Raw genomic sequence first — 57,671 nt, 5'->3', positions numbered from 1 at the left:
CCATATAAAAATTATCTGTTGAAGTTTAATCAGATGTTTGTGGGTTTGGAGGGCAAAACGATAGTGATTTTTGGAGCAGGGCAGATGTTAGAGCGCTATTTAAAAAGCGAAGGTAAAAGGCATTCTCCGCTATTTATTGTAGATAACAACCAGGATAAATGGGGAACAAAAATACAAGGTATTTCTATTGAAAATCCAGATGCCATTTTAAATATTCAAAAAAAAAATTTGAGACTAATTATTTGCAGTATATATTATCATGAAATTTCAATACAGCTTTTGAAAATGGGGATAGATGAATATTATCTGTATGTAAAGGAAGAATATTAATCTTGTAGGAAGGGGATACTTATGGAAAAGGTATATAAAGCGTCTATTTTGAAGTCTTTTAACGAAAACTTCGAGAAACACAAAAACAAAAAAATAGTGCTTTATGGAACATGTATAATAGCGGGCTATATTGTAGACGAGTATCCCGATTACAATATTATTGGGTTATTAGATGATAGAAATAAATACGGAACAGCATTTGGAAAAAGGATTTTTTCTTATGAAAAAGTGCTGGAAAGTAGACCTGATATTATTATTGTAGCAGCAGATGATGAAAATTTACAAGTCATTTACGATAGAATAAGCTATATGTGTTACACAAATCAAATTTCACTTTATGCTGTTGATGGAAGGAATTTATTCACATATTTTGAATATTCAAAATTGACAAAAGAGCAAGAGGAGTATCTAGAATTAAGTGAATCTAAGCTTAGAGATGAAATTAAACAGCATGATATTATAAGTTTCTCTATTTTTGATGTGCTTATTATGAGAAAGACATTTACTCACACGGATGTCTTTCAAATTCTTGAAGAGAAATTTAAAGATAGAAATATCCTTATACCTGGATATAAGGAAGTTAGAAAACAAGCAGAACAAGAAGTTACTCTGAAAAACGGATCTATATATGATATTTATAATAAAATTAAAGAATACACAAGTATTACAGAGGATATGGCCAAAAGAGCATTGTTGATAGAGCTTGAAGTAGAAGAAAGTATGATTTGCCGTAGAGAAAAAATGGTGGAATTACTGTTGTTAGCAGTTGAGAATGGTAAGCAGGTTTATTTAATTGCTGACTCCTATTTTCCTGAAAAAATAATTAGAAAGCTTTTGGACTCTTTTGGAATAAGCCAGTATAAAGATATGTTTCTATCCTGCGAATATCACAGAACAAAAAAGCAGGGCTTATTTGAGTTTCTAAAAAACGAAATAAAAGAAAAATCATGCCTTTACATTGGAGTAAGCGGTGAAAATGATTTAGAGTTCGCTGAAAATTATAGTATTGACCAGTTTCTGATACGCAGCGCCTCTGATATGTTTTGCCTATCCTCGTATCGAAATCTTCTCCACAGTATAGATTCTATAAATGAACGCTCCATGGCAGGGATGCTCAGCGCTAAAGTTTTTAATAATCCTTTTGTACTTTATCAAGCTGATGGGAAACCTGAGCTGCGATCCATTTATGATTATGGTTATTCTTTTATTGCCCCGCTTTTAACAAAATACACGCTTTGGATAATAGATCAAGTGAAAAATGAGAACTATACGGATGTCCTTTTTGCAGCTAGAGACGGTTTAATTATTCATCAACTTTACGAAATAGCTTTAGAGGAACTCAATCTGAATATCCCATCAGGTATTTATTTTCAAACATCTAGAACTCTATGTGCAGCGGCTTCCGTAAAAGAAGAAGATGATATTAAGCGAATTGCACGTGTTCCATATGGTCATGAACCAAGCTTAATGGTTAAAAGAAGATTCAATCTGAAAGCAGAGGTTGTCGAATATAGCGAAGAAATACATTCGGATGTTGTAACGTATTCTTTACAGTTTAAGAATGAAATTTTTAAAGAATCCAAAACCTTAAGGAATAGATACTTAGAGTATATGAAAAATATTGGATTAGCTGAAGGTAAAAAGTACGCTTTTATTGATTTTGTAGCATCGGGAACTTGTCAACTGCTGCTTAATAAATTTGTTCCTTATAATATGATAGGACTATATTTTTGCAAGTACAATTTCTACAGCGAAGCAAAAAGAATGCTGCCGAGTGAATCTCTTTTTGAAAATGTGGAAAAGAATGGATATGAAGATTATTTATTCTTAGAAACAATAATAACTTCTTTAGCTCCATCTATAGCTAGTATGGATTCTAATGGGCAATTTATATACGGATCAGACGATAGAAGTATTGAAGAATTAAATTATGTAAAGGATATGCATCAAGCAATAAAAGAGTACTTTCTGGAATTTATTAAAAATATGTATATTTGTAACTCGGAGATTCATAAGTATGTTGTAAAGACGATTTTTAAATATCGCGAGCAAAAGTATACTAATGAGCAATTCAGTATATTTGAAGATTTCAAACTGTTGGATGATTATGAACAACGGCATTTGACGCTGCATAGATGAGTAAAGGTGGAGTATTATAGATGGCTATATTTAACTCACAATATGTAGTGCATGATGAGGATAAGAAAGCGTTAAGTGCAGAAGAACAACATATTTGCTCATATATTTCTCAAAATGATCAGGATGATTATGAGGATATAATTTCGAGTGATAGACGCTGGAAAGTATTTTACCATCTAACGCGAATGAGAAAGTCTCTATTGAACTGGTATTCTTTCAAAACCGATGCTAGCTTATTAGAAATTGGGGGAAGCTTTGGAGGATTGACAGGTTTATATTGCGATAAGTGTAGTCATGTCGTTTCAGTTGAACGGTTTTTAAATCGAGCCGAGCAGATTTATAAAAGGCACATAAATAGGGGAAACCTTACTGTCTATGCAGGCCGAATAGAAGATATTGTACTGAAAGAACAGTTTGATTATATAACGATTATAGGAACATTAGAGTCTATCGGTTTTGGAAGCTCCAATAGAGAAATATATTCGGAGTTTTTTAAAAAAATAATGAAATTACTAAAACCAGGTGGAAGAATTATTGTGGCTGTTGAAAATAGATACGGATTAAAATACTTTTGTGGCGCACCTGATTCACATACGGGCATTCCGTTCTCAGGGATTAATGGATATCCGCACGGGAATAGCGGCTATTCTTTCAGCAAACAGGAAATCATAGAGATCATTGAGTCAGCGGGACTTTCCGAATATAAGTTCTATTTTCCATTACCCGATTATAAGCTGCCACAGCTCATCTACTCACAAGACTATATACCACAGACTAGTATAAGGGAGCGAGTAGTACCCTATTATTTAACTAATGCTTCTTTAATCGCTAATGAAATTGATTTGTACGAGGATATCATAGAAAATAATATGTTACCTTTCTTTTCCAATTCATTTTTGGTGGAGTGTTCAACTGAGGCGAACTTTTGCGATGTTGTTTATGCCGCGGTCTCAACAGATAGGGGACGTAAAGAAGCATTTGCTACAACTATTCATAGCAATAATATTGTAAAAAAAACACCGTTGTATCCTGAAGGAAACATACAATTAAAGAACACACAAAATAATCTTGTAGAATTAGCGGCGCGAAATGTTAAAGTGATTGATTTTAGTTTAGTAAATGAAGCTTTAATAATGCCTTATTTAAAATATGATACGCTATCAGAGTACTTGAAAAAAATAATAAGAAAGGATCAGAAGCAGTTCGTTTTATTATTTGATAAACTACAAGAATATATTCTACAGTCCTCTAAACATACTTTAGAAGTGAATAAGAGTATACATGGTTATGATAGAGAAATCGATTACGGCGTTATTTTGGAGAAAGCATACATTGATATGGTACCGGTGAATTGTTTTTATCATAATGACGATCTTGTCTTTTTTGACCAGGAATTTGTTAAAGAAAACTACCCGGCAAAATATATCTTATTCAGAGCACTGAAATATACTTATTTCTTTATTGGCAATGCCGACAATTATGTCATGCTAGAAGATTTAAAAAATAGATTTGGATTAGAAGATTTATGGGAGTCATTCGAGCAAGAAGAGCATAACTTTGTTTCTTTAAATAGGAAATATAGTGAATATAAAAATAATTTTTTTGCGCGTTCGTATGTTAATAAAGAGACTATGTATAATAATGCAAAACGTTTATTAGAATAGAAAATGGAGACAAGAAAATGAATAATGAGAAACTGATATCAGTTGTTGTATCCGTTTATAATACAGAAGAGTATTTGGGAAGATGTTTGAATTCTCTTCTTAAACAAACATATTCTAATCTCCAAATTATAGTAGTAAATGATGCTTCAACGGGCAATGCAGAAAAAATAATAAAACAGTATCAGTCTAGAGATAATCGTTTTCTCTATATAGCACACCGGGAAAATTTGGGTCTTTTTAGAGCCAGAGTAACTGGCTCCTTAAAAGCAACAGGTGACTATATTTCATTTGTCGATAGTGATGATTATCTAGGAATAGATTTTTATCGATTGCTAATAAAGGAGGCGGAAGAGAAGCAATCTGATATAGTCCTAGCAAGTACGGTGATGGAGAAAAATACAAAGGTAGTATTTGGTATGCATGATATTACTTTTCCTAATAAAGAGCTTGAAAACGAAGATGTTTTTAATGCGTTTTTAGCCCAAGAAGGAAGATGCTATAGCTGGCATACGATATGGAATAAACTATATAAAAAGACTTTATGGGATAACTGTCTGCCATACTATCTTAAGCAGAAAGAGCATATCGTCATGATGGAGGATATAGCTTTCTCTTTCCCGCTATTTTATTTTGCAAAAAAAATGACTAAAGTTGAAAATAGTATTTACTATTACTGTCAGAACGCAGGAAGTTCAACGGATTTAAAGTTAGCATCATTTGAAAACTTAGAAAAAAACCAAAGGGATATTTTTAAGGTATTTGAATTTGTAAAGACTTTTTTAAAAACTATAGAAGCATCAGAAAATATATTTAAAAAGTATTATGATTTTAGGAATTGTTGTATTAAGTATTGGAACAGGGAATTGAGTACTATTAGTAATGCAGTTGATAAGGACAAACTGTATGAAATACTGCGCTCTCGATACATCAATGAAGGTGAGTTTCAAAAAGAGGATGCGCTATTTAGAAAAAATATAACAATTTGGAACGATGAGCTTGAAGAGATTAAGAAAAAAATCTGGGATCCGGCATATGAATATATTAGTTTTGATTTTTTTGATACTTTAATCACAAGACCCTTTTATAGACCGACTGATTTGTTTTATTTGCTGGATAAGCAGCTTGAGAAGGAATATAAATCTAATATCAGTTTCCACCAAATAAGAATCGATGCTGAAATGGCTGCTAGAGTTATTGTTCGTAAGAAACATCCTGATTATCAGGATGTTACTATAGATGAAATATATGATTTTATAAGAGACGGTTTTGAAATTCCTGCGCATATTTGTAACAATTTAAAGGATGAAGAGAAGAAGTTGGAAATGCAGTTCACTACTGCAAGGAAGACGCTTAAAGAATTGTATGAGTTTGCTTTGTATGCAGGGAAGAAAATTATCATTGTATCGGATATGTACTTGGATGAAGATACAATTGAAAAATTGCTTCGTAAAAATGGATACACGGGCTACAAAGAAATCTTCTTATCTTCAAAAGAGCGTCGTTCCAAGCAGACTGGAGATTTGTTTAAAACGGTATTAACCAAATTACAGGTTGCTGGAAAGCGTATTTTACACCTGGGAGATAATCATCATAGCGATATAATAAAAGCGGGTCAAATGGGACTGCATACTGTCTATATTCCAAGAACCATTAACCTATTTGAAAATAATGTAAAGGGATTTGACACAGGCGAATGCAGCACACTAGCTCATAAAGTTAGTGGTGTTATTTTAGATAGTAGTAAGCTGTTAGACTCCATAGGATACGGTTCGATGATAGCTATTGCGGCTAATCATTACTTCGATAATCCATTCCGGCCGTTTAACAGTGAAAGTGATTATAATGCAGATCCTTATTTTATAGGCTATTATGCACTCGGAATGCATTTAGCAGGTGTGGTGAACTGGACGCTGCAACAAACCTCAGCTTATCAAAGAATATTATTTATGGCGAGGGACGGCTTTCTTGTAAAACAGGCATATGATATTTGGTCCAAGCATGTAGAGCGGGCTCCCAAATCAGAATATATCTACACTTCGCGTAAAATGCTACTACCTGTATCAACGGAGAGTACAGTGGATTTTATGAATCTACCCATTGTATATCGTCAATACAGTCCTTCTACCATTATGGATTTATTGAGTTTTTGCACGAATGAGCTAACAACGGAAGCTAAATTAGAGATTTTTGAGAATGCTGCTATTTTAGAGGGAAATAAGTTTGTATCAAAATTCGAGTACCAGAGCTTCATGAAAGTTTATTTAGAGCACTTTTATGATAAAAATAAACATGAAGAGGCAAAAGAGATATTAAAGCATTATTATAATGATGTAAAGGAAACAGATATTGCTTTTGATATCGGGTACTCAGGAAATATTCAAAACGCATTTGTTAAGGCGGCAGGAAAATCCATAGATGTTCTATTTATGCATAGTGATGCCGTAAAAGGCATGCAGATGAGCCGTAAAGGGAATTTCGAAATGAAAAGCTTTTATGATTTTTCACCGGCAATTTCGGGGCTATTGAGAGAACATATTCTGTCCGATTATGGTCAAGCATGTATTGGATTAATTAAGCGAGATCATTCAATCATACCGGTATTTGAAAATACCGAAAAGCCATATACAGACGCTTTTGTCATTAGTAAGATACATCAAGGAGCTTTAGACTTTATAAAAGATTATTGTAATTATTTCAAAGATTATTTGGAGTATGTAACCTTTAAAAATTATGAGGTCTCTTTACCATTTGAGGCATTTCTAAGAATACCCAAGAGTAAGGATGTGCAAATATTTGAAGGCTCTTATTTTGAGGACAAAGTATATGGAAAACTAGACGCTATCAATATAGCCGAGTATATGGAGAACCAATATAAAAACTTGCCTCAATTTGCTGGTGAAGATATGATTAAATTATTTAGAAATGCTTTTATTGATAGTATGAGAAATAGTCGTAAATTGGTTTATTTTGGGACGGGTAGAATATGTCGAGATGTATTGGCAGAGTACCCTGATATGCCGGTGAGGTTTTTTCTTGATAATGATAAACGAAATAGCGGTGCAAACTTAGAAGGAAATGAAATTTTACATCCTGAAAAGGTTGAAAATTGGAAAGATTTATATATTGTTATTACAACCTATTATAGTTCGGAAATTGAAAAACAATTAAAAGATTTTGGTCTGCAAAAATATAAGGATTATATAGCCTTTCAAGAACTCTTTAAAATTGTTTAAATATAAATGGCCGACCTCCATTATTTTAACGTGGTGGTCGGCCATTTATATTTTATAGGGAACTTACGAATGAAATAGCGGTTGTAATCGTTCAAACCCCATGTTTAATCCAAAGATTTCTGAATCAAATTTCGTATCTGTGTAGAGCTGGTACCTTTTGTATAAGAGAAAAACTCAATATTAGAGCCAACCTGGTTTAATCTTTGTTTATCTTCATTCCAGCTAGGCTCATCCTTCCAATCATCTCCGGAAAATAAGCAGTCAAACCGGTACATTTTCCATGCAGCCATTTTATCAATATTTTCTATTGTTACTGACACGGTCTGGTCTACGTATTGTAAAGCTTGAATAATAGCCTGTCGTTCATCTTGTGGAATAAAAGGCACAATATTTTTAAAATGCATAACTAAATCATCAGCTAAGACTCCAACAATTAAGTGATCACATCTTTCTTTTACCTTACGAAGTAAATTTAGATGTCCAATATGAAATAAATCGAATACTCCGGCAATATAGCCTATTTTATAAGGCTTTATTTCGAATAAATGGATCTTAGCCTCAGAAGCTAAGTTATTAATAATGGGGCCTTTTTTATGTGAGAAGATAAAATAATTATGTATGTTCATCCGGTGAAGCTGTAATTCAATTTCCTTATAATACAGGCTGCAAATAATTATATGGAGCTTATCTGAAGGTATAGTTAATAAAGAGTCAGGACTTTTTATCTCATAGCTCAGCTTTGTTGTGCCCCATTTTTTTTTATCATTATCGACTAAAAAGCTCGGGGGGAATTGCTCTCCATAATGCTCCATGTATTGTTCAAATGAATATCCTGCAGCAAAAATCACAATCTGTTTAGTCGATGAAGACATATAATCCTCTCCCATGACTGTTTTTAGAATTCTATTGTATTTAGTGGAAACTACTAGCGAGAGATGACTCCAAGCAACATGTTCATTGTAGCAAAGTATAGGTTTGTTGAGAAGTGAGATGATGACGTAGAATTGAGTAGCTTGGATTATGCTCGAGGGGAGCTAATAATCTTGGCTTCTCGTTCTACCGGATGGGTAGCACGGACTAGAATGATTTCATTGATACGTTCAATTACAAGAGGTTATAAACATTGGTATAAAGGGGGAATGGGAAAAACGGATCTAGAGTGCGACAAGCGAAAATGTATAGTTAATAGGAGTTGAAGCGTCGAAGCACATGATGTGTCCTTGGCGCTTTTTTGGTCTGCTTTTTTCATAGAAATGATTGGTTAAGAGCTTCTATATCCCCCCTCTTTGGGGGGATATGTTTTTATAAAAGGTCATTCTACAATGAGCAAGATAGACAAAATTCTACATACAGGACGAAGCTTCGACTTTTACTGTGCATGATCATTAGATTTATCAGAATTATAGGGGGGAAATAGAATGCGCAATAAGTATAAAAAAGGAATATCCATCATGCTGGTGATGTTGATGGTGATAGGCGGCTTCTCGGGAATTCTTATTCCTGTAGAAGGCAGGGCATCGGCAGCAGGGAGTTTCGCTGCAGGAGCGGGTACAGCAGAGGAACCTTATCAGATTACAACCGCTGACCAGCTCAATCAGGTTAGATATTATTTAGAAGCGGGCATTTACTTTAAGCTGACAGCAGATATTGATTTGACTGGATACAACTGGGAACCAATAGGCACGGATACAAATTATGATAGCAATTATTATTTTAAAGGAAACATAGACGGCAATGGTTTTAAAATCAGAAATCTAACGATTGATAGAACGGGCATGGATACGGTAGGCCTTTTTGGATTAGCTTATCATAGCGTAATTAGCAATATGATATTGGAGAACGTGGATGTTAAAGGGAGAAATTACGTAGGAGCGTTGGTTGGAAACAACTACGAAGGAATCGTTAGCAACAGCTCCTCCACTGGAACGGTGTCTGGAGCAAATAGAATTGGGGGTTTGGTTGCCGACAATTATGGAACGATACGCAATAGTTACTCCACTGCTAATGTAACAGGAAGTGATAAAGAGATCGGGGGATTAGTTGGACATAGCAATGGAACGATTAGAAGCAGCTACGCCACAGGAAATGTCATTCTAACTGGAACTGTATATGGGACAGGCAGAGTAGGTGGATTGGTTGGTATCAATAGCGGTCCGATCAGCGACAGCTACGCAGCAGGCAGCTGAAGTAGCCGTGGCAGGTGGAGCCGTGCAGACTGTCGCATGGACAAGCAGTGATACTCAAGCAAAGGTAGTCGTTGATGCGAATGGTTTCGTAACCGTGGCAGTAGACGCAGCAGCAGGCGACTATACGATTACAGCAACATCCACTGTGGATTCGAGCAAATTAGGCACGGCCACCCTTACAGTAACCGCTGCAACAACTGGAGGAAGCGGTGGATCGGGTGGATCAGGAGGAGGAACGGTGACGGTTCCGACAGCAACACCAGCTCCGACTCCAGTACCGACATCACCGATGGTTGATGTATTTAATGACGGTATGGTTAACCAAGCCAACCTGGTTAAAACCATCGAAGCCAAGGTAGCAGAAGCGAAGGAAGCGAATATAGAGACTAAATTAGCTGACGTTACAGGACATTGGGCTGAAAAGACGATTCATACATTTGTGAAGCTGCATTTTATCGATGGTTATGGGGAGGGACAGTTCAAGCCGAATGGCAAAATCACACGTGCGGAGTTCGCTATGCTTATTTCTCGCATATTCAATATTAGCGATGGGACGAAGCAGTCTGCTGCTTTTAAAGATGTGAACGGTCACTGGGCGAAAGAGGCAATCGAGAATTTATCTCGTGCCGGTGTGCTTGGCGGATATAGCGATGGATCTTTCAAGCCGAACCAAACGATCAGCCGCGAAGAAATGGTGATCCTCCTATCCCGTATTGTGAATCTGGATCGTGTAGATAAAGATGCTTCCAAAGGCAGCTTTACGGATATGTCTCTTGCAAGCTCCTATGCGGGCGAAGCCATTAAGGATGCAGCAGCAGCGGGTATTATCACTGGCAAAAGTGGCGGTTCGTTCGATCCGCAGGGCAATGCCACACGCGCAGAGGCTCTGACTGTGATTCTGAATGTATTGCGGCTTGACCCGCAAGTAAAAGCGCTGTTGGATAGCTTGACTTAATCTTACTTAAATAAAAGCAGATCTGCCCTTGAGCGGGACAGAGCTGCTTTTTCATTTTTCCGTAAAAGGGACGTATGGCGGAGAAGGAACTGCAAGTCATTATGATGCAGTCTATCAAAGGCCGCTCCCATTTACCGCTGGCTCATTAGCTTTTTAGCTTCAAAATATAGGACCTGAATGAACTTCTTGGTGTTTTGGCGGATCAAGCTGGCGGAATCGGCTTCTTCATTCTCCAAATCCTTCATCCGTTTGCGGATATCGCTCAAATCAAAAAACTTGTTCGCGTATTGCTCGAACTTTGGATTCGCATAATCAAGCAACCCTAAAGAGGCCAAATGGGTTAACGCCTGATTCACCGTCCGCCGTACCCGCTGCTCGGCGGCTTTGACCTCTTTTTTCAAGTCGGGTGCAGAAGCTGTGGGGCCTAGCTTCTTCTGGGCGAGCTGCTTGTAGGTTTCTTGAAGCGGAGGGAAGCCCTGCTCCAATGGATGATCGCGATCATAACGGAACAAATAATCGAGCATCTCTAGCAGATCCTTGCAGCCGGCTTCGCCGATTAGCCCAAGGTCCGATAAAACGTAGTTTCCGCAAGTGATGATGCTTTTATCATTGGATGACGGGTCTTTCTCTGTTAATGCGCCGCCTAAGCCTAGGGAACTGAGCGATTTTTGAATATCTCGAAGCGATTGATGCAGACGCAGCAGCTCGGAAACTTTGCGAACAATCGAAATGAATTCCAAACGGTTGACGGGCTTGGTGATATAATGTTCAATTCCGAAGGAATAGGCTTTGCCGATCATATCCTTCGATTCCACTTGAGATAGCATGATGATTTTTCCCTTGAAGCTGCTTGATAGGGCTCGAACAGTTTCTATGCCGTCACGAATGGGCATCAGCAAATCGATCAGCACGATATCCACTTGCTTGAGGTCGAGCAAAGTATGATCGACATGCGCCCCGTCTTCCGCTTCGCCTACAACACTTCCCAAATCCTCATCCTCAATCATTTGCTCCAGCATGGAGCGTACGGCCGGATCATCATCAATAATAAAGAAACGCATCGTTCTACTCCTCCTTTCCTATTTGATCCACAGGCAGTGTGATCGTGAAAATAGTATCCTCTCCATCGCTGCCAGCTTGAACTCGGACGGTTCCGAGCAGCCGCTCTGTCTCTTGCTTGACGTAAGCAAGGCCAATGCCCGTAGAGGGAGTGCCGGCTTCATCGTATTTCGTCGTATATCCGGGCATAAAGATTTTCTCCCGATACTTGGGTGCAATGCCCGGGCCACTATCGGCTACGGTGAAAACAACAGCTTCCTGTTTCCGCTTAACTTCGATTCGAATAGTGCCTGTTTCATTTAATGCTTCAACGGCATTCACGACCAGGTTGTTAAGCAAGGACAAAGAAACGTATACGTGACACAAAGGAAAGACTCCCTCCGTGTGCAATGAGAAATCGATCTGCTTGCCGAGCGAGCGGGCATATTTCTGATTGGATCGTAGAACAATATCGACTAAGGCTTCCACCCGCATATATTCGCTTTCGTGCGTGATTAAGCCGGACAGTCCGGCATAAATGCGTTGATTGTCCTTTTTGATATCATGAACCTGTCCGGCAATTTGTAGAGCCTTTTGAGCCAGCTCTTCAAGCGGCGCGGGATGTTCAGCTTTTAACGATTGATAGAGTCCGTAGCTGTCCCGAGCGATGTTCTCGGCATTGTGCAGCGTTTTCTTCAATTGAATGGATTCCTCATACAGCTCCGAGATGAGCAGCAGCATCTTCTCATTCTCCTTGCGCGTCAGCTCTTCGGCCGCCTTCGATTGCCGCAGCATGACGAGATTGAATAAGGAAAGCACAAAGAAGCTTCTGAAAATCCCGATGAGCAAAATTTGATTCCAAGTAGAGAAGCTCACGACCTGCTCCGTAACTGAATAGCGTATCAGCAGCTCTGTGAGCGATGCAGCAATTTCAATCGTCACGCCTAATAAACCGAGAATAATGGGGCGATTATGATAACGATTCAGTCGTACAGCTCTAAATGCCACCGCATAGGTCAAATAATAGAAGAATACCGGATAGTGGTGCAGAAAAGCAGCGTCCCAGCTTCTGGCCGGTTCGATGGCCACCTCAAGCCCCGTGCGAAAAAAGGTAACCGCGGCGCCCACAAGCAGGCCGGAGACAAAAGGGGAAGGAAACCTCAGCCAGAGTAAAAACAGAAAGAAGGTGGGCGTTCCCAGACTGACCCGAAAATCATTATGAAACGGATAAAAATTCAATTCCCCCGCAAGCGGCACCGAAACAACCATGAGCAGAAACAAAAGCCATTTGTCTCTCAATGCTGCATCCCAGCCCCCTTTCTTGCATGACGTAACAGACATTCGACATCATTTCCCATTTTCCTTCGTGAAAAGCGTCCTTCTGTCTCCTCATTATGCCGAAATTTATAAATTCTTATGACGAATTTGTAGATTCGAATAGATTTGTGTAGCTTGCCCGTACAATGAGACCATTCAAAGAAACACCGAAACTACACAAAATGAAAGCGCTTAATAACCTATAGAAAAGGGGAAGCATGATGAAAAAATTTGGTTTGGCTTTTCAAATTTTAGTCGGCCTCGTATTAGGGGTAGCCGTAGGGGCTATCTTTTATGGTAACCCAACCATCGAAAGCTACTTGAAACCGGCAGGAGACATTTTCATACGATTAATCAAGATGATTGTCGTTCCGATTGTCGTCTCCTCCCTGGTTGTCGGAATAGCGGGTGTAGGAGATATTAAAAAGCTCGGCAAGCTGGGTGGGAAGACGATCCTTTATTTTGAAATTGTCACGACAGCAGCTATTGTTTTCGGCCTGCTTATCGCGGATATTTTTCAGCCCGGTGCCGGTGTCAATATGGCGGGGTTAGCCAAGTCGGACATCACGAGTTATGTGGAAGCAACGGAAAAAGTGACCAATCATAGCTTCATGGATACATTTGTGAATATTGTTCCGAAAAACATTTTCGAATCCTTAGTAGCCGGCGATATGCTCGCCATCATCTTTTTCTCAGTATTTCTAGGTCTGGGCATTGCCGCTATTGGTGAAAAAGGGAAGCCGGTTCTTTCTTTTTTCCAAGGTCTTGCCGAATCGATGTTTTGGGTAACGAATCAAATTATGAAATTTGCTCCAATCGGCGTCTTTGGATTAATCGGCATGACGGTATCCAAATTTGGCATCGCCTCGCTGCTGCCTTTGGGGAAATTAGTATTGGCCGTATATGTGGGCATGATTCTGTTTGTGGTGCTTATTCTTGGCCTGATTACGAAGATATGCGGCACCAGTCTTATATCGATCATTCGCATTTTGAAAGATGAACTCATACTGGCGTACTCGACAGCAAGCTCCGAAACAGCGCTCCCTAAGATGATGGAGAAGATGGAAAAGTTCGGGGTACCGAAATCAATTACCTCTTTCGTCATACCGGTCGGATATTCGTTTAATTTAGACGGGTCAACCTTATATCAAGCGATAACGGCATTGTTTATCGCACAGATGTACGGCATTCACATGCCGATTAGCTCTCAAATTATGCTGGTGCTCGTATTGATGCTGACTTCGAAGGGAATTGCCGGGGTGCCGGGCGCTTCATACGTCGTTCTGCTGGCCACCCTTGGATCTGTCGGCATTCCGCTCGAAGGGCTTGCCTTTATCGCGGGTATTGACCGGATTTTGGATATGGCCCGTTCAGTAGTCAATGTCCTTGGAAATTCCATTGCCGCGGTTGTTATGGCGAAATGGGAGAAACAATATGATCAGAATAAGGGACAACAATATTTGGAGACGCTCAAAAAAAGTTCATAAGCTCATAAGCTCATAACAAGGGGGAACGTCCAATGTCAGCTCATTTCAGAATCGAAAAAGATTTTCTTGGCTCTAAAGAAGTGCCGGAAGACGCCTATTATGGCATTCAAACGATGCGAGCGGTAGAAAACTTTCCAATTACCGGCTACCGCATTCATGAAGAGTTGATTCGTGCGATGGCCATCGTTAAGCATGCGGCGGTTGCAGCAAACATGGAGATTAGACAACTGAACCCGGACACTGGAAGAGCGATTATGCAAGCAGCGCAGGAAGTGATGGACGGCAAATGGCATGAGCAATTTATCGTTGATCCGATACAGGGCGGAGCGGGCACGTCTATAAATATGAATGCCAATGAGGTCATCGCCAATAGGGCGATCGAGCTGCTCGGAGGAACCAAAGGCGATTATTTTAAAGTCAGCCCCAATACGCATGTGAATATGTCCCAATCGACCAACGATGCCTTCCCAACGGCCATTCATATTGCAACGCTCGTATTAATTGAGAAGCTGCTGGCGACGATGGAGGAAATGCTGGCGACGTTTCGAAAAAAGGCTGTGCAGTTCGACGGCATTATCAAGATGGGACGAACACATCTTCAGGATGGCGTACCTATTCGACTTGGGCAGGAGTTTGAGGCATACAGCCGTGTTTTGGAGCGTGATATTAAACGGATTAAGCAGACCCGCGGCCATTTGTACGAGGTCAATATGGGAGCAACAGCTGTTGGAACCGGCCTCAATGCTGATCCCCGCTATATTAAGCGGGTCGTTGAATCGCTTGCCGAGCTTAGCGGATTGCCGCTTACTAATGCAGAACACTTGGTCGACGCTACGCAAAATACGGATGCATATACAGAGGTGTCCGCTGCGCTCAAAGTATGCATGATCAACATGTCCAAGATCGCCAACGACTTGCGCTTGATGGCTTCCGGGCCGCGTGCCGGATTCGGGGAATTGAATTTGCCCGCCCGCCAGCCGGGTTCGTCCATTATGCCGGGCAAGGTCAATCCGGTTATGGCGGAGGTCGTCAATCAGGTGGCGTTCCAGGTCATCGGCAATGATCATACGATTTGTTTGGCCTCTGAAGCCGGGCAGTTGGAGCTTAACGTCATGGAGCCTGTACTTGTATTTAATTTGCTGCAATCTCTCAGCATGATGAATCAAGTATTCAAAGTTTTCAGGGCCCATTGCTTGGAAGAGATCGAAGCGAATGTGGAGCGCTGCAAAGAGTATGTGGAGAAAAGCGTCGGAGTTATCACTGCGCTCAACCCGCATCTTGGCTATGAGGTCGTAGCCCGAATTGCGCGCGAAGCGATTTTGACAGGCCGTCCGGTTCGTGAGCTATGCCTGCTTTACAATGTGCTGACGGAAGAGGAGCTCCAAATCATTCTCGATCCGTATGAGATGACAAACCCGGGCATTGCGGGAGTGGAGCTGTTGGACAAGAGATAAAAAAGCCATTTTCATAAATAGAGTGACCAAAAAAGGAGAGATCGAGATGTCCGTAACAAATGGTGCCAGCACCTACATGATATTTCGGCTGCAAATTGATAAACAACTAACTTCTCTTGGCGATATCGCCGCCGCGATTGAAAGGATAAGCGGGGATATCGTGGGAATTGATGTTATCTCGTCGAGCCGTACGAGCACCGTCCGCGATATTACCGTTAACGTATCCGATCAGGCACACAGCAAGCAGATTGTCGAATCGCTTGAGAGGCTGCAAGGCGTTAAAGTCATTCATGTGTCGGACCGGACCTTCCTTGTTCACTTGGGCGGGAAAATTGAGATTACCTCCAAAATACCGGTGAAAAATCGTGATGATTTATCGCGGGTATATACCCCCGGTGTCGCCCAAGTTTGTACAGCGATTGCGGAACAGCCGAATAAGGCCTACTCGCTGACGATCAAACGCAATACGATCGCCGTTGTTTCTGACGGAACGGCCGTACTTGGGCTTGGCGACATCGGGCCGATGGCGGCCATGCCCGTGATGGAGGGCAAGGCCATGCTGTTCAAAGAATTTGCTGGTGTGGACGCTTTTCCGATATGCCTGGATACGAAGGACACCGAAGAAATTATTCGCATCGTAAAGGCCATCGCTCCGGCATTCGGAGGCATCAATTTGGAAGACATTTCGTCACCGCGCTGCTTTGAAATCGAGGAGCGTTTAAAGCGGGAGCTGGACATCCCCGTGTTTCACGATGACCAGCATGGAACGGCTGTAGTCATCCTGGCCGGGCTGCTCAATGCGCTCAAGATTACCGGCAAGCAAATGTCGGATATTAAGGTCATTGTGAATGGTATCGGCGCAGCGGGCATTGCTTGCTCGAAGATGCTTCTGGCGGCAGGCGTGCGCAATTTAATCGGTGTGGACCGCGAAGGCGCCATTAGTCGGAGCATCTCGTATGGCAATCCTCATTGGACGGCATTTGCCGAGCTAACGAATCCGCATCTGGAAACAGGCAGCTTGTCTGAAGTGATCAAGGGAGCGGATGTATTTATTGGCGTTTCGGCTCCGAATATTCTCAAGGTCGAAGATGTTCAGTCCATGGCGCAGGACCCAATCGTCTTTGCAATGGCTAACCCCGTACCGGAGATCGATCCGGAGCTGGCCGAGCCTTACGTTCGAGTTATGGCGACAGGGCGGTCCGACAAGCCGAATCAGATCAATAACGTGCTTTGCTTTCCGGGCATTTTCCGCGGCGCCTTGGATTGCCGGGCGAGTGAAATCAATGAAGCGATGAAGCTTGCGGCCGCTCAGGCGATTGCATCCGTTGTGACGGATGAAGAATTGAGCGAAACGTATATTATTCCGAGCGTATTCAACCAGAAGGTAGTGGAGAAGGTAAGAGAGGCGGTTATAGAAGCGGCCTATAATACCGGAGTTGCCCGAAAAAGATTGAGAGACTCCAATAAGGAGTAAATTCTGCCACTGTTACTGTTACGGTTACTGTTACGGTGCGTTGCGAAGCTTACTCATACGAGCAGTTATCACAAAAGCGTTCTTTTGTGATAGCTGCTTTTTATCGTTTAGCCAGTAAAAACTGGTTCACCCAGATCATGCAGACCCCTTTTCAAAATCTACCTTGTATCCTGCCTCAGCTTGTCCTTCAAAATCCCAATGATAGTTTTATCGGGAGTGCAGAGACCTACTGCTACAGAAAGCACTGTGACGGAGATCACGCAGTTTTGGAAGCTCATCCCTTTTTCGGCGGACTGAGCTTCCGCTATTCTAGCTCTTAATCCCATTTCAGGTCGTAAGCGGACAGGAGATTCGCTATTGCTCTCACATTCCTCTCAAAATGAAGGTAGGCAGCACATTAGCTGCTCCTGTGTCCGCAGCCTTTACCCAAACCAGTGATTCGGTTGAAATAGCGGATGCTGTGTCCTCCTAGTTGTGCCATTCCCGATAATAGAGGGTAGAAGTTTAAACGCTGGCTTCTTTCGGGACCTAGCCAAAAGTCTTTCATTATTCTTTCACGGGGATTTGTTAAAATTTCAACAAGGGAATTTCAACCAAAATTTTTGGCATGAAAGAAGGTGTACATATTGTTATTTAATCAAGTAAGAAAGATGGTTTACCCTGTACTTATCCTCGTGCTGTTAATGGGATTACTTACACCCTATGGGCGGAATACCGTTAATGCAGCACAAGAGGGCATGCGAAGCGTGAAGGGAGTACAGATTTCCGCAGGAGCTAACCATTCCATCATGTTAAAAGCGGATGGTACCGTCGTCGCATGGGGACACAATAATGTGGGCCAAACGAATGTGCCGATCGGCCTTGCCCATGTCATCTCTGTTGCAGCTGGGAGTGATCATTCGCTCGCCCTAAAAGCAGATGGCACAGTCGTCGGATGGGGAAACAATAACGGAGGGGAAACAATAACGGAGGGGAAACAATAACGGAGGGGAAACGACAATTCCGAATGAATTAGCAGCGGGGGGGTAAAAGCCATTGCTGCAGGAGGAGGCTCTTCGCTCGCCTTGAAAGCGGATGGTACGGTCGTGGTGTGGGGCAATAATGCCTATGATCATTTGAGCATACCCCCAGCAGCAAAGACGGATGTAGTCTCAATCGCTGCCGGAAAAGAGGCTTCGTTCGTATTAAAGACGAATGGCACGGTCATTGCATGGGGGAGTAATCCCACATCGAATGTCCCTGTTGGTCTGAGTAACGTAGTGTCAATCGCCGCAGGAGCCTTTTTTGCGATGGCATTAAAATCGGATGGATCGATCGTCGCATGGGGACTTAATTCAAGCGGTCAAGCGGTAATACCCACTGATGCAGCAGATGGTAAAGTAGTATCGATCTCTGCAAACAGATCGACTGCAATGGCCCTGAAAGCGGATGGGACTGTTGTTGCATGGGGAGAAAATGGTGCAGGACAGGCGGATGTACCTGCGGGACTGAATGATGTGGTTGCGATTACTAACGGCTGGTTTCATTCACTTGCCCTGAAAGCAGATGGTACAGTCGTTGCGTGGGGTTCTAATGGGAATGGACAGAAGAACATTCCGGCAGGCTATGCTTCCCCCATTAAAGGAAGCAGAATTGCTGCGGGCGGGTCCCATACGCTCGCATTGAAATCGAATGGAACTCTCTCCGCATGGGGAGACAATGGCGATGGACAAAGTGCGATACCGGCTGGACTAGGAAGCGTGGAGTCGATCGCTGGAGGAGCTAGTCACTCGCTTGCGCTGAAATCGAACGGTACCATCGCTGCATGGGGAAGCAACAGTAATGGCCAAAGTACCGTTCCTGTCGGTCTCGAAAATGTAACATCGATTGCGGCGGGAGCCAATCATTCGCTTGCGTTGAAAGCGGACCGCACGATTACCGCATGGGGCAGCGATGTTTATAGTGAAAGCACGGTTCCGATCGGATTAGATAAAGTAGTTGCTATTGCCGGAGGAGAGTTTCACTCGCTCGCCTTGAAAGCGGACCATACGGTCATTGCATGGGGAAGAGATAATGATGGTCAAAGCACGGTGCCAGCTGGATTGGATCAAGTCATGTCCATTGCTGCTGGGGACAACCATTCGCTAGCCTTGCAATTGGATAGCACGTTCATGTCCATTGCTGCTGGAGCTGACCATTCACTTGCCTTAAAAGCGGATGGCACCGTCGTCGCTTGGGGAAGCAATGCTAGCGGTCAGATTAGTGTGCCAGCTGGCCTCCAAAATGTGGTGTCCATCTCTGCTGGAGCTGAGCATTCACTTGCCATAAAAGCAGATGGAAGCGTCATTGCCTGGGGGAACGACGATTATGGTCAAAGCACCGTACCGGGCAAGCTGATTGATTTGAAGCTGCAAGAAGGGGATTTTACGGAAGCCTTTGACGTCTCCGTCACATCGTACACCTATTATTATGATGGGCAATCGATATCCAGTGCCCATATAACGCCAACGATGACAGATCCAGATGAAATTTTGGTCTATGTGAATAATCAATCTATAACGAGCGGCAATGCGGCAACAATCAATGTGGCGGGAGCAATAGCGTATACAATTATTCCTGTCCGCGTCGAGCCTTATTTCTATCCTAACCAAGCGTACAGGATTGCGCTAGAAATCGATTCAACTCCACCAGAGGTAGCATTCAGCATAAATGGAGGAGTAACGTCTGCAGCAAGCGCCTCAAGCAAAGTTACGGTTAGTGACACGCAAAGCGGCGTGGAGCCTTCCTCACTGCTGTATGCGTGGACGCAAGGCACAGCTGTCCCGACCGGAGGCTGGACGGCTTTCAACAACGAGGATACATTAAGTCAGACCAATGTTAATGGCAACTGGTACTTGCACATTCGAGCCTTAGACAAAGTAGGCAATGTGGTCGATGCCGTATCTAATCCCTTTAAACAGGATAATACCGCGAAACCCGTCGTTGCATTCAGTGGCTTTAACAATCAGCAGTCATTCGTTGTGCCGCCGGCCCAAGTCTCCGTGACTGTGAGCGAGTCGGTATATTGGATCCATGATGGGTCTCTGCTGACTTCTGCAAATGCGCAGCCTCTGATCAGCATGACGAAGGATGGGCAAGCCTTTTCCTCTTATACGACAACGTTTGATGAGTCTTTGCTAACCTACACGTTGACGTTTAACAGCACGCTTAACACTGGCTTGTACAGAGTGCATGTGGCTGGGGGCGAGGTGGAAAATGAATATGGAAATGTGCTTGATGCAGCAGCTGCAAGCTTTAGCGTAGTGAGCGCACCAACCACACCATCCTCACCATCCTCACCGTCCGTAACGCGCTCTAGCAATGCAAATCTGGCGTACTTAAACGTTTTTGCAGGCGGTAAGGCTATAGAGCTATCGCCAATATTTGCACCCGGGACTACGGAGTATATAACGAGTACGAATGCCAAAGAAGTCGAGCTGCAAATGGCACCTGCTCATGCCATGGCAACAGCTAGGCTGCTGGGAGAACCAGTACTTAAGACAAAGACTGTTCCTTTAGCAGTGGGAGAAAATAGTGTCACCATCACGGTTCAAGCCGAGGATGGAACGATAAAAACGTATACGTTAAAGATTAATCGCATTTCTGATAATGGGAACGCAGGCTCTTCATGTACCTTTGAAGATATTAATAATCATTGGGCTTCATCAAATATTTGCGAAGCAGCGAAGCTTGGAATTGTGGAGGGTATGAGTGCCGAAACCTTCGTGCCTAATGGCTACGTAACTCGGACAGAGTTTGCTCTTATGCTGCTTCGCACCCTTCAAATCCCAATGGGCAATGAATCGATTACGATGCCTTTTAGCGATAAGGACAGTATTCCAGCCTGGGCCCAACAGGCGGTTCAGACAGCAGTAGCTGACGGCATACTCGAAGGGTATTCCGACGGGACACTAAGGCCGCAGCAAACGGTAAGCCGGGCTGAAATGGCCGCCATGGTCTCCCGGGCAATGAAGTGGGAGATTGACACTCAGGAAGGTGCTTCCTTTACCGATGATGCAAGCATTCCGGCCTGGGTCAAAGCACATGTTTACAATGCCCGTGCGAATGGGCTGATAGAGGGCCGGGAAGGCAATAAATTTATGCCAGCCGGTTTGACAACTAGAGCCGAAGCTACTGCCTTGCTGTTGCGGCTTTGGAACATTCTTTATTAATCTAGCAAATCTTTATTTAATAGGCTGCAGTACTCATCCCCCGATGCTGCAGTGCCCATCCCCCGATTTATAAATTAGATTGGCTGGGCCTATCATTGATTAATGATAGGCTCGGCCAGTCTTTTTTTTGACTTTCTATATACGCTGCGACCTCAGCCCCCATCCCATGCTGTCGAATAATAGGTTTATTTGTTGAAATAGGAGGCGGCATATATTGCGCTCTATGGTTTCGTATTCGTATACTGTATGAAGAGAGTAAAAAGTGATTATTCTATTTATGTCAAATATAGAGGGACCTTCCATATGGATTCCACAATAGAGCTCGTCTCTATGATTGCTTCATTGATAATGATGGGAATTGTTTTATTATCGGAGTATGGTTTTAGAAGAGTGCGCGGAGTGGGCTATCTCATCGGTTTGACGGTATGCCGAATGATTTACTCTGGTGCTATCATTTTGGAGCAGAACCGTTCTCTCTTACTGGAAAAGCTGATTTTTCGTAATGTTCAGCATACGATGCTTAATTTAATGGTGCCTTTCTTAGTTTTATTTGTGTATTATTTGATCGGCTCCGACAAGGTTATTAAGCTTCGATGGAAAGTGCTGCTGTTCACGGTATTCGTGCTATGGTCGCTGCTAGTATGGTTCGACCCCGAGCTCCACTTGATTTTTCGCACGATTGAGCTCTATAATGGCGAATTAATAACGACAAAAACCATTTATTCCATCCTATTTACGCTCTTTTGTTACAGCATCGTGGCTGTATGTATTTATTTTTTAATTCATTATGTGCGAAATATTCGAGATGATTTTCGCAAGCCAGGCATGTGGGTTCTAGGTCTAGGTTCATTGCCACTGGTGCTTGAGATTATTAAATTTGTGAATCCGGAAATGTCGTCATGGCTGCTAAGGCTCTCGGTTTATTGTGGATTTACAGGTATGATTATGCTGGTCATTGCCATGCGGTATAAGTTTTTCTCTATTGTTCCTTATGCCAGGGATGCCGTACTCGATACGCTTCAGGAAAGTATATTGATTGCAAATGCTTCAGGAAAGATCATCGACAGCAATAAAAAGGCTGTTCAGTGGTTTTTAGAGCTGGGTCATGCCGAAATTTATGACCGGGGAATGGCAGAACTGCTGGCACCATGGCCGCAATGGCAGAAGTTGTGCATGTCTATGCAGCAGGGCAGTGTGGAAATTGACACTTGGCTCAATGGCGAGAGGAAAATTTACAGCATAAACGTATATCCGCTGCAAAAGCAGAGCAAGCATACGCAGGGCAGTATTTCCCTTATCTTCGATATAACAGAGAAGCAGCGCCATCTGGAACAGATCGCACAGCTTAACCAGCTGAAGGATCAACTGTTTACAATCGTCTCGCATGATATTCGCAGTCCACTGGCCTTGCAATTTCAACTAGTGGAGCTTCTAGAAGAAGACAGAAACAGAATGGCGAGCGATCACCGGGAAATCGTTGAGGCGCTGGGTGGTCAGATCCGTAATACGCTCGGCATAGCCAATAATTTGCTGGAGTGGTTTCGCAGCCAGCGGGAAGACGTGACCCTCCGGCCACAGCTGCTGGAGCTGTCTGAGATTGTAGAGGAATGCTTCCATCTGCTGCATATTACTAGCGAGGCTAAACAAATAAATGTACATCACACCATTGCTGCAGAGACTTATGTGTATGCTGATCAACAAGTGCTTGGCTTAGTTATCCGCAATTTGTTATCCAACGCAATTAAATTTACTGGGCTGGGCGGGTCCGTTCATATAGGGGCCGAGTTATCGGAGGATATGGTGATCATTTCAGTCCGCGATGATGGAGTTGGAATGGATGAGGATCAGGTTCACAGGCTGCTTAGTGAGCAGCAGCTGGACTCATTGACGGGCACTTTAGGAGAAAAGGGAGCGGGACTAGGTCTGCTTGTAAGCCGGCAGTTTGTCAAACTAGGCGGGGGAAACTTATGGGTGGAGAGTAAATTAGGACAAGGAAGCCTATTTCAATTCAGCGTGAGAGGCGGAACAGAGCGATGAAGGTGGTTATCGTTGACGATGAGCCGGCCATGCTGCTTGCTATGAAGCGGCTGTTGTCTACTATGGACGACGTAGAGCTTGTGGGAAGCTTCCAGAAGGCTGCTGAGGCGCTGGAATTCGTTCGGGCAAATGAAGTAGAGCTGGCATTTTTAGATATCAGGATAGCTGGGGATGACGGTCTCGAGCTCGCCCATAGCTTGCGTTCGCTTCGTGCTAAGCTGGATATTGTATTTACGACATCCCACTCTGAATTTGCCATTGAAGCTTACGATGTTTATCCATTGGACTATATGGTTAAGCCGGTTTCCCGAAAGCGCTTGGCCAAGACCATTACACAAGCGGCTAGAAGACAGGACGCTTCTTCCCATCCTGCGGAGGATCTTACGACTAATCGACTAGTGGTTCGCGGCTTAGGGTGTTTCGAGGTGAGCAGCAGGCAAGAAGGTGACGTAAGATGGATTTCTAAAAAGAGCATGGAATTATTCGCTTATTTGCTCATCAATCATGGCCGCAGCACCTCTAAAACCCGTATTTTAGAGGATGTTTTCCCGGAAATGCCCCTTAAAAATGCAGAAACGTATCTCCGTACAGCGGCATACCAGCTTAGAAAAGTCTTGTCACCGCATGGGTTGAAAGAGGTGGTCATCTCAGCGCAAGAGCAGTATCGGGTTGATTTGGATCATGCCGATGTCGATTTTATCCAGTTTGAGCAGCAGGCGAAGGCTCTATATGAAATCCATGCATCCAATGCAGAGACGGCTATCGAGCTGGAGAAGCAATTTGCTGGCGATTTGTTTGATGATAAATCTTTTGAGTGGGCAGCTGTGGAGCGGGAGAGACTAGCCATTATCTATGATTCCTTGGCTAAGCGTCTTGCAAGCTGGCTGCTGGACCAGAAGCGATTTAGAGAAGCGGCGCAAATAATGAGAAGAATGGTAGCCCGCAATGAATTTGAAGAGGAATCAAATCTGCTGCTGCTGAAGATTCTCGTTGCTATGGGGGATCGGCAGTCCATAAGCAGCTATTATGAGCACTATACGCAATTGTTGTTTAATGAGCTTGGCCTCCACCCTTCAAAGGAATTTCTTCAGATTTATAAATGGTATCAGTGATCGCCTCCTCATCTATTGAGGGGGTCTTTTTTTATGGAAAAATACACGTGAAAAAAGGGCTGCTGGAAAACCTCCCAGCAGCCCTCTCCTCCCGAAATTCCTCAAAACGAGCTTGAAATCATTTTAGGCTTGCTTCCCCTTAGGGCTGTTCAGCCACTTGTAAGCGGCAACGGCCAGTACCGAGCCGGCAAGCGGGGCAATAAGAAACACCCACACTTGGGATAACGCTTCGCCGCCAAGCAGCAATGCAGGGCCCAAGCTTCTTGCCGGATTGACAGAAGTTCCGGTTAAGGCGATGCCAAGAATATGCACAAAAGCGAGCGTCAGTCCGATAACGAGGCCCGTTACATTTCCATTGCCCTCAGTGGAGGTGACGCCCAGTATCGTATAAATAAATACGAAGGTTAAGATGATTTCGACTATGAATGCCATCAGCGCTGAAATCCCGATTCCGTACCCAGGGCCAAAGCCATTCTGACCAAGCCCCGTTGTGGGCAGGCCTGCGGACACAATAATCGCGTACAAAATGGCGGAGCCAGCAAGAGCACCAGCGATTTGCGAAACCACGTACCCAATGAAATCCGCCCCCGTTAGCTTGCGGCTAATAAGCATGGCAAGTGAAACCGCGGGGTTAATATGACACCCCGATATTGGACCGATGACATAGGCCATCGCCACAATAGTCAGACCGAATGCCAATGCAATGCCCAAATAGCCAAGCTCACCTCCCGCTGTAGCGGCACTGCCGCAGCCGAACAGAACAAGCACGAATGTTCCAATGAATTCGGCAGCATATTTTTTGAATGAAGCGTTCATCAACTTACCTCCCAATGATTAAATATCCTTTTGATTATAAAGGAGGCATATTTACAAAAACTGAACATGGGGCGGGGAAGGGCAGAGCTCCCTATTTTCTCATATACAACCAGAGACGGTGCCTTATTTCATCCATGAGATGGATTTAGAATAATCGGCAGTGGAGTATTATGGAATCATTAGCTGATAGATTATGGATTTGAAAGGAACGCATGAAATGAAAAACATTGTAAAACCAACCTTGATCATTAGCATCGCGCTTATTGCGCTAGTCTGTCTAACCCTCTTCTTCCCGACATGGACGCCTCGTATAAAAGGCGAGAATAGTATAAGTGTGCTGGAGCACGTTGATCTGAATGGGACCAAACAAGAGATTATGATTAGGGGCAACAATCGAAATAATCCGGTTATTTTGAATGTGCATGGAGGGCCAGGCGCTTCGGAAATTCCCTTTGCAAAAAGCATGCAAAATCTATTGGAAACGAAGTTTACCATCGTTAACTACGATCAAAGGGCCAGCGGCAAATCCTATCATTTTAACGAGGACTATTCTAATCTTTCCTCTGATTTGCTGGTGAAGGATCTGCTGGCGGTAACGGATTACGTTGCGGAACGGCTGGGCAAGGAAAAGATTATTCTGATCGGTCATTCATACGGTACCTATCTTGCTACGCAAGCTGCTTCAAGAGCTCCTGAAAAGTACGAAGCCTATATTGGAATCGGTCAAATGGGGGACACGGTAGAAAGCGAGATCGACGCTCTGCATTACGTTCTGGGACAGGCACAAGTAGAAGGAAACGCCGAGGATACCACACAACTGGAGCAATTGCAGGAAGCTATTGAGACGGGTGGGGCTTTGACTCCTCGCCACTATGTCAATAAATACGGAGGGGCATCCAGACTAACCAAAATTCCAGACGGTTCTCTGGTGAATTTGATGTTCACTAGCGAATACAACTTGCTCGATGCCATCCGTTACAACAAAGGGATGACCCAATCCCAGGGGATATTAATTGAGGAGGTCTTTAAACATCCATTGCCTACCTTAGTCAATAAGCTGGAGCTGCCCTTCTATTTTGTTATGGGGGACTATGACTTTATGACTTCATCCCATGCAGCTAGGGACTACTTTGACAGTATTGATGCTAAGCACAAGGAATTCCTTCCTTATGCGGAATCGGCGCATTATCCGCAATATGAAGAAAAGGAACGTTTTGTTAAGTGGATGTCGGATACCTTTCTAAAGTTAGAAAAATAACGAATAGGCTCCCCTTGCGGCAGACAGGTTTGTCATAAAACCTGTTGCTGTAGGGGGGAGCCTATTCATATTGCCAATAATATCTAGCCTTTAACCGCTCCAGCGGTCAAGCCTTTCATGAACGTTTTGGAACCAAGGATAAATAAAATCAGGACGGGAATCGTCGTCATTGTAAGTGCGGTCATTCGTGCCGCGTAATCAGTCCGATGCACGATGCCTAAATTCGAGATGAAAATCGGGAGCGTGTACCACTCTGATTTGTTGATTGTGACGAGAGGCAGCAAGTAGTTGTTCCACGACCACAGGAACACCAGTGTCGCCAGCGTCGCCAAACCCGGCTTCATAATGGGCAGCACGATGCGGACGAAGATTCCAGGCTCCGAGCAGCCGTCAATGCGCGCGCATTCCAGCAGGTCGTTCGGAATCGAATCGCGCATGAATTGGATCATGAAAAATGCACCGAACGGGAATGCTGCCCATACAAGAATGACCGGCCACAGTGTATTGCCGACGCCGAGATGTCTCATTTCGATAATATAACCGATCAATCCAACCTGGGTCGGCACCATCATGGTGATGATAACGAAGGTCTGGAGCAGCTTGCGCCCGCGGAATTCAAACTTCGCCACGGCGTAGCCAATCAGCGTGCTTGTAAATGTTGCTAGTACGACGGATACAATCGATACGATCAAGCTGTTTCCGTATACTTTGATAAAGTCGGCCTGCAGTACCGTCTTCAGATTTTCCCCCAAATAGCTGCCTGGAAGGATAGGAATCCCTTTGAATAGATCCTCGCTGTAATGGGTTCCCATTACGATCATAATATAGAACGGAAATAGCGAGAGCAGGGAGATGACAATTAGACAAAACCACATGCTGGCTGCTTTCATCGTTTGTCCTCCTTAGGTGCTGTAAGTTTGTAGCTTAGAATGGAGAATAAGACGATTAGCAAGAACAGCGAGTAGGCAATAGCTGAAGCGTAGCCGAAACGCGTGTTGGAACCAAATGACTCATCCACAAACTTCCAAATAATGGTTAGTGCTGTATTGTCAGGACCACCGACCTGCGCCGAGCCTGACCATCCGCCATAAAGCAGCTTCGGTTCATCGAATAATTGCAAGCCGTTAATAACGGAGGTGACGACGAGAAATACGATAATGTTCCGAAGCAGAGGCATTGTGATTTTACGGAAGGTATGAAGCCCTGTAGAGCCGTCCATCTTAGCGGCTTCGTATACGTCTTGCGGAATGACCGTCATGCCAGCCATGAAAATAATCATAAAATACCCAAGATTGCGCCATATGACCATTAGAGCGATAATCGCTCTGGAGCCCCATGGGTCCTGTAGCCAGTAAAAGGCTTCGTCCAGTAGTCCGACTTTCGTAAGGAGCAGGTTCACGATTCCCGTCTGCCAATCGAACAAATAAGAGAAAATAAAGCCGATGGCTACCGGTGTCGTAATATATGGTAATACATTGATTGTCTGAAATAATCTCTTGCCACGCGTCAAATGGAAAGTCCAATACGCCAGCGTGAGCCCTAGAATCAAGGTTACTGGAATAAACATAGCCATCATGATCAAGGTGTTCCACAAGGATTTAATAAACAAAGGGTCATTCGTCCAAAGCTGTATATAGTTTTTAAAGCCGACATACGTCTTCTCACCTATGCCATTCCAGTCATGCAGACTGAGCACGAATGAGTATAGGACTGGATACAGTTGAAACGCCGCATACGTCAGCACGAAAGGCAGGGCGAAAAGATAGGGCCACATGCGTGGCCCCCATCTGCGTTTGCTGGATGCGGCGGAAGTCTTAATTATGCGTTCCGCATTCACGGTCATCCCTCGTTTTCCCAAAATTTACTTAACGGTCGCATCGGACGCTTTATTCTTCGTTTCCTGAATGAACTTCTGGAGTGCGGAGTCGGCAGTAACCGATCCGTCCTTCATCCATAGCGGGTACAGAGCGTTAAATACAGAGTCTACGACGGAATCGTATTTGGACTGTGCCTCGCCTTTCATATCGGGAACGATATTTTCGACAAAATATTTCGCGAGATTTTGGCCGTCGAAAAACTCGTCGTAAGGTCCTGGCGCGTCGATGAGCGCTTTTTGAGTTTCATAGAATGACTTGGAGCTGGTCATATTGCCGAATGTCTTAAAGTTGAATGCGGAGCCTTCTTCGGACAAGTAGGCGTATTGGATGAATGCCCAAGCCGCATCCTTAACCTTGCTGTCCTTGTAAATGCCGATCGCTGTTCCACCGCGGGTGAATCCGCCTTCTGGCGCTTTGAGGAGACCCCAGCGTCCCGAACCATCGGGATCATTCGCTGAAATATGCCATTTGGCTCCCCATGGTGCCATTGGATAGAACATGAACTCGCCTTTCGCCATGGAAGCCGACCAAGCGGGTGTCCACAATTCATTTTTGCCGATAATGCCAGCATCACGCATCTCAAACAAGCGGTTCAAAGGCTTTTGCAGCTTGCTCGTCAAATCGATTTCTGTGCCGTTTACGTAGGAAACAAAATTCTGCCCTTTTAAAGCAAGAAATGCGTCGCCAAGACCAGGGAACATGAGCACCTTGTCAGCACTCTTCTCTTTAAGCTCCTTGCCGGCAGCGATGAAATCATCCCAGGTTGAAATCTTTTTCTCTAGCTCAGCTGGGTCGTCCGTACCCCAATACTGCTTCGCCAAATCTCTCCGGTAAGCGAAGCCTGCGGGCGTTAGCGATTGATCAACGGCAATGACTTCGCCCTTGGAATTAGAGACGTAAGGCACGACGTAATCTATAATGGTGCTTTTGTCGAAGTTATAAGGCGCCGCTTCAAGGTTGTCAAGCACACCAAGGTCAAACAGCTTGCCGCGGTAGGCCGACTCTCCAAGAATGACGTCGGGAACGTCAGAGCCGGAAGCGATGCCGCTTTGCAGCTTCTGCAAGTAATCGTTCGGATTAACGACGGTTACTTCGACTTTGATGTTCGGATATTTTTTATTAAATTCTACAATCATGCCTTTCTGGAACGCTTCATCCCAATCCCAGACTTTAACGGTGCCGCTAATCTGCGTCGGATCGGTGCTGGCCGCAGTCGACGCCGCAGGAGCAGCAGTGCTTCCATTGTTGCCCGTACCGTTGTCTACAGTGGTGTTGTTGCCGCCGCAGGCTGCGAGCAGCCCAGTCAGCATCATCACAGATACGAAACCGCCCACCCATTTGCTCTTCTTTTTGATGTTCACGTTGGTGAGTCCCCCTAAAATAATTTTGTAAGTGCTTACAATGCTATCGTAACTCAGGACCCTATTAGCCGGTAATCAGCCAAAACGGCGATTTCGTATAAAATCCGGTGATCCCCTCAATTTCTACGCGAAACGGAAGCTGTGCCGCCAAAGGATGGCGAAAGCCGTTTACGCTTGAAATATAGGAGAGGATATGATGATTCCATCCTTTCTCTATATTTCTACGCGAAACGGAAGCTGTGCCGCCAGAGGATGACGACAGCCGTTTACGCTTGCTCCGTCCAAGGAAGCATAATTCGTATAAGGGTGCCTTGGCCCCATTCACTAGATACTTCCAGACGCGCTGATGCGCCAAAATGGGTTTGCAGCCGTTCTTGGATATTGGACAAGCCAATTCCTCTCGTACGCTCCGGTTCTTGTCCCACCTGCCCCATGTGCATCCTCCAGCCTTCTTCGGGAACCGTCATGCCTTGTCCGTCGTCTTCCACTTCCAAGACAAGCTGTTCTCCGTCCCGGTAAGCCCGCACAATAATCGTGCCCTCCTCTAGATCCGACGGAATGATGCCGTGCACAATCGCGTTCTCCACGAGCGGCTGAAGCGCCATTCGGGGAACCGAACGGTCAAGCAGTGCTTCGTCAATCTCCCAGATGAGCCGGAATTGGCCAGGATAACGCGTCTGCTGGATGACCGTGTATTTGTCGATGATCCGTTTCTCCTCCGACAGAGGTGCGCGTACAGCCCCTTCACCCGTCTTAATCGTATTTTGCAAAATGGAGATGAGCGCCTGCGTCACTTCGGCCGCTTCGGTCCCACGATTGGCATGGGACAAGTAAATGACCGTATTTAAGGAGTTGTACAAAAAATGCGGATTGATCTGGGCCATCAATAAATCGATTTGCATTTGCCGTTTCAAGGTTTCGTTCTGGACGGCAGTGTCCATCAGGCTTTTCAAGTCTCTGACCATTCGATTGAAGCCTGTGCCTATAATCTCAAGCTCGTCTCCGCTGCGAATATGGACGCTTGTCCCGAGATCGCCGACCGCGACGCGCTTCATCGCATTCGTCAGCCGGATCAATGGCTTCATCAAATTGACAATAATGGGCAGCATGACGACCAGTGTTACAATAATGGCGGTAACAATGATAATGATATAGAAAAAGAACACGCGATTAATTTTCATAAATAATTTGCTCTTAGACAGCAAAGCCGCCTGTTTCCAGCCCTGGTTCATGGCATCGTCCATCAATACGATCGTGCGGGCGTCCTCCGCGAATGGCTCGCCAGATTGCAAGACGCTCGTCATGAACGACCGGTCTGCTTCCGGCAGCTTATCATTAGCCTCAAGCAGCAGGGCGCCTGAGCCGGTGAACAGCTCGATTTGCTCGAAATCCTGCGCGCTTTGCAAAAAGACGTTTGCTAATTCGGAATAGGCGATATCGATGACAAGATAGCTTTCCGCGTCTAACTCCTGCCCGATGGGGCGATATTTCAACACGTAACTAAAGACCTGACGGTTGCCGCTAATAAAAAAGAACGGATGCGGCTCGCTGTAGGCAGCGCGTGAATTTTTCATTTTCACAAACCAGTCCTGCTTCAAGTACTCGGAGAAATAGTCCTCGTAACCGCTATAGTTGGAATAGGTTTCCTCCTTGGGCGTAACGATCACGACGTTCAGAATAAAGTTGCTGAGCGCCACAAACCGCCCGAGCTTCTCCTGCACCGCTTGCTTGCGGAAGTAATTCACCTCAATATCCTCGCTTGCTGGCGCGTGAATGAGAGCTGTTATTTCCTCGTCGGATACGATGTACTCCGCTGTCTTAACGACCTGCTCTTGAATCTTATTGAGCTGAAACGAAATTTGCGCGAGCTTCGTCCGGCTGTCCTTGATCGACTGCTCGCGAATAATATCCTTGGCGTAGTCATAGATGAAAAAGCCGCTAAGAATAAGCGAAATGGAAACGACGAGAACGGTGCTGGCAATTATCTTGGTGCGTATCCTCATGCGCATTGTAAGGTCACCTGCGTTTCTCCATATATTCGAGCGGGGTCATGCCCGTCAGCTTGCGGAAGACTTGGCTGAAATACTGCCCATTGCGGAAGCCGACCCGGTCGGCGATTTCATAAACCTTGAGGTTTCCCTCATCCAGCAGCTGCTTGGCCTTCTCCATTCGGATTTCTGTAAGCCGGTCAAGCGCTGTCTTGCCTGTCTCCAGCTTGAACAGGTGGCGGAAGTGGTCGCGTGAAATGCCGAGCTGCCTTGCAAGCGTATCTGCGTCGAGCTCGGGATCGCCGTAATGGCGCTCCATCTGCTCCAGCGCTTGGCGCACCTTGCGGGATACTGTGGGCAGTCCGGCTGACATTTGTGCAAGCGTATCCAACTCTTGCAAAAACCAATCGCGAATACCCGCAAGCGAGGACCAATCTGCTCTCGTGCCCGGTCCAGTAGCCCAAGTCTCCGTTAGAGATGGCAGTCCACAAGTGGAGCGATAGCGGTTCAACATGCTGACCAGCTGCCGACACAAGTCCGCGAATCCGCTGGCATCCTTTGCTATCAAAGCTAGCGAAAATAAGGCCGAAACCTCGCGCGCAGCTTCTTCATATTGGCTCTCCGACAGCAGTTCCTTCGTCTTCGTCAAGCCTTCTTCCCATTCCAGATGTAAGGGGGCCTTCTCTTCTTCACGCTGAAGCTCGTTCAATCGGAACAAGTGGCCAGGGCTATGAAACATCGCCTGTGACAGCCATTTCAATGCTTCAGCGAGCTTTCCGGGAACGTCCGCCCGATTTGGCAAACCGTACGCCATCGCCATGGATGCAGCGCGGCCCGTCAGCTGTTCGATCGTACGCCGTGCCTCGGCCGCCTTTTCCTCAAGCAGCTCTCGCATCTTGCTCTCGCCCCTGCTGCTCTTATCCCCGTAAATGAGAACAAAGCAGCTTTCTAGAAAGGGGATCGCCGCTAGCAGGCTGGAATCTCTTACATCGGGCCACTCCGTCGGCCAGTCCGGTTTAATTGGCATAACACCGGGCAGCAGTGGCATCATACGGGCAGGCTCGAGCACCAGCAGATGAAGCCGATCGAACGCTTCGCCCACGCCCGCTGTCGCCGTCCTCCACTGCGTGTCCGACAGAGGCCTTCCGCCGAGCCAATCAACGAGCAGTCTGCCGCGGTCATTTTTCTGGAGCCGCCTATCGGTCTCAATGTCCTCCCTTAAACCGCCGAGCTCTCGCTTGACCGTTTCCGCATCCATCTCATGCTTAATCCAATAGTTGGACACGCCCAGCTTGAGCGCTTCTTTGGCGTACTCAAATTCTTTGTGGGAGGTAAGCAGCACGATTTTCAGCGCCAGTCCCTCTGCCAGCAGCTCCTTGCTAAGCGCCAGTCCATCCTTGCCGGGCATGACGATATCCATAATAATCAAGTCTGGGCGATGCTCTCTCGCCAATCTTATGACCTGAGACGGCTTGTTCGCCGTGCAGACGATCTCGTAACCGAGCTGCTGCCACGAAATTAGATTTTTCATATGCTCAATCGCCAGCACTTCATCATCCACGAGCATCACTTTAACCCAATTCATCTGTTTCGTGCCTCCATATTCTTAATGCTTTAAATTTATCATTCTTTTGCGCCATGTATCTGAATACAACTGAGCCTGTCCCTTTCAATAAATGACAGCTGATTTGAGAACCCAAAGGCGTTCTTAGAGATGGACTAACTTTCGCCAAGTATACGACGAAAACCTGAATATTTGTATTTTTTATATGACCGTTCCTCACCTTATTCTTTTCTGTTACTACCATCTCCGACAAATAAACCAATGATACGTCTTATATTTTGTCGGCTAGCCGACTTTTTTTGTTTTAAACCATGAATTATAATTGTGAATACCGATAGGTAAACTTTGAATTATCCAGCAGCTAGAGAAGGGTGGAACGACGATGGACCAAGAGGGTATGTCCTCCAATTGGGAAGAAACCGTAACGGATAACGGTGAAGCCGAGCAACTCGCGTTAGCGAAGCTCTTCCAGGAGTTTGGCTCTTCTCGTGGCATGAAGAAGAACTCCTTTATTTTCAGGAGCGAGGAAGAAAGTCAGGAGATCTATTTCGTCCAGGACGGACTGGTGAAGATTTCGCAGTTTGCGCAAGAGGGCCAGAGCATTACCTTGTTCCTGAGGCACAAGGGCGAGGTGTTCGGTGCGGCCGAGGTTCTGACGGGGCAGAAGAGACAACGCTATGCGCGGTGCATCACGGACAGCCGGATTCTCTCGATTCCGACTTCCCAATTCACCAGCTTGCTGAAGAAACATCCGGATGCCCTCTATGCGCTTACGGTGGTCAACGCCCGTCGTCTGCTGCAGACACAGCGTTACGTAGAGACGCTCATCTCACGGCCGGTTGCCTGGAGGCTGGCTCAACTGCTAATGCAGCTCGGAGTTCGTGTGGGGAAGGAGACGGTCGTCACGCTTTCGCTTACCCATGAGGAGATCTCCTATGTCATCGGCTGCAGCAGGCAGACGGTTACGGAGACATTGGGTCGATGGCGGGAGGAAGGCATCATTCGCTATGAGAAGAAAAGGGTTGTCATTCACGATACCAACGAGTTCCAACAGCACTTGTAACGATGTGGAAAGCCATGGGGGGCGGTAGCATGATCCGGGTAGAAGGAGTAGGCAAGACGTTCGCGCAACGGGGTAGAGCGGGCTATACTGCGTTGGAAGACATTGACTTCGAGATAGGAAAGGGAGAGTTCGTCTCCATCCTTGGTCCTTCCGGCTGCGGCAAGTCCACACTGCTTAACTTAGTAGCAGGTCTAGAGCAGACGGATCACGGCCGAGTAGAAGCGAACGGCAAGGAAGTCACGGCCCCAGGGCCTGATCGAATCGTCGTATTCCAAGACCATGCACTGTATCCTTGGCTTACCGTGCTGGAGAACGTCGCATTTGGTCTCAAGCAAAAGGGAATCAAAAAGAAGGAGCGCCGCGAGCGAGCCATGGAGCAGATCCGGGCTGTCCATTTGGGGAAGTTTGCGGACCGCTATCCCCACGAGCTGTCGGGTGGGATGAAGCAGAGGGTGGCGATAGCGCGGGCGCTCGTTATGGACCCGGAGATTCTGCTCATGGATGAGCCGTTCGCTGCACTGGACGAACAGACTAGGCTGCTGCTGCATAAGGAATTGGAGCAAATATGGCTAAACACGCGGAAGACCATTCTGTTCATCACGCATAACATCCGGGAGGCGGTCATACTGTCGGACAGAGTGCTCGTCATGTCTACCCGGCCGGGACGGATTAAGAAGGAGTTCCGCGTACAGGCGGCACGGCCGCGGGAGCCTGGCGACTCACTTCTGCATCATATCGAGAGTCAGATTATGGATACGTTGGCCGCTGAACTGGAGAAGGTGGCGAAGGAGGAATATGGCAATGACTACACTTTGGAGAAAAGCCCTCTTTCTCATTCTACTGCTAATAATCTGGGAGACGGCATATAGGACAATGCATTGGGGCTGGCGCTTTCCATCGGCGCTGCAGACGATGCAGACATTCTACGATGGGATGGCCAATGGGCAACTGCTAGAAGCGACGCTTAGCAGCTTGAGGCGAATCCTCATCGCGTTTGTCCTCTCATGCGGCATCGGCATGACACTCGGCGTCTTGTTCGCTCGGAGCCGGCTGCTGGACGAGACGTTCGGATTTGTCGTCGTTGCTCTGCAGACGGTGCCGAGCATCGCTTGGTTACCTTTCGCTATCATATGGTTCGGGCTGAACGACTTCGCCGTTGTGTTCATCACGACGATTGGGGCGACATGGACGATGACGATTGCGAGTCGGAGTGGGATCAAGAACATTCCTCCAATTTATCTTAAGTCGGCGGAGATGTTTGGAACAGGCCGCGGGTTCCGACTCTTTTACCAAGTGATGATCCCTGCAGCCATACCACAGCTCATTACAGGCATGCGCATGGCCTGGGCGTTCGCCTGGCGGGCACTCGTCTCCGGTGAGCTCATTGCGCGCGGTATCGGTTTGGGGCAGCTGCTGGAGGAGGGGCGAAGCCTCGGCGACACCTCTCTTATGCTCTGCATCGTACTCGTGATCGCGATTCTCGGTACAATCTCCGACCACCTCGTCTTCAAGCGCATAGAGGAACGGATCTGGACCCAGTACGGTCTGAATGCTGCCAAAACGTAAGCTTAACCAGGAAAAGGGGAATGATGCATGTTTAGAAAAGTGGCTTATTCGAGTCTTATGATCGTCTTGATTCTGATTCTGCTTTCCGGCTGCGGGGCCTCTGGCTCGGGGAGTAACGGAAGCTCCAAGTCGGTCGACCCCATTACGGTGAGGATCGGCTTGCTCAAGAACGTGACCCATGCTCCGGCCTTCGTAGCGATCAAGAAGGGCTACCTGCAAGACCGTCTTGGCGCTAATGTGAGGATCGAAGTACAGGGCTTTAATAACGGCTCGGACTTCTCGACTGCCATGGCGACAGGCCAGATCGACATCGGCTACGTCGGGCCAAGCCCGATAATCAACCAATATACAAGGAGCAAGAACATCAAGATTCTGTCAGGAGCGAACAACGGCGGTGCCGTGCTAGTGACGAGGAAGGGCTCTGGCGTGACGAGCGTAAAGGACTTGGCAGGCAAGCTGGTCGCCATCCCGACAAAGGGGAGCACGAATGAGATATCTCTGCGTCTGCTTCTTCAGGAGCATGGCCTGGAGGTGTCGACGGACAATAGCGGGGTACAGCTTATTGCGATGGCTCCGGCGGATACGCTGACGGCCATGAAGCAAGGTCAGGTAGAAGCGGCGTTATTGCCGGAGCCATGGGGGACGCAGATCGAGAACGAAGGCATCGGTAATATCGCCGTCGAGTGGGATCAGATTCCGCCGAACAAGGGGAATTATCCACTTACGATTATCGTAACTAGCGACGACTTCCTGAAGGAACACCGGAATTTGGCCAAATCCGTTCTTTTGGCCAACGAGGACGCAATCAAGTTTATCAAGGATAGTCCAGACGACACATATTCTCTCGTTAGCGACGAGTTGAAGGAACTGACGGGCAAGGGCTTGGACGCCGAATTGATCAAGGCCACACTGTCTCATCTAAATCTGACGATGAACATCGACCAAGATTCCTTGAAGATAATGGCGCAGGTAGCGGTCGATGCCGGCTATATCAAGGGAGTCGGAGCAGATGGCTTGGATCTAGCAGGCTTGTACGATCTGTCGCTGCTGAAGGAGACGCAGGAAGGCAAATAAAACGAAAATGAGAGGGCTGACAGCGATGACAGCGATGTATATCCAGCCACAAATGAATTTGAGGCCAGACTACCACCCAGATCTGACCGTCGTTCTGCTCGGGACGGGTTCTCCCCGTGCCTTTTATGGGCGAGCGAAGCCCGGAGCCGCGGTGCTCGCGGGAGACAAGACGTTCCTCGTTGATTGCGGGGGCTCTACGGTGGACCAACTAATCAAAGCGGGCATCATGCCTCAAAGGATATCCGATGTCCTGTTTACCCATCACCATTACGATCATAACGGAGGATTCTTCGACGTGTTCATCACGAGTTGGCGCACGCATATTACCGCAGAACGTGTCTTCGAAGGTCGTTCAGTGCCCATGCAAGTGTACGGACCAGAGACGACGAAGGAGATCATCGGTAAAATGCGGGAGTCCTTCGAGTTCGACGTCAAGCTCCGAATCAGCTATAATCTGTCGGATGAAGCGGGCTCGCTAATCGAGTATACGGAATGCAACGAGGGTGTTGTGTACGACAAGGACGGCATCCGAATTACTGCCTTCGAAGTGGACCATCGCCCTGTCTATCCGGCTATCGCTTACAAGTTCGAGTATAACGGCAAGACGGTCGTTATATCAGGCGATACGATTCCGGTGGCCAATACGGAGAAACAAGCGACCGGGGCAGATCTGCTCGTTCACGAAGCGTACAACAAGTCGTGGCTTGATTCCTTGACCGCGCAATATCCGAAGCACGAGAAGGCGCTGTCAAACCCCGCGAAGTATCATACGACGACGCTGGAAGCGGCTGCAATCGCGCAACGGGCGGGAGTCAAGCATCTCGTGCTCACGCATCACATTCCCGCGCCAGAGGCGAATCCAGAGGCCGAGCAAGCGTATATCGAGGGGATGGCTGGCATTTACGCCGGCCCGATTACAGTAGGTCGCGACTTGATGGTCTTCGAATTAAAGTAGCGGACAAAGGACTCCCTACAGGGCGCCCATCTATCTTGTTGTCGGACTTATTGAATCTGAATAATAAATCTATCCGTTTAGAGTGGGGCGCCGGTTTGGGCGTCCTTTTTTTGTATGATAATCTGACTATTGATTGTTGTAACCCTTTAAACTAAAAATATCTGTGTGGCTGTGCCCTGAGCAGTTTGAAACGGCGTACTTGTAAGGGATGTGCTATCATAAAAAGGGATATTATGAAAATAAGTCATGTGCAGGCAAGTAGGGTGAATTACAACGTAACGCATTAACTTTCAGAAGGCAGGATTCATATAAATGACCGTTAACCATACACAACGCTATCGCTTTAGTGAAGCTCCTATATGGCATCTCCAAAGGGAATATTTCGAAGAAGAAGGCATGAAGGCTTGGAATAATGATCAAGTCCCTCAGTATATAACGAGTAATCCCATGATTGCTTCGGCCTATGCCGAAATGATATTTGGGCTGCTTCAAGACCGGGCCAATCAGGGAAACCGATCAGAGCCTGTATTTATTGTGGAGCTTGGAGCAGGAGCAGGTCGTCTCGCCTACCATGTGCTGCATGAGCTGTGCCAGTTGAGAGACTATGCGGGGATATCCCTTCCCCCTTTCCGCTATATTATGACCGATTTGGCCATGAAAAATGTTCTGGCCTGGCAGGAGCATCCTGCCCTGCAAGCTTTTATCGCCGAGGGCGTGCTGGATTTTGCACGATTTGATGCGGTTCATGATACGTCGATAAACCTCGTCGTTTCAGGCACAGCCATTAGAGAACAGGAATTAGAGCAGCCATTAATTATAGTCGCCAACTATTTTTTTGACAGTATTCCACAAGAGCTGATTTATGTAGGCGACGGCCAAATATACGAGGCGGATGTTTTTGTCGAATATCCTGACAATCGGGATGCCCTTAAACCAGCCGAGCTATTAGATCAAATCGCTTTGCATTATGAGCACAGGCGGGCGCCCGAGTATGAGCAAGATGACTATCCTTACCGCGATGTCATTGCCGTATATCAGGAACAGCTGGAGGATTCGCATATTTTATTTCCTGCTGCTGGTCTAACCTGCTTGGAGCGTTTGAATCAATTGTCTCAGGCAGGGTTTCTATTGATAACCGCTGACAAAGGCGACCACCTGCTCGATAACTGGAAATTTGCCGAGCCGCCGGAGCTGTTCCTGCATGGCAGCTTTTCATTGACCGCCAACTACCATGCGATTCAGCATGTTTTTGAACAAAGAGGGGCTCAGGCGTTATTTCCCCCCCATCATTATAAAAATATAAATGTCGGCTGTATTCTCCATATGGATCAACCGATGGCATACGCGAATACCAGATTAGCCTACCGCCGATTTGTTGAGCGTTTTGGCCCGGATGAGTTTTTTAGCATGAAAATGTGGGTCGACCGCAATCTCGCCAGCATAGAACTGCAACCATTGCTCAGCTTTTGGCGTTTGGGTGGATATGATGCGGAGTTTTTCATTCAGAGCACGAAGCAAATAGCCAGCCTGCTGCCGGATGCGAATGATGAAGAAATGCAGGACCTGCTAAGAGGCATCCAGCTGATGTGGTCGTCTTATTACGTCATGGAGCAGCGTTATGACTTGGCACTTGATGCAGGCTTGCTGCTGTTTGAGATGGAAATGTATGAAGAGTCCAAGCAGTTTCTAGAAATATCGGTGCAGCAGGAACAGGATGAGGTTGTTTCGACCGTGTTTTATTGCCTCGCTATTAGCTGCTTTGAGCTGGAGCTGGACGAGCAGGCATTGAGCTATATTCAGCAATTTTTGGAGCTTGAGCCGGATCATGAAGAGGCATTGGCGCTGCTGGGGAGATTTGAATAACAAGCATAGGCTGAACTTGTTGATCATTATTTTTAGGAACGACAGTTGGGGGTGGCTGGGATTTGAGGCGTATTACGATTTTGGTCGCAGATGATGAGGTGGAAATAGCGGATCTGGTGGCCTTACACCTGCAAAAAGAAGGTTATTACATTATAAAAGCATCCGATGGGAAGGCAGCTATGCAAGCTGTGCAAACGCAGACGATTGATTTGGCTATTTTGGATATTATGATGCCGGAAATGGATGGGTACGAGGTCACTCGTAAAATTCGGGAGCAATACCATCTGCCGATTATTTTCTTGAGCGCCAAAACCTCCGATCTGGACAAGATCACAGGGCTTGTTATGGGAGCGGACGATTACATGACCAAGCCCTTTAACCCAATGGAGCTGGTGGCGCGTGTCAATTCGCAGCTTCGCAGGTCGCTGCAATTCAATCAGCCAGCCGTCATGAATAAAGCGGTGCTGGAGCTAGGCGGACTCGTGATTTCACCCGACCAGCATAAAATCACCTTGTACGGCGAGGACGTCGAATTAACGCCGAAGGAGTTCGACATTCTTTATTTGCTAGCGAGCCATCCGAAGCAGGTGTTTAGCGCGGAAAACATTTTTAAACAGGTGTGGGGCGAGGCCTACTATGAGAGCGGCAATACGGTTATGGTCCATATCCGTACCCTGCGCAAAAAACTGGGAGAAGATACGACCAAGCGGAAATTCATCAAGACGATCTGGGGCGTGGGGTACACGTTCAATGATTAAAAGCAGAAGAAGCTTTCGGACCACGATGATTATGCTGCTGGGCTTAAGCATGCTTTTATCCGGTGCGATTACGTATGGTATTTATAAGCTGCTGCAGCTTTATTATGTCGATGTCCGCGAAGGGGATCGATTGGCTCTGTACCGGAGGATGATGAGGGAAGTGGGGGATATATATGTGTTCCTCATTATTTTTATCCCTCTGGCTATTGTCTTTTTCTTCTGGTTTACAAAGCGATATGGGACTTATTTCAATGAAATTTCCAAGGGAATCCGCCATCTGGCTAATGGGGAATTTGATAATCGGGTCCAGATATCCTCAAACGATGAGTTCAGCAGCATTGCGGAGGATTTGAATTTGGCCAGCGAAAAGCTGCAAGCGGCGGTTGAAAAAGGGGATTTTGCCGAAAATAGCAAGGATCAGCTGGTTGTGAATTTGGCGCATGATCTTCGAACGCCGCTTACCTCAATATTGGGGTATTTGGATTTGATGGTGAAGGATAATCAGCTAACCGATGAGCAGATCAAGCATTACACCATGATTGCCTTCAACAAATCGCAGCGTCTGGAAAAGCTGATTGATGGACTATTCGACATTACGCGCATGAACTATGGCAAGCTGCCCGTTGAGAAAGAGCCTATCGACCTCAGCGAGCTGCTCAGGCAGCTGAACGAGGAGCTGTACCCCGTTTTTGAGAAAAATCATTTAGCAGCCCGAATGGATGTGGCTCCCGAGCTGTATATTAATGGCGACGGGGAGCTGCTGGCCCGTGTATTTGAGAACTTGTTGACCAATGCCGCCAGGCACGGCAAAGAAGGCCTATACGTAGACATTAATGGGCGCCTTGATACGGGGCATGTGGTCATTCAAGTCGCTAATTATGGAGGAGAGATTCCTCCTGAGGATTTGCCTCATATTTTCGAAATGTATTATACCGGCGACCGATCTCGGGCGCATCAAGAGGGCGGAACGGGCCTCGGCCTATTCATAGCCAGAAATATTGTAGAGCAGCATGAGGGAACCCTCACGGCCGAGAGCAATGTGGTGCGGACGGTATTTGAGGTGCGATTGCCTGTACGCTCATAATTTAAGAAAAACTTTAAATTTGTCCCACTTTTTTTTAACTAGTTTTCTCTATCCTAGAAGTATAAGGAAAGGGGAGGACGCGTTAATGACGAAGTGGGGCATTTTTATATGCTTGGTTCTGCTGGGCTATGCAGCGACGGACAGAGAGCTTTATAAATAGAATGGCGAGATTGTGACGATAAAGGAGGATGCCATTTGGAACAGAGGGCAAATAAAACGAATAAGTGGGAGCTTTTTATAGGATCGGCGTTTGTTGTGTATTTGTTTTTATTATTTAAAATCATTTTGCTCAAATGGAACGCTATTGGTCTCGATGCTTGGTGGTATCATTTCAAAACGTTTTTGTACCACCCGTATCTCATTTACGAGCGCCAAGCGAATCTAAAGCTATTCGATGAAATTTCAAGGGGGATTGATGGATTATCGATCTCTGGCTCGATGCTGTTTACCAATTTAATTGGCAATACGCTGATCTTTATTCCGTTGGGTGTTTTTATCGCGGAGTTAAGCAGATCCCGAGGGGGATTAGGCATAAAAATATTCGTGTTTTCCCTGCTGTTAAGCTTATTTTTTGAAGGCAACCAGTTTTTTCTAGGTATTGGCATCTTTGATGTGGATGATTTGCTGTTAAACACCGTTGGCGGAATGATCGGGTACATAGCTTGGAAAATCGTTACGGTTGGCGTGAGAGTACTCCAGCCCGCAACGGCTAGAGGATTAAAGAGGACTTCTCATACATGAGCTGGGAAAAGCCGGGGACCATAAGGGGTTCCCGGCTTTTATGCGTCAAATTTTGCTTAAGTAAGGGCTCGTGTTCTACGAGCTGTCTACATTCGATCTGAATGGAGCCAACAGCAGAAGCTGCTTGGCAAGAAAGGCAGGCGTATAGGGCGTATCGTTGCGCAGCCATATAACGATTGTGCCAAGAAAAGCAGAGGCGCCATACCAGGCTGCAATATCATTCGGAATTTCCGGCGTAATGGCTTTGGATGACGTATGGTGACTACTCATTTTACTTTTAATATAGTCCATCATAAGCACAGAAAGACGCTCCGTAAATAGGGGCAGACGCCTGGAGCCGAGTAGTATTTTGTAGGAGGTTGAATGATCGGAAAAATGCTGAATAAGCTTGACCAGCTCGGGCCATTCATGATCAGCCGAACCGGACGGTTCATAATCATTTTCTAGCAGATTACGAATATGTGTGTTCATGTTGTCCGCCATCTGATTCAGCATATCCGGGATATCCTTGTAATGAAGATAGAAGGTAACCCGATTAATGGTCGCCCGCTCCGCAAGTCGATTCACTGTGATTTTCTCTAAATCGTACTCCTGAATCAGCTCAAGAAAAGCTTCTCGAATCAATTGGCGTGTGCGTATAACGCGCGGATCTATTTTTGGTGATTTTGCCTGCATGCAAACACCGATCCTTTCCATTTTCAAATCAATTGTCTATACGACGGTTTTAAGTGAATTTGTAGATTATTACGAAGTAAAACGACAGATTATAGATATTTGTAAACTAATAAACAGTAATGAAAAAGGTGTCGCTTGTAATCATAAAACGAGACGCCTATAATCTTTTACATTAAGTAAATTATACTACAGACTGTCAATTAGTTGAAGTCGAAAGGATTGAGTAAGATTAGTACAAACCCTGTTTTTGACAGCAGCTCAATTAAGAAAGGACCCCTATTGTTCGTTTTAATCGTAGGGGCATTTGTCGCCGTATTAAATCAGACCATTATGAGTGTCGCGCTTCCCCATTTAATGGTCGAGTTTTCAATTGAGGCTGCCGTAGCCCAATGGCTGACTACTGGGTATATGCTGGTTAATGGCGTGCTCATTCCGATTACGGCCTATCTCATGCAGCGTTTTACGACACGCGAGCTTTTTCAATCGGCCATGGTTATTTTTCTCGGAGGAACCATACTGGCAGCGATAGCGAATTCATTTGAAATATTGCTCGTTGGACGGCTGATTCAAGCGGCTGGGGCCGGTATTATCATGCCATTATTGATGAATGTAATCCTAACCATCTTCCCTCCAGACAAACGCGGGGTTGCGATGGGTGTCGTTGGTTTAGCTATTGTTTTTGCACCAGCTGTTGGCCCTGCTATCACGGGTTATGTAATGGAGGAATACAGCTGGCGCACGATGTTCCAGGCGATTATTCCTGTTGCTGCTTTAGTCATTATTCTTGCTCATTTTTATTTGAAAAATGTGGCTGAGCGCTTGTTCCCTAAGCTCGACGTATGGGGAATGATTTTCTCAACCATCGGCTTTGGAATGGTGATTTATGGGTTCAGCAAGGCGGGCAGCCTAGGGTGGTCCAACACGGAAGTTGTGATTTCGCTAACAGTGGGGATTGTTTCCTTGGCCGTGTTTACGTGGCAGCAGCTGCGCTCTAGCAGTCCGCTGCTTGATCTCAGGGCATTCAAATATAATATGTTCTCCTTAACGACTATTATCAATATCGCTGTCACTATGGTGATGTATGCTGATATGATGCTGCTTCCCCTATATTTGCAAAATGCGCGTGGATATACAGCACTGGAATCGGGCATGCTTATGCTGCCTGGCGCTCTGCTTATGGCACTGATGATGCCCGTATCCGGGAAGCTGTTTGACCGCTTTGGTGCAAAGTGGCTGTCGATTGTGGGCATGATCATTACAATCGGAACTACGATTGGATTTGTAAATTTGACGGACTCAACCAGCTATAACTACTTGCTGCTGATGTCTACGGGACGAAGGATCGGGATGGCACTGTTCCTGATGCCTATTACTACAGCGGGCTTGAACCAGCTTCCTGCCAGACTGAATGCGCACGGAACGGCTATCTCTAATACGATTAAGCAGGTGGCTGGCGCGATTGGTACCTCCTTGCTCGTAACCGTCATGACGTCGAGCACTAAAACCCATCTGACGGATACGATGGTGAGTAGCGGCACACAGACGGCTTCCAAGGAAATGATGATACACGCTAACATTCAAGGCATTAATGACGCCTATCTTGTTATCGTTGGAATCGGCCTCATTGGACTTGTGCTTTCGTTCTTTATTAAACGGGTCAAGCAAAGTGAAGTGGAAGGCGTTAAGATGCCGGTAATAAATAAAGTGCCAGCTGCAATCGGGCACGCTAAAAAACTAAAAAACACCTAATAGAAGAGAAACTCTTCTTATGGGTGAAAGGCATGTCATGCAAAAAAAAGGCCGGGAACCCACTGAGGGGTTTCCGGCCTTTCTGCGTACATCTTGCTTCCATTAAATCTAAACTCCTGCAGGCTGATCAGGAGATGGCGTTGGTGCGGAAGGTACCGTTGGTGGCGCAACTGGCGTTGGCATTAGAACGGCTGCCGAAGGATCGGACAAGGCATTCGCACCACTATTGGCTGCGGAAAGCACATATACACGATAGTTGGTGTCAAACGCTAGTGGCTGTCCGCTCACATCGAGTGTGCTTTTGGATAGCGTTAAGATAGCTTCAGCTGGCGACAACGTATAGTTGCCCGATGCACTCGCCGCAGCGAGGTTGAAGCTGCCAGCATCAGCGTCTTTAACGATAAATACGCGATATTGTGAGATATTTCGCCCATCAGCCGGTTTCGTGAAGGATACTTGAATATCCTGACCGCTTGCGAGCAGGGTTGCATTAACCGCTGTTGCTGCTGCTGCCGGAGGTAGCGGTACAGGCAGTGTAGTAGGCGCAGAAGCGGAAGACAGCGCATTGGTGCCTGCTGAGCTGCCGCCGCCAATGGACAATACAAACACTTGATAGCTGACGCCAGCTTGGATGAACTCCCCGCCTGTATCGCGTGTGTTGCGAGTAAGCACTTTGCTTGGTGTATCGCTTTTATTGACTGCTGTAAAATAATCAGGCTGAGTAATCCGGTTCGCTGTTGTCAGATCAAAACCGCCAGCATTCGCACTTTTGACGATGAAAATACGGTAGTGATCAATATTGCTTTCATCCACAGGTTTTGCGAAATCAACCTTGATATCTTGACCGCTATTGTATTCAACTGCAACGACATTAGCTGCCGCAGATACGCTCTTAGTGGTCGTCAGGGTAATAGCTGCTGAACCGAGGGACAGCGCATTGGTGCCAGCAGAGCTGCCGCCGCCAACAGACAATACAAATACTTGATAGCTGACATTATTTTGAATGAGATCGCCGTTAACATCCCGGGCAGTTGCAGCGAGCACTTGGCTAATATTGCCGCCTGTCTTAGCTACTGTCGTGTAATTATTGGCGTTGCTCACGGCGTTAGCCGCCGCCAGATTGAAGCTGGCTGCATTAGCAGCCTTAACTACGAACACACGGTAGTGGTTCAGGTTGGTTTCATCAGCTGCTTTAGTGAAAGCAACGAGCAAATCCTGTCCATTGTTAAGATCGTTTACGTCACTGATAGCAACATTCGCTGCTGCTGTTACAGCGCTAGCTGACAGCGTAATGGCTATCGAGCTGCTGGAAAGAGCATTATTGCTGGTTGAGCTGCCATTTCCAACCGACAAAACGAATACCTGATAGCTGACGCCATTTTGGATAAGCGCTCCATTAACGTCGCGCGCTGTCGCAGGCAATACTTGATTAATATTGCTGCCTGTTTTGGAAACGGTCGTATAATAGCTGGAATTCGTTATACTGTTCGCTGCTGCTAGATTAAAGCTGCTTGCATTTGCCGTCCTAACGACGAAGATACGGTAATGGTTTAAGCTGCTCTCATCGCCAGCTCTAGTGAACGAAACGCGTAAATCCTGACCATTGTTATAGTCGCTCACGTCGTTTACGCCAACATTGGTTACACTGCTAACCCCTGTACTATAAAGAGCAATACTGGAGGAGGCAGTGGACAAGGTGCTGGAATAGGTGGAGCTGTTATTAGTAACACCCATAACGAATACGCGGTAGGCAACGCCATTAATAATGGAATTTCCCTTCACGTCTCTTGCGCTGGAAGAGAGGATTTGGCTGTAGCTGCTGCTGCCAGTTCTAGAAATATCCGTATATCTTCCCGACGATACGTTATTCGCCTCTGATAAATTAAAGCTGCCATAATCGGCCTCTCTTACTACGAAGATCCGGTAATAGCTAATCCGGGACTCATCCGATGCCCGATTAAAGTTAACGCGCAAATCGCGTCCGTCCCCAAAGTTGCTCACATCGGTTACGCTCGTAATGGCCGGCGTGTATCCGGAGGAGGAACCAAGCGTCACAGACGAAGAAGCCGAGGACAAGGTATTAGTAGTTGTGCCGACGCTGCTGCTCATAGAAAGAACATAAGCCGTATAGGCAACGCCATTTTTAATAAATTCCCCCGAACTGTCCCTTGCCGAGGAGCTGAAGCCTGTACTCATCGTACTGCTGCCTGTTTTGGAAACGGTCGTGTAATAGGAGCTGTTAAGCGTATTTGCTGCTGCCAAATCGAATTTGGACGCATTAGCGGTTTTCACAATGATAACGCGGTAGCTGGAAATGTTACTTTCGTTGGAGGCCCGGTTAAAGCTGACCGAAAGGTCACGACCGTCGCCGAAGTCGCCAACATCGCTAATCCGTACATTCGATGCAGCATCAACCGTCGATTTGACGCTCAGGGTGATGGATGCGGAAGCGCTGGATAGCGCATAACGATCGTTATTGCCAACGGTCAAAATAAATACTTTATAAGGGAGATTAGAGCGAAGCAGCGCCCCGTCTGTATCTCTCGTTTGAGCCGTTAGTACATTATTTTGGTATGCAGACGATGTAGGCACTGCCGTATAATTCGTACCGCCTACAATTTGTGCTTTAGCCAAATTAAAGGACGCAGCTTTATCTGCCGGAACGACGAGTATACGGTAGCTGTTCACATTCGTCATGTCGGATGGAGGTGTGAAATTAACTTGCATATCTCTTCCATCCCCATTTTGGCTAACCGTGGACACGCTCACCGAAGTAGCTGCGCCAATACTTACGGATGCAGCTGTAGTAATGCGTACACTTCTTGCTTTTGAGTCCCATTTGACATCTTCGCCAAGCGACTCGCTGACGAAGCGGACAGGGACGACGGTTCTTCCTTTAATGGAACGGGCTGGGGCATCCAGTGTAACGGTTGTATTGTTAATCGTAGCCGTTCTGGCACCCAGTTTAAGAACAACGGTCGTATCGCCTTTTGTGGCGGTTACCGTTTTGGTTTTTTGACTCCATAATACTTTGGCATCTAAAGCTTCAAAAATCCCGCGCAAGGGCACAAAGGTGCTGCCTGAAATAATAATAGCGGGTTGATCGGTTTGCAGCACTTGCCCATCGATATAAATTTTAATATCGGTTGTTGCTGCCTGCGCTACAGGCTGAAGTAACACAAAAAACAGCGTTGCAAAAGCAGCTAGAGCGGAAACCATTTTTCTCATAACGTTCATATCCCCTCTGGATCGTTCTTCCATCATTTTCTGGATCGATAATAAGACGTAGCAAGAAGGGTAAAAGTTTCTACTTATTCATATTTTGTTCATAAAAAGTCTGGAGCTGAGAATAACGGAAGTATGAGAGATTTGAGATGTTTCACTTAGAAAATATTTTTTTGTCGGAGTTTGTCATTTTGCTGTCATTGGGGTGGATTATACTGAACTGGAATCGTGAGCAGGAAGGTTGCTCATTGAACAGCATGTCGAAAACGAGAAAACACAGGGGAGTGAAAGATTCATGTTAAAAGGTTGGTTTAAAGTAAAAAAGCAAGGGAAATCTAGCTTCACCGTGTTGTCTATGATGTTGGCGCTGGTCGTAGCGCTGTCTGTGCTGCCAAGCGCGGCTTTGGCTGCTCCAAGCCCGGCTTCGGTGAGCCCAAATCTCATTGCAGTTGCCTTGGAGACAAACAGCGGAATCGTTACACAGGATAAAGTAAAAGTGACGGGCCTTTATAATTCAAATAGTACAGTAATATGGTCGACCTATGGAAAGGCAAGTGCAGAGGTGGCGCCTGAAACAGGAACATTGTTCAGCACGATTGCGGGTTCTTATAGTTATAACCTGAACTATAATCCTTTTGTACCGGCTGCTGCGGGCGATATCCTTTCTATCGTTGAAGTGGATGCTCAAAGCGGAGAGGTTGTAGGCTACACTTCACTAGCGGTTGGAGCTAATCATATTGGTACGGTGGCTCCTATGGTCGATCGGAACTATGTTTTCCCTGGAATACAAGCTGGTTATAATCAATTTTTGCAGGGTGCCAATTTTTACGAAACACCCAATGGAGTAACGCTTAGCAACTTCATAAGCTCTGATACAGCTATAGCTTCCGTAAGTCCAAATGGTTGGTATTTTTATATTAATGGGGTTAGCACAGGTACTGCTACTATAAGCTTTGATGCTGCAGACAATCGGACAGGGGATAAGATAAGAACAACCATGCCTGTTTCGGTTGTGTCATTTCGCCAGCCATATCTAGATAATAATGAAGATTACTATTTTACTGGAAAAGCCTTAACGTTATCGGTTAATCCTCCAAACGCACAATGGGTGCCTGGCTCTATTGAAGTAAATGGAGTGGCTGTACCAAGCGAAAGCTATACTTATACACCTGGGGTTTTTGGTCAAAGTGACGGCGAAATTGTGCTGCAAGCCAGCATTCTGTCAGAAGGTGACAATAAAATCGTTGTGAAGACCTATGATACGATAGATGGGGTGTACGAGATTACTCTTCATCAATCCGAGCATTCCTACTATATGAGCGAGCCTCTTATTGACAGAGCGAGCGGCGGACTAACCGCATCCGTCAAATTCGTGAGATACATCACTAACAATAGTTATAATGATCAAGCGACAGTCATTTTTCAGCTTATGAATGGCGATGTACCTGTGGACACCGTTTCGGTGACGACTGACAGGTTGAATAGCTATCAGACGAATCGCGCACATTTCAATTTAGCGGATGCGGCAACAAACCCGAACTACTCGGTACGCGTTTTCCTCATTACAGGAGACAATGCTGATCCGAGCAACCTGGGCTATAATCTTGTAACAGAAGTGGATGCAACTGAGTTTGAGCAGCGTTACCAAGAATGGCGCAACTGGGATTAATAAGGGATAGGAAGAGCGAGTAGCCTTTATTTTAATTGAATAGAAAAGAGGTATGTCTGAAGTGAGAATACGTACATGGAGCTTAACTTTAATCATTGGTCTATGCCTATCGCTGTTTCCCAGCTCCTTATGGGCCGCTGTAACGGTAAGCCCAGTAGCAGGAAATATTCATCCTGGCAGTCAAATTAACATTACAGGAACCTCAGACCTGTCCGAGGTTATTATTAAAGTGTACCGTCCGGACCGCAGCATTCTATACTTCAATGTTGCTAAGGTTAACAACGGCACGTACAGCGATACTATTACCCTTGGGGCGAATGAAGTAGTCGGTACGTATGAGATTAACGTTGGGCAAGCCGACCAAATTTCATCGACTAATGTGGTGGTAACAGAAAGCGAAACGACGGCTAGCCCTGTGGCAAACCCGGCAAGTGGAGCGGTTGCAGCGGGAACAGGCGTGACGCTGAGCAGCTCAACAGCAGGCGCGGCTATTTATTACACGACGAATGGCAGCAATCCAACGACAAGCAGTACGTTGTACAGCGGGCCCATTGTCGTTAGCAGTGCGCTGACGATTAAAGCGATTGCTGTTGCTGCGGGCAAAGTAAATAGCGAAGTGATGAGCGCAAGCTACACGATTGCCGAATCCCCGAACACGGGCGGCGGTGGCGCTGTTGGTGGCGGCGGCTCGACGGCTGTACCTGGCACGGACAAGGTCATTTCTACAAACGGCAATTTGACGCTTCCAGTAGGCAGAACGGGCGAGGTTAGCTTGAATAGCGAAGTAGTCGTCTCGATTCCAGCTAATGCGTCAGCGAAGGAACTGAAAATTACGATTGAAAAGCTGCAAAATGTACAAGGCCTACTGACAAACCAAGAGGTATTGGCTAGCTCGGTCTTTGAAATTCTGAAAAACTTCACCGAGAACTTCAGCAATCCGGTTACGTTGACGTTTACTTTCAACAAAGCCAGTCTGAAGAGCGGCCAGAAGGCTTCGGTATTCTATTTTGACGAAGTGAAGAAAACATGGGTAGAGGTTGGCGGAACAGTTAGCGGCAACCAGATTACGGTAGCGGTGAATCATTTCACGAAGTATGCGGTTATGGCTGTAGCTCAGCCTATCGTCGATCCTGTGAATCCAGCTCAGGAATTTAATGATATTGCTGGCCACTGGGCGGAAGCAAACATTAAGAAAGCGATAGGCGCAGGCATCGTCAGCGGCTATCCGAACGGCAGCTTTAAGCCGAATGCAACGGTAACGCGTGCAGAATTTGCAGTCATGCTGATGAACACGCTGAAGCCGGAAGCGGAAGGCGCGCCGCTGACCTTCACGGACACAGCGACCATTGGCGCATGGGCGCAAAAAGCAGTCGCGCAAGCGGTGCAGGCTGGCATTACGAAAGGCTATGCTGATGGCGGATTCCATCCGAATGCTCAAATTACGCGTGCGGAAATGGTAGCGATGCTGGCAAATGCAGCAGGCATTCCTGCGGATGCGAATGCGGCAACTAGCTTTGCAGATGATCAGGACATTCCAGCATGGGCAAAAAGCGGTGTGGCTTATGCGAAGCAAGCTGGCATTGTACAGGGGAAAGGCGATAACCAATTCGCGCCTGAGGCCTATACAACAAGAGCGGAAGCAGTAACGGTTTTGCTGAATATTTTGGCGCTGCAAAGCAAATAACGTGATTGAAGCCATAACATGTTAACAAGCAAGCAAGCAAGCACACAAACAAATAAGGCAGTCCCTCATATAGGGGCTGCCTTTTCTATTGGAATGGCAATACCTAAAGGTCATTAATCAACGGAAATTTGGATAATAGGGTTCAAAATCCGTTCAGAGCGGTTTGTTAATATTAGTTTAGCTGGAAGCTTATAGGCTTTTAAAGCTGGGAAAATGATTTGTTGATTGTATTAGCATAGCTTTCTGTAACTAAAAATTAAATTCAAGGAGGCGAAGGGATTGGCAACTGAAACGAATAACATCAGTGGAAACAGACCTGTTCAAGAGCATGTCGAACGTAATTGGACAGCAAACCAAATGCAGTATTCGGACGTCCAGCGCGTACAGAAAGGAGAGACGGTTTACTTAACAGCTAATGATTTTACTTTAACCTCGCAATATTTATATGATTCGTCTGTCCACTACTTCATTCATGCGGATACAATTCACTTAGCGGGCAAGCTAGAGGTGAAGGGAAGAAATATTATAATTAATGCTCGTATTATTTCATCGGACGGGGAAGTCATTATTGATACATCGGCCGATAAGACGACACGGGTAGATGATTTTAAGCCAGGAGCAATTTTAGTTGAGAAATCTCAAGGTCTAGGTGAACATGGCAAAAGTGGCTCTAATGGACGAAACGGCGGGCAGGGCCCCTCTGCTGGCTCTATTTCATTAGCAGCAGAGAAGTTCAATTTGGGCGGCCAGCTAAAACTCATTGCAAACGGTGGCAACGGCGGTCGTGGACAGGATGGCGGAGGCGGGGGCGAAGGTGCAGAAGGCTCAGAGGGAGCGGATGCCAAGGCAGGTTTTTCTGCTGAGGATGCCATCGTAGGAGGTAATGGTGGCAATGGTGGTAATGGTGGAGATGCAGGCAAATCAGGTAATGGAGGCCATGGAGGAACTATTTTTGTAGGCTATGTTATTCCATCCAAAGAGCATTTCATTACAATGGAGAGCAATGGCGGATTGGCTGGCGAGCTAGCAACTCCGGGAAAGGGAAACGTAGGGGGCAAGGGTGGTATAGGCGGCCGTAAATTGCGTTTGCCTCCTGCAATGGAGGAGAATAAGGATTTTTGGAATTCTTTGCCTCTACCAGCTTTTTCAAAATATATTCTAGGTAATGAACGCGAATCAAGCGGAAAGGAAGGAAAAGTAGGAAAGGATGGACAGCCTGCTGTTCCCGCTTTAAATGGACAACCAGGACTTTGCGGCATCAAAAATGATGGACAGCCTGCGGCTATTCAATACAAGCATTTCTATGGAGCTGTGGAAGCCGCGCAGCTGCTAGAGAGTAGTCCACATGTGGATCATCTTGAGCCTGAGCTGCAACCCATACGTTTAATGGATCAGCGTTTATTCGGGACATTGGAACAAAAAACACTTACCCTGCATACGGCTGGCATAGCGTATTTAGCGGGGAATGAAGATAAAATTGAAGAAGCAGCCACGCTGCTCGACTGGTTGCTAAAAACGCTTCCGGATGCCGCATGGTTTGATAAGCTTCAATATGTTATGGAGCAAGAGGAATTGAAAACAGAGCATGATGAGGAGAGCAAGTCATTCATTCATTTTGGCAAACAAATGCAGTCCACCTCACTCCAGTGGCTTGTATTGCGCAACAAGACCTCCATTTTAGTAGCCCAGCTTAGTCAAGGTCTCGATTATTTTGGGCACCCATGGAACTGGGTTCCCCTTATGCCGCTTGACCGCTATTTGTTGCTGGGTAATAATCTCATCACTGCGGCTCAGCAGGCAGAGGATTTATACAAGGATTATTTGCGGTTCCAGTCCAGTCAAGACAGTCGGGTTGCTATTATAAAAAAAGCGCTGGATACCTCCATTAAAAAATATAAGGAGATAGAGAACCGCAGAGAGGAGCTCGTTAATGAGCGAGAGAAGCTCAAGCGGGATATAGATACAAAGCTGGCTGATGTAAAAAGCAAAGGCGAAGCTCTCCAGAAGACCGCGACCGATTTTGTTGAGGCTTTGCGTAGAGAACTGCGATTGGATTCGTTAAAGCTCACAGTGGAATTAATCATAACGGGAGTCGCGCTGGCGACGGGTGCTGCTCCTGTAGTAGTCGCTCTAAAGTCTGGCGGAGCAATTGCCTCTGCTATTAGCAATTTGGGGAATGAAGGCAAGGCTACTGTCATTAATGAAGGCGATAAGAGTGATAGGGCTAGGGCAATCAAGAAAGAGAAAAAGGAGCAAGAGAAGGAGCTTTCAAAAGCGCTTGGCAATGTTAAAAAGACGGCGGCTGCCGGGTATACGTTATATAAGCAGGGCGGAGGCCTTGTAGATCTGTCCAATCAAATAGATGGCGCGAAGAAGGTGTTTGGATACAACTCAACCTTAATAGCAATGTCCCGTGAGGAATTTGAGGAAATGCTTGCGCCGGTATACAGCAAGGTTCCGAATGCTGCCGGACAGTATCGTAAGGATTTTAATGAATTTCTGAATGTAGTAGAGGATTATCAAAGCAAGGTGCTTGCGTACAATGGACTTTATTTGGAGGATCAGAGGCTTGCAACGGAGCTAATCAGAATTCATGCCGAAGACGAGCGCTTGCGCCACAGGCTAGGGGACAATGACGACGAGAGCCTGCAGCTGTTCCATTCGTTTATTTATGACTTGTACAGTCAGGCTAAGCTTGCCTTAATTGATTTCCTCTATCAGGAGTATCAAGCTTACAGGTATATGATGCTTAGCAATGTCCGCTTTCCTAAGATTACGGGCAGTCATGTTGCGGAGCTAAGTATGGCCCATGCCGAGATTACTAGCCAATTAACAAAAGCGCTCAATGCCTCGGAAGGCCCAACGCAGCCCTTTACCGATATCAAATTCATTTTTAACGAGGATAACTTCCCTGAGCAATTTCAAGCTTTGCGCGAGGGAAAAGCGGCGGTCTTCTCCATCTCGCTTAATAACCAGATCATTCGGGAGAAAATAGCTGGAAAAGCGCATTTGGTAGTGAGCGATTGCTCAATTGAGCTGCCAGGAGCACGCCTATCCCAAGGCGATGTGCATGTCCAATACACACACTCTGGCTCGACTGCATTTTTGGATCGGTACGCTAAGCGTCATGATTTTATTCATAATAGTACCCTCGGTTTCTACGAATACGAGGTTTCCTTTCAAAAGGGGCGCGGCGCAGGCGGTATGGTGGAAAAATACAAACCTAAAGCTGGAGGCGTAGTCGGGGACGATAAAAACCGAATTTTGCCGGGGCTGCTATCGGTGTGGTCCATTAAGGTGCCTACGGTCGATTTGGCTAATATGCCGATGAATGATGGGGTCAATCTGGACAACGTCAAGAAAATCGAGATGACGCTGAAGGGTAAATCAGAAGCTTATTCAGATAAAGCGCCGAATAACCGTTTGCGCGCATTTGAGCTTCCAGCTAAGCCAATACAAACGGTTCCTGATCATGATCTCTTTGCAGTGGCCGACGTTCACGAGCAAGCTGACGAATGTATTGTGATTGAGCTATAAGGGGTAAGACACAAGCCAGTCCGTTCGCGGACTGGCTCTTTTTTTATATTCTTTTTCCGAGTCTTCTGATAAGATATGAAGTGCACCATAAATGAATAATCTGCTACGGGGGCATTCAGCCATGCAAAACAACTTGTACTTATCCGCGATGCTCTTGGCAGCCACCTGTTGTTCCCTCATTATCTGCTATCTTTGCTTCAAAAGAAGAGAGCTTCCCATTGCCATTAGCTATGGACTAGGGATGATGACGGGTACCTTTTACACCTTCGGCTATGCTTTTGAAATCGTCAGCGATTCTTTGGAGGATATCCGGTTTTGGTTGCATATTGAATACATCGGTATTCCTTTCGGTACCATTTTGTGGTTTATTATGGTCCTGCAATATACCGGCCGCCAAGCGCTGGTTACCAAAAAACTCGTCATCCTTCTTCTATTCATACCCTTCATTAATTTTCTAGCCCACCATACCAATGAATGGCATCACCTCTTTTATACAAGCATGACCCTAGATCTTTCGGAAGGCTTCCCGCTAGTTGTTTTGGAAAAAGGGCCTTTCTATAAGCTTCATGTCGTATACGCCTATTCATTTTTTGTCATTGGCATGATTCTTTTGATTCAAATGTTCTTTAAATCGGCTTCGCGGATGAAAAAACAAATCGCGCTCATGTTTATTGGATCGTGGGGTCCATACGGCTTCACTCTCGTTTATTTAAGCGGTATTCTTAACATCCCGTATGATATTTCTCCATTTGGATTTCTAGTCTCCGGCCTATTCTATATGTGGGGTATTTACCAGTTTAATATGTTGAGGCTGGCTCCGCTGGCGCTGCAAAAGGTTTTCGCCTCCATGCAGGATGCCGTTATGGTCTTCGATCTGGATAACTCGCTAACCAGCTTTAATGAATCGGCAAAAAAAGTTATAACCGGCCTCCGCAATAGCTGGATTGGACAGCCGGCCACCTACATATTCGCACAGTACCCCATTCTACTTGAAAAAATAGCTCAAGGCCCCGCTGTTGATCCTAAAGTCCAGCTTGCCAGGGAGGGCGATGAACGGTTTTATAACCTCCATCTCTCCTTCATACACGATAACCGGCGCAGACCTGCCGGCAAAATGCTGTTATTAAGTGATGTGACCGAAAGCGTTCGCAACGAGGAGCGGCTGCAAGAAAATGCAAAACAGCTTCAGGAGCTCAATACGTTCAAGGATAAAATGTTCAGCGTAGTTGCCCATGATATACGTGATCCGCTCGCCGTATCGCTGAATCTAGTGGAGCTGATGGAGGACGAGCTGCAGGAATACGGGGGCAAGCATGATGAAATCGTTCAGGAGATGGGGCAGCAAATTCAGAAGACGTTTGCTCTCGTAGAGAGCCTGCTCGAATGGTTTCGCAGCCAGCGGGGCGGCATGGTGTTTAATCCGGTGGTGCGGGATCTTCACCAGACGGTACAGCTGAATGCGCGTCTCTTGCAAGTTCGCAGTGAAAGCAAAAGCATTCGTATTATATCGGAAATTCCGCAGGAGACGTTTATTTTCGCCGATAAGGAAATGCTTGATCTCATTATAAGAAATCTGCTGTCCAATGCGATTAAGTTTACGGATTACGGAGGCAGCATTCGTTTAAGAGCGGAGCTTGCAGAGGGCAAAATAGTCGTATCGGTTAGCGATACAGGCGCGGGAGTGCCAATGGAGCAGGTGGATTCGCTATTGCAGCAGGATGCTTACCCTGTGCCTTCGATAGGAACCGCGGGTGAGCGTGGCGTTGGATTAGGCCTTACTTTATGCCGGGAGTTCGTGCACTTGAACGGGGGCGAGATTTGGTTCGACACGGCGCCTCAGCAGGGTAGTACGTTTTATTTTTCATTGCCTCTACCTCCACTAGCACCAGCTTATCCCCATAAACAGTCGGAAAGGAGAGGGACAGGATGAAGGTCATCATTATCGATGACGAACTAGCCATGCACTTGATTATGAATAGAATGCTGGGCAAAATAGACGAAGTTGAAATCATGGGCAGCTTTCAGGATACAGCTGCGGCGTTCTCTTTTTTGCAAAATCAGGACATCGATATGATCTTTATGGACATTAACATGCCAAAGGAGAGCGGGCTGGAGTTTGCTCAGCGCTTGAGGGAGCAAGGCAGGCGGACGAAGCTGGTTTTTGTGACCTCGCATAAGGAATATGCACTGCCTGCGTTCGGCGTCTATGCTTACGACTATATGGTGAAGCCTGTCGTACTGGAGAGGCTGAGACAGACCATCCACAAAGCGATGTCCGAAGGTGCTTCAGCTGTGCTGCCCGAGGAACAGAAGGCCGCCCCGGCCAAAGTGCTGTTCAATTGTCTCGGTAGAATGGAAATCCGCAGCGCCAGGGATGAAATTATTAAATGGAAGACGAGTAAAAGTGCTGAGCTGTTCGGCTATTTATCGCTGCATAAAGGCCGCCTCGTTTCGCGGGCACGGCTAATTGAGGATATTTTTGGCGGTATGCCCCGAAAAAATGCCGAAAGCTACTTGAACACAACCGCCTACCAGCTGCGAAAGCTGC

40 protein-coding genes (2 of these 40 cut by a window edge) are annotated in these 57,671 nt (G+C 46.1%); 29 read left to right on the top strand and 11 right to left on the bottom strand.

Annotated features, from left to right (window positions below):
- The 4 genes in view from AC50YG_RS19115 to AC50YG_RS19100 are tightly spaced (at most 21 nt apart) and all read left to right on the top strand, a layout consistent with a single transcriptional unit that may run on beyond the window.
- A protein-coding gene (locus AC50YG_RS19115) for a LicD family protein (protein WP_494828692.1) crosses the window boundary here: on the top strand, positions 1 to 330 show its 3' end. 870 nt of this gene lie to the left of the window's left edge; 330 of the gene's 1,200 nt are visible here — the last part of the coding sequence; its start codon lies off the left edge, out of view; its stop codon occupies positions 328 to 330.
- 21 nt (positions 331 to 351) lie between these two features.
- On the top strand, positions 352 to 2,469 hold the full coding sequence (locus AC50YG_RS19110) for a hypothetical protein (RefSeq protein WP_494828690.1): 2,118 nt from the start codon (positions 352 to 354) through the stop codon (positions 2,467 to 2,469).
- A 20-nt stretch (positions 2,470 to 2,489) separates the two neighbouring features.
- A complete protein-coding gene (locus tag AC50YG_RS19105; RefSeq protein ID WP_494828687.1) occupies positions 2,490 to 4,133 on the top strand; it encodes a class I SAM-dependent methyltransferase in 1,644 nt (547 codons plus the stop codon).
- 17 nt (positions 4,134 to 4,150) lie between these two features.
- Entirely contained in the window at positions 4,151 to 7,366 is a 3,216-nt protein-coding gene (locus AC50YG_RS19100; RefSeq protein ID WP_494828681.1) for a glycosyltransferase, read from the top strand.
- Between the two features lie 104 nt (positions 7,367 to 7,470).
- Here the strand turns inward: AC50YG_RS19100 and AC50YG_RS19095 are convergent, their stop codons facing one another.
- Positions 7,471 to 8,238, bottom strand: coding sequence for an FAD synthase family protein (locus AC50YG_RS19095; protein ID WP_494828679.1), 768 nt, complete (start codon positions 8,236 to 8,238; stop codon positions 7,471 to 7,473).
- Between the two features lie 546 nt (positions 8,239 to 8,784).
- Between AC50YG_RS19095 and AC50YG_RS19090 the strand changes: the two genes are divergently transcribed.
- Together AC50YG_RS19090 and AC50YG_RS19085 are read left to right on the top strand one after the other, a co-directional pair.
- Positions 8,785 to 9,552, top strand: a complete 768-nt coding sequence (locus AC50YG_RS19090) for a GLUG motif-containing protein (RefSeq protein ID WP_494828677.1) — start codon at positions 8,785 to 8,787, stop codon at positions 9,550 to 9,552.
- Entirely contained in the window at positions 9,503 to 10,507 is a 1,005-nt protein-coding gene (locus AC50YG_RS19085; RefSeq protein ID WP_494828675.1) for an S-layer homology domain-containing protein, read from the top strand. The genes AC50YG_RS19090 and AC50YG_RS19085 overlap by 50 nt, the downstream gene beginning before the upstream one ends.
- 131 nt (positions 10,508 to 10,638) lie before the next feature.
- Here AC50YG_RS19085 and AC50YG_RS19080 read toward each other — a convergent pair whose 3' ends face one another.
- Both AC50YG_RS19080 and AC50YG_RS19075 read right to left on the bottom strand, forming a co-directional pair.
- Positions 10,639 to 11,568 carry a DNA-binding domain-containing protein gene (locus tag AC50YG_RS19080; RefSeq protein WP_494828673.1) on the bottom strand — a complete coding sequence of 310 codons (930 nt, stop codon included), beginning with the start codon at positions 11,566 to 11,568 and terminating at the stop codon, positions 10,639 to 10,641.
- Between the two features lie 4 nt (positions 11,569 to 11,572).
- Complete coding sequence (locus AC50YG_RS19075; RefSeq protein ID WP_494828671.1) at positions 11,573 to 12,844, bottom strand: sensor histidine kinase; 1,272 nt, start codon at positions 12,842 to 12,844, stop codon at positions 11,573 to 11,575.
- A 239-nt stretch (positions 12,845 to 13,083) separates the two neighbouring features.
- Here AC50YG_RS19075 and AC50YG_RS19070 point away from each other — a divergent pair, with 239 nt between their 5' ends.
- The 7 genes from AC50YG_RS19070 to AC50YG_RS19040 all read left to right on the top strand — a co-directional run bounded on the left by AC50YG_RS19070 (position 13,084) and on the right by AC50YG_RS19040 (position 24,616).
- Positions 13,084 to 14,349 carry a cation:dicarboxylate symporter family transporter gene (locus AC50YG_RS19070; RefSeq protein ID WP_494828669.1) on the top strand — a complete coding sequence of 422 codons (1,266 nt, stop codon included), beginning with the start codon at positions 13,084 to 13,086 and terminating at the stop codon, positions 14,347 to 14,349.
- A gap of 32 nt (positions 14,350 to 14,381) precedes the next feature.
- Positions 14,382 to 15,803, top strand: a complete 1,422-nt coding sequence (gene aspA, locus AC50YG_RS19065; RefSeq protein WP_494828667.1) for an aspartate ammonia-lyase — start codon at positions 14,382 to 14,384, stop codon at positions 15,801 to 15,803.
- Between the two features lie 46 nt (positions 15,804 to 15,849).
- Positions 15,850 to 17,277, top strand: coding sequence for an NAD-dependent malic enzyme (locus AC50YG_RS19060; RefSeq protein WP_494828665.1), 1,428 nt, complete (start codon positions 15,850 to 15,852; stop codon positions 17,275 to 17,277).
- Positions 17,278 to 17,903: 626 nt separating this feature from the next.
- Positions 17,904 to 18,260, top strand: a complete 357-nt coding sequence (locus AC50YG_RS19055; protein ID WP_494828663.1) for a hypothetical protein — start codon at positions 17,904 to 17,906, stop codon at positions 18,258 to 18,260.
- Between the two features lie 27 nt (positions 18,261 to 18,287).
- Positions 18,288 to 21,467, top strand: a complete 3,180-nt coding sequence (locus AC50YG_RS19050; RefSeq protein WP_494828810.1) for an RCC1 domain-containing protein — start codon at positions 18,288 to 18,290, stop codon at positions 21,465 to 21,467.
- Positions 21,468 to 21,770: 303 nt separating this feature from the next.
- Positions 21,771 to 23,504 (top strand): sensor histidine kinase, encoded by a 1,734-nt coding sequence (locus AC50YG_RS19045; protein WP_494828659.1) that lies wholly within the window; start codon positions 21,771 to 21,773, stop codon positions 23,502 to 23,504.
- Entirely contained in the window at positions 23,501 to 24,616 is a 1,116-nt protein-coding gene (locus AC50YG_RS19040) for a response regulator (protein WP_494828655.1), read from the top strand. The genes AC50YG_RS19045 and AC50YG_RS19040 overlap by 4 nt, the downstream gene beginning before the upstream one ends.
- Before the next feature lie 123 nt (positions 24,617 to 24,739).
- Here AC50YG_RS19040 and AC50YG_RS19035 read toward each other — a convergent pair whose 3' ends face one another.
- Positions 24,740 to 25,432, bottom strand: a complete 693-nt coding sequence (locus AC50YG_RS19035) for an MIP/aquaporin family protein (protein ID WP_494828653.1) — start codon at positions 25,430 to 25,432, stop codon at positions 24,740 to 24,742.
- Between the two features lie 217 nt (positions 25,433 to 25,649).
- Here AC50YG_RS19035 and AC50YG_RS19030 point away from each other — a divergent pair, with 217 nt between their 5' ends.
- The gene (locus AC50YG_RS19030) at positions 25,650 to 26,690 is read left to right on the top strand and encodes an alpha/beta fold hydrolase (RefSeq protein ID WP_494828651.1); all 1,041 of its coding nucleotides are present in this window, start codon (positions 25,650 to 25,652) and stop codon (positions 26,688 to 26,690) included.
- Positions 26,691 to 26,773: 83 nt separating this feature from the next.
- On the opposite strand, the gene AC50YG_RS19025 is transcribed toward AC50YG_RS19030, so the two are convergent.
- The 5 genes from AC50YG_RS19025 to AC50YG_RS19005 form a co-directional block, all read right to left on the bottom strand.
- Complete coding sequence (locus AC50YG_RS19025; protein ID WP_341280185.1) at positions 26,774 to 27,580, bottom strand: carbohydrate ABC transporter permease; 807 nt, start codon at positions 27,578 to 27,580, stop codon at positions 26,774 to 26,776.
- Positions 27,577 to 28,464, bottom strand: coding sequence for a carbohydrate ABC transporter permease (locus AC50YG_RS19020; protein WP_494828649.1), 888 nt, complete (start codon positions 28,462 to 28,464; stop codon positions 27,577 to 27,579). Before AC50YG_RS19020 ends, AC50YG_RS19025 begins: the two co-directional genes overlap by 4 nt.
- 87 nt (positions 28,465 to 28,551) lie before the next feature.
- Positions 28,552 to 29,928, bottom strand: coding sequence for an ABC transporter substrate-binding protein (locus AC50YG_RS19015; protein ID WP_494828647.1), 1,377 nt, complete (start codon positions 29,926 to 29,928; stop codon positions 28,552 to 28,554).
- A gap of 266 nt (positions 29,929 to 30,194) precedes the next feature.
- Positions 30,195 to 31,937, bottom strand: a complete 1,743-nt coding sequence (locus AC50YG_RS19010; RefSeq protein WP_494828645.1) for a sensor histidine kinase — start codon at positions 31,935 to 31,937, stop codon at positions 30,195 to 30,197.
- Between the two features lie 7 nt (positions 31,938 to 31,944).
- Positions 31,945 to 33,501 (bottom strand): response regulator, encoded by a 1,557-nt coding sequence (locus AC50YG_RS19005; RefSeq protein WP_494828643.1) that lies wholly within the window; start codon positions 33,499 to 33,501, stop codon positions 31,945 to 31,947.
- 361 nt (positions 33,502 to 33,862) lie between these two features.
- On the opposite strand from AC50YG_RS19005, the gene AC50YG_RS19000 reads away from it, so the two are divergent.
- The 9 genes from AC50YG_RS19000 to AC50YG_RS18960 all read left to right on the top strand — a co-directional run bounded on the left by AC50YG_RS19000 (position 33,863) and on the right by AC50YG_RS18960 (position 42,584).
- Positions 33,863 to 34,543, top strand: a complete 681-nt coding sequence (locus AC50YG_RS19000; protein ID WP_494828641.1) for a Crp/Fnr family transcriptional regulator — start codon at positions 33,863 to 33,865, stop codon at positions 34,541 to 34,543.
- 29 nt (positions 34,544 to 34,572) lie between these two features.
- Positions 34,573 to 35,412, top strand: a complete 840-nt coding sequence (locus AC50YG_RS18995; RefSeq protein ID WP_494828639.1) for an ABC transporter ATP-binding protein — start codon at positions 34,573 to 34,575, stop codon at positions 35,410 to 35,412.
- Positions 35,345 to 36,109 (top strand): ABC transporter permease, encoded by a 765-nt coding sequence (locus AC50YG_RS18990; protein ID WP_494828637.1) that lies wholly within the window; start codon positions 35,345 to 35,347, stop codon positions 36,107 to 36,109. Before AC50YG_RS18995 ends, AC50YG_RS18990 begins: the two co-directional genes overlap by 68 nt.
- Before the next feature lie 27 nt (positions 36,110 to 36,136).
- On the top strand, positions 36,137 to 37,183 hold the full coding sequence (locus AC50YG_RS18985) for an ABC transporter substrate-binding protein (protein ID WP_494828635.1): 1,047 nt from the start codon (positions 36,137 to 36,139) through the stop codon (positions 37,181 to 37,183).
- A gap of 25 nt (positions 37,184 to 37,208) precedes the next feature.
- Positions 37,209 to 38,138: an MBL fold metallo-hydrolase gene (locus AC50YG_RS18980; RefSeq protein ID WP_494828633.1), complete on the top strand. Its 930-nt coding sequence runs from the start codon at positions 37,209 to 37,211 to the stop codon at positions 38,136 to 38,138.
- A 312-nt stretch (positions 38,139 to 38,450) separates the two neighbouring features.
- Positions 38,451 to 40,001, top strand: coding sequence for an SAM-dependent methyltransferase (locus AC50YG_RS18975; protein ID WP_494828631.1), 1,551 nt, complete (start codon positions 38,451 to 38,453; stop codon positions 39,999 to 40,001).
- 62 nt (positions 40,002 to 40,063) lie between these two features.
- Entirely contained in the window at positions 40,064 to 40,759 is a 696-nt protein-coding gene (locus tag AC50YG_RS18970) for a response regulator transcription factor (RefSeq protein WP_494828629.1), read from the top strand.
- On the top strand, positions 40,752 to 41,843 hold the full coding sequence (locus tag AC50YG_RS18965) for a sensor histidine kinase (RefSeq protein WP_473755995.1): 1,092 nt from the start codon (positions 40,752 to 40,754) through the stop codon (positions 41,841 to 41,843). The genes AC50YG_RS18970 and AC50YG_RS18965 overlap by 8 nt, the downstream gene beginning before the upstream one ends.
- Positions 41,844 to 42,038: 195 nt before the next feature.
- Positions 42,039 to 42,584: a VanZ family protein gene (locus tag AC50YG_RS18960; RefSeq protein WP_494828628.1), complete on the top strand. Its 546-nt coding sequence runs from the start codon at positions 42,039 to 42,041 to the stop codon at positions 42,582 to 42,584.
- Between the two features lie 75 nt (positions 42,585 to 42,659).
- On the opposite strand, the gene AC50YG_RS18955 is transcribed toward AC50YG_RS18960, so the two are convergent.
- Complete coding sequence (locus AC50YG_RS18955) at positions 42,660 to 43,259, bottom strand: TetR/AcrR family transcriptional regulator (protein ID WP_494828626.1); 600 nt, start codon at positions 43,257 to 43,259, stop codon at positions 42,660 to 42,662.
- Between the two features lie 228 nt (positions 43,260 to 43,487).
- Here AC50YG_RS18955 and AC50YG_RS18950 point away from each other — a divergent pair, with 228 nt between their 5' ends.
- Positions 43,488 to 45,008, top strand: a complete 1,521-nt coding sequence (locus AC50YG_RS18950; protein WP_494828808.1) for a DHA2 family efflux MFS transporter permease subunit — start codon at positions 43,488 to 43,490, stop codon at positions 45,006 to 45,008.
- A gap of 108 nt (positions 45,009 to 45,116) precedes the next feature.
- Here the strand turns inward: AC50YG_RS18950 and AC50YG_RS18945 are convergent, their stop codons facing one another.
- Positions 45,117 to 48,236 carry a stalk domain-containing protein gene (locus tag AC50YG_RS18945; RefSeq protein WP_494828624.1) on the bottom strand — a complete coding sequence of 1,040 codons (3,120 nt, stop codon included), beginning with the start codon at positions 48,234 to 48,236 and terminating at the stop codon, positions 45,117 to 45,119.
- 292 nt (positions 48,237 to 48,528) lie between these two features.
- On the opposite strand from AC50YG_RS18945, the gene AC50YG_RS18940 reads away from it, so the two are divergent.
- From AC50YG_RS18940 to AC50YG_RS18920, 5 genes are all read left to right on the top strand, one after another.
- Positions 48,529 to 49,902, top strand: a complete 1,374-nt coding sequence (locus tag AC50YG_RS18940; protein ID WP_494828623.1) for a hemoblobin-interacting domain-containing protein — start codon at positions 48,529 to 48,531, stop codon at positions 49,900 to 49,902.
- A 61-nt stretch (positions 49,903 to 49,963) separates the two neighbouring features.
- Positions 49,964 to 51,586: an S-layer homology domain-containing protein gene (locus AC50YG_RS18935; RefSeq protein ID WP_494828621.1), complete on the top strand. Its 1,623-nt coding sequence runs from the start codon at positions 49,964 to 49,966 to the stop codon at positions 51,584 to 51,586.
- A gap of 279 nt (positions 51,587 to 51,865) precedes the next feature.
- Complete coding sequence (locus tag AC50YG_RS18930) at positions 51,866 to 55,123, top strand: hypothetical protein (protein WP_494828619.1); 3,258 nt, start codon at positions 51,866 to 51,868, stop codon at positions 55,121 to 55,123.
- 121 nt (positions 55,124 to 55,244) lie between these two features.
- Positions 55,245 to 57,053, top strand: a complete 1,809-nt coding sequence (locus AC50YG_RS18925) for a sensor histidine kinase (protein ID WP_494828617.1) — start codon at positions 55,245 to 55,247, stop codon at positions 57,051 to 57,053.
- A protein-coding gene (locus AC50YG_RS18920; RefSeq protein ID WP_494828615.1) for a response regulator crosses the window boundary here: on the top strand, positions 57,050 to 57,671 show its 5' portion. The gene runs 542 nt beyond the window's last position; 622 of the gene's 1,164 nt are visible here — the first part of the coding sequence; the start codon lies at positions 57,050 to 57,052; its stop codon lies beyond the right edge, outside the window. Before AC50YG_RS18925 ends, AC50YG_RS18920 begins: the two co-directional genes overlap by 4 nt.

It is taken from the genome of Paenibacillus sp. J31R34, assembly GCF_059383715.1.
The sequence above is the reverse complement of the archived record's forward strand: the minus strand, read 5'-3'. Positions and strand labels throughout refer to the sequence as shown.

Bases quoted from the DNA above. Each gene is read 5' to 3' on its own strand.
- AC50YG_RS18940 (WP_494828623.1), top strand. From the start codon at position 48,529: ATGTTAAAAGGTTGGTTTAAAGTAAAAAAGCAAGGGAAATCTAGCTTC.
- AC50YG_RS18990 (WP_494828637.1), top strand. From the start codon at position 35,345: ATGACTACACTTTGGAGAAAAGCCCTCTTTCTCATTCTACTGCTAATA.
- AC50YG_RS19100 (WP_494828681.1), top strand. From the start codon at position 4,151: ATGAATAATGAGAAACTGATATCAGTTGTTGTATCCGTTTATAATACA.
- AC50YG_RS19030 (WP_494828651.1), top strand. From the start codon at position 25,650: ATGAAAAACATTGTAAAACCAACCTTGATCATTAGCATCGCGCTTATT.
- AC50YG_RS18995 (WP_494828639.1), top strand. From the start codon at position 34,573: ATGATCCGGGTAGAAGGAGTAGGCAAGACGTTCGCGCAACGGGGTAGA.
- AC50YG_RS19090 (WP_494828677.1), top strand. From the start codon at position 8,785: ATGCGCAATAAGTATAAAAAAGGAATATCCATCATGCTGGTGATGTTG.
- AC50YG_RS19005 (WP_494828643.1), bottom strand. From the start codon at position 33,501: ATGAATTGGGTTAAAGTGATGCTCGTGGATGATGAAGTGCTGGCGATT.
- AC50YG_RS18955 (WP_494828626.1), bottom strand. From the start codon at position 43,259: ATGCAGGCAAAATCACCAAAAATAGATCCGCGCGTTATACGCACACGC.
- AC50YG_RS19025 (WP_341280185.1), bottom strand. From the start codon at position 27,580: ATGAAAGCAGCCAGCATGTGGTTTTGTCTAATTGTCATCTCCCTGCTC.
- AC50YG_RS19080 (WP_494828673.1), bottom strand. From the start codon at position 11,568: ATGCGTTTCTTTATTATTGATGATGATCCGGCCGTACGCTCCATGCTG.
- AC50YG_RS19110 (WP_494828690.1), top strand. From the start codon at position 352: ATGGAAAAGGTATATAAAGCGTCTATTTTGAAGTCTTTTAACGAAAAC.
- AC50YG_RS19045 (WP_494828659.1), top strand. From the start codon at position 21,771: ATGGATTCCACAATAGAGCTCGTCTCTATGATTGCTTCATTGATAATG.
- AC50YG_RS19070 (WP_494828669.1), top strand. From the start codon at position 13,084: ATGAAAAAATTTGGTTTGGCTTTTCAAATTTTAGTCGGCCTCGTATTA.
- aspA (WP_494828667.1), top strand. From the start codon at position 14,382: ATGTCAGCTCATTTCAGAATCGAAAAAGATTTTCTTGGCTCTAAAGAA.
- AC50YG_RS19095 (WP_494828679.1), bottom strand. From the start codon at position 8,238: ATGTCTTCATCGACTAAACAGATTGTGATTTTTGCTGCAGGATATTCA.
- AC50YG_RS19060 (WP_494828665.1), top strand. From the start codon at position 15,850: ATGTCCGTAACAAATGGTGCCAGCACCTACATGATATTTCGGCTGCAA.
- AC50YG_RS19035 (WP_494828653.1), bottom strand. From the start codon at position 25,432: ATGAACGCTTCATTCAAAAAATATGCTGCCGAATTCATTGGAACATTC.
- AC50YG_RS18975 (WP_494828631.1), top strand. From the start codon at position 38,451: ATGACCGTTAACCATACACAACGCTATCGCTTTAGTGAAGCTCCTATA.
- AC50YG_RS18925 (WP_494828617.1), top strand. From the start codon at position 55,245: ATGCAAAACAACTTGTACTTATCCGCGATGCTCTTGGCAGCCACCTGT.
- AC50YG_RS19105 (WP_494828687.1), top strand. From the start codon at position 2,490: ATGGCTATATTTAACTCACAATATGTAGTGCATGATGAGGATAAGAAA.
- AC50YG_RS18980 (WP_494828633.1), top strand. From the start codon at position 37,209: ATGACAGCGATGTATATCCAGCCACAAATGAATTTGAGGCCAGACTAC.
- AC50YG_RS18985 (WP_494828635.1), top strand. From the start codon at position 36,137: ATGTTTAGAAAAGTGGCTTATTCGAGTCTTATGATCGTCTTGATTCTG.
- AC50YG_RS18945 (WP_494828624.1), bottom strand. From the start codon at position 48,236: ATGAGAAAAATGGTTTCCGCTCTAGCTGCTTTTGCAACGCTGTTTTTT.
- AC50YG_RS19020 (WP_494828649.1), bottom strand. From the start codon at position 28,464: ATGTGGCCCTATCTTTTCGCCCTGCCTTTCGTGCTGACGTATGCGGCG.
- AC50YG_RS19010 (WP_494828645.1), bottom strand. From the start codon at position 31,937: ATGCGCATGAGGATACGCACCAAGATAATTGCCAGCACCGTTCTCGTC.
- AC50YG_RS19040 (WP_494828655.1), top strand. From the start codon at position 23,501: ATGAAGGTGGTTATCGTTGACGATGAGCCGGCCATGCTGCTTGCTATG.
- AC50YG_RS18965 (WP_473755995.1), top strand. From the start codon at position 40,752: ATGATTAAAAGCAGAAGAAGCTTTCGGACCACGATGATTATGCTGCTG.
- AC50YG_RS19000 (WP_494828641.1), top strand. From the start codon at position 33,863: ATGGACCAAGAGGGTATGTCCTCCAATTGGGAAGAAACCGTAACGGAT.